Origin of the sequence: Sphingomonas panacisoli (assembly GCF_007859635.1) — a bacterium.
Lineage (GTDB): Bacteria > Pseudomonadota > Alphaproteobacteria > Sphingomonadales > Sphingomonadaceae > Sphingomonas > Sphingomonas panacisoli.
The window spans coordinates 3187079-3242308 of record NZ_CP042306.1 but is presented as its reverse complement, the minus strand read 5'-3'; the positions used below and the strand labels follow the sequence as shown (position 1 = coordinate 3242308).

The following is a 55230-nucleotide window of genomic DNA, read 5'->3' as shown; positions in this document are numbered from 1 at the left end:
TCGCGACGACCGCGACCAGAATGAACGCAGACGACGAGATGATGCAGCCGATGACCAGCTTGGTGATCTCGTCCGGGTCGCGCCAGCGCCGCCCGTACCACCGCCAGAACGCTACCGCCCCGGCCAGTGTCGCGAAGCCGGTGATCGCATCGAACGACACCAGGAAGCTGGTCGGCATGCGCGCACCGAACAGCATGAATTCGTAGGAGCGGTCGGCCCAGACCAGATAGGCGTTGAACATCTGCTGATTGCCGAGCGCGCTCGCCGCGAGGACGGGGATCATCAGCAGTAACAGCACCAGCACTTTCCAGTCGCGGGCCGTCATCGGCGGTGCGGGCGGACCATCCGCTTTCATGGTGCGCGGCTCCGGCGGCAAATGACGCCGACCGGTCAGATAGACCAGCAATCCGATCAGCATCCCGACACCCGCCGCGCCGAACCCCCAATGCCACGCGACCTTCTCGCCCAACGCGCCGCAGATGATCGGCGACAGGAAGGCGCCGCCGCTGATCCCGAGATAATAGATTTGGAACGCGTCCGCGGTGCGGTTGTCGCCGGGGCCGTAAAGCGCGCCGACCTGGCTCGCGAGATTGCCCTTGAGGCATCCGACGCCGAGCACGAGCAACAGCAGCGCGAACAGGAACGACACGTCGAACGCCATCAGGAAGTGGCCCGCGGTCATCAACAACGCACCGAGTGTGATCGTCCGCGTCTTGCCGAGCCAGCGGTCGGCGATGATCCCACCCAGGATCGGCGTCACGTAGACCAGCGACGTATAGGTGCCGAAGATATGCGACGACAGCGCCTGCGTATTGGGCGCGGCGCCGTAGATGTGCGTCAGCACGCTCGAGAACCAGCCGAACCCCGCGATATTCTCGACATGGCCGGGCAGCAGCAGCGCCTTGATCATGTACAACACAAGCAGCGTCTGCATGCCGTAATAGCTGAATCGCTCGAACGCTTCGGTTCCCGCGATGACGGGCAGGCCGAGCGGGTGACCGAGGAACTCGCGCTTGTGCGGCAATGTCATCAGCGCGTCGGGACGGACATCCGGTTCTTCGATCGACATTCCCGTGCGGGCCCTTCGCGTTGTAGGCTGCCGAGCCTAGCGCGGCGCGCGCCGGTGCAGAAGGGGGGCGTGATGCGATTGCGATTTGCCGTGGTCATGCTCTCGATGCTGCTATCGGGGTGCTGGTGGGAGGGGCCGATTTTCTACCCGCCCGATCCGGCGGCGATTCAGCCGATAACGGCGGGCCTGTACGAAGCGCGGAGCGGGGAGCAGGGCGACAAGCCCGACCGCGGGCGGTTTGTCCGCCGTCCCGACGGAAGTTGGGCCGACGAGGCCGATGCGAAAGCCGGATATTTCTTCGTTCGTCTGGGCGGTACGACCCGCGATCTGTGGGTCGTCGAGTTCATCGCCACCGATGGTCCGGACGCTGGCTATGGATTGCTGGAACGGGTCGGCGATCGTTGGACGATGGACCCGTTGATCGATTGCCGCGGCACCGAGCAGATCGTTCGCGCGGCGGGCGGCGTGGTCGAGAATGACGCCGCGCCGGGTGCCGATACGTCGGCAGATCGATCCCTCGGCAACAATCTGGTTTGCCGCTTCGCCGATCGCGCATCGCTCGAACGCGCACTGCTCGCCTATGCCGCGGCGCATCCGCGACTCACCGGTGCGACGCTCAAGCGGATCGGCGATTGATGGCAACCGCTGCGGGCAAATTCCGCCATCCGCGCGGCCTCTACTACCTCGCCTTCACCGAAACGTGGGAGCGGTTCAGCTATTATGGCATGACTGCGTTGCTTGCGCTGTACATGACCAAGCAGTTGTTGTTGCCGGGCCATGCCGAGCATGTCGTCGGGTTGACGACACTGCGGCATCTGTTCGAATGGCGCGGGCCGATCAGCGATGTCGCGTTCGCGTCGCTGATCTACGGCTGGTACGGCGGGCTCGTCTATTTCACGCCGATCCTGGGTGGGCTGATCGCCGACCGTTTCCTGGGGACCAAAGCGACCGTGGTGCTCGGCGCGCTGCTGATGGCGGGCGGGCATCTGGCGATGACGTTCGACGCTAGTTTCCTACTCGCGTTGGCGTTGCTGATCGTCGGGTCTGGGTGCCTCAAGGGCAACATCTCAGCGCAAGTCGGGCAGCTCTATCCGCAAGCGGCGGAGAGTTTGCGGACGCAGGGCTACACGATCTTTTCGGCAGGCATCAATGTCGGCGCGGTGCTGGGGCCGCTGACCTGCGGTGGGTTGGCCGCCGCTTATGGCTGGCATGTCGGGTTCGGGGCGGCGGCGGGGCTGATGCTGTTGGCGCTCGTCATCTATCTCGCGGGGCAGCGGCATTTGCCGGGCGGGCGACTGCGCGCGGAGAAGACCGTCTACCCCCCACTTAGCCTCGCCGAGCGCCGCCGCACTTGGCTGTTGATCCTCGTCGCGACATTCACGCTGTTCCCTAATATCACCTATCCGATGATCTGGAGCATCGGCGTGCTGTGGGTCGATCAGCACGTGTCGCTCGCCAGTCCGCTGGGCGACGTGCCGGCATCGTGGTTCAACTCGGTCGACGCCTTTGCCAGCATCGTCGCGGTGCCGCCGCTCGTCGCGCTTTGGGCATGGCAGGCGAAGCGCGGGCGCGAACCGCACGACGTGACCAAGATCGCGATCGGATCGTTGCTGACCGGGCTGTCGGCGCTGTTGCTGGTCGCCGGCGCGATGCTCCTCGGTGCGGACGGCAAGACGTCGGTCATCTGGGCGCTGGCCGGCTGGTTCGGGATGGGGATCGGCTTCCTCTATTACTGGCCGGTGCTACTCGCGCTGATCAGCCAGGCCGCACCCGCGAAGATCAGCGCGACGCTGATGGGCGGCGTGTTCCTGTCGTTCTTCGGCGGCAGCGTGATCGCGGGATGGGTCGGCAGCTTTTACGACCAGATGCGCCCGGCGGCATTCTGGTCGGTCGATGCGGCGATCTCGATCGTCGGCGGGCTGGTCGCGCTGGCGCTCGCGCGGCCGCTTGCCCAAGCGCTGGCACCGGAGACTGACGCAGATCAGTGACTCTCGCCGCGGAGGAACATAAAAGGAACGCGTGGCCCAGCTCGATACTCGCCAGAAGCTCGAAATCCTCGCCGACGCCGCCAAGTACGACGCGAGTTGCGCGTCGTCGGGGTCGGTCAAGCGCGACTCGCGCGGGGGGAAGGGGATCGGGTCGACCGACCAGGGCATGGGGATTTGCCATGCCTACGCGCCCGACGGTCGATGCATCTCGCTGCTCAAGATCCTGCTGACCAACAGCTGCATCTTCGATTGCCATTATTGCATCAACCGCAAGAGCTCGAACGTGCGCCGGGCGCGTTTCACGACCGACGAGGTCGTCCAGCTGACGCTCGCTTTCTATCGGCGCAATTATATCGAGGGGCTGTTCCTGTCGTCGGGGATCATTGCTTCGTCCAACTATACGATGGAGCAGATCGTCGAGGTCGCGCGGAGCTTGCGCGAGGATCACGATTTTCGCGGATACATCCATCTCAAGACGATTCCCGACGCCGATCCGGAACTCGTCCATCAGGCCGGAATGTATGCCGACCGCGTGTCGATCAACGTCGAGCTACCGACCGTCAGCGGGTTGAAGCGGCTCGCGCCGGAAAAGTCGGCGACGCAGATCGAGGGCGCGATGGCGGCGACCAAGGCGGACATCCTCGACACGGCCGACGCCAAGAAGCGCTACAAGTCGGCGCCGCGCTTCGCGCCGGCGGGACAATCGACGCAGATGATCGTCGGCGCCGATGCCGCGACCGATCGCGATATCGTCGGGCGTGCGGCGGGACTGTATGGCAAGTTCGGTTTGCGGCGCGTCTATTACTCCGCTTTCTCGCCGATTCCCGATGCCAGCGCCGTGCTGCCGCTCAAGCGTCCGCCGTTGATGCGCGAGCATCGGCTGTATCAGTCGGACTGGCTGATGCGCTTCTACGAATTCAGCCCGCAGGAAGTGGCCGACGCCGCCGACGATACCGGCATGATGCCGCTCGATATCGACCCCAAGCTTGCCTGGGCGCTCAAGCATCGCGCGCGCTTTCCGGTCGATGTCAATCGCGCCCCGCGCGAGATGCTGCTGCGCGTGCCGGGGCTGGGGACGCGCGCGGTGGGCAAGATACTGGCGGCCCGGCGCTGGCGGCGGCTGAGCCTCGCCGATATCGGACGGCTAACGGTGTCGATCGCCAAGATCCGGCCCTTCCTGATCGCGAGCGACTGGCGGCCGGTCGCACTCGCCGACAAGCTCGATGTGCGAACGTTGGTCGCGCCCAAGGTCGAGCAGATGGAATTGTTCGGCTAGCATGCGCGTTGTTACGCTGGAGACGGAGGACGATTTCGACGGTTGGCGCGATGTGGTGCGCGGGTTGGTGCTCGACCATGTTCCGCCCGACCAGGTCGTGTGGCAAGTCGGTGATGAACATGGCGAGCTGTTCACCGGCCAAGTGCCGCTCGCCCCGCCGTCGACGGGGGCGTTTTCGGTGCCGCGGCCGTTCATCGACCTCGCGCGCAATGCCATCCTCCACACCGACCGCGAGCGGTTCGCGTTGCTCCATACGTTGCTGGTGCGGCTGCGCGATCAGCCGAAGCTGATGGAGGACCAGGCTGACCCGCTGGTCCGCAAGCTCGAAGGGTTCGCCAAGGCGGTGCGGCGCGATATCCACAAGATGCGCGCGTTCGTGCGCTTCCGCGAGGTACAGGACGATGGCGGCACGCGCTACGTCGCCTGGTTCGAACCCGAATTTCATATCGTCCGCGCCAATGCGGCGTTCTTCGTCAACCGCTTCGCGACGATGCGTTGGTCGATCCTGACGCCTGCGCTCACGATCCATTGGGACGGCAAACGGCTGACCGAAGGACTGGGCGCGTCGAAGGCGGACGCGCCCGACGGCGACCCGGTCGAGGCGGTCTGGAAGACCTATTACGCGTCGATCTTCAACCCGGCGCGGGTCAAGGTCGGCGCGATGTTGAAGGAGATGCCGCGCAAATATTGGAAAAACATGCCCGAAACCGCGTTGGTGCCGGCGTTGATCGCGAGCGCGCAAGCCCGGGAGAGCGAGATGGTGGCGACGGCGAAGACCAAGATTGTACCAGGCGGCAATATCCAGGCGGCGTGGGAAGCGCTGCGCGAAGAGGCGATGAACTGCACCCGCTGCCACCTCTACAAGCACGCGACGCAAACCGTGTTCGGGGAAGGGCCGGTCGACGCCGACCTGATGTTCGTCGGCGAGCAACCGGGGGACCAGGAGGATCTGGCCGGGCATCCGTTCGTCGGCCCCGCGGGGCAGATGTTCGACCGCGCCATGGCGGACGCCGGTGTGGACCGGGCGCGCGCCTATGTCACCAATGCGGTCAAGCATTTCAAATACGAACTGCGCGGTAAGCGCCGCATCCACTCAAAGCCCGACGCGGGAGAGATCACCGCATGCCGATGGTGGATCGACCAGGAACTCGCGCTGGTGAAGCCGAAAATGACCGTGGCGCTGGGCGCGACCGCGGCGCGCAGCCTGTTCGGCAAGGCGATGACCATCGGCCGCGAACGCGGCCGCGTGCTCGAACTGCCCGATGGCGGTGCAGCGTGGATCACCGTCCACCCGAGCTACCTGCTGCGCCTCCCCGACGAAGACGCGAAGCGCGAGGAGTATGCGAAGTTCGTCGCCGACCTGAAGGCCGCCGCCGCGGCGATGTAAACGTTCAGGAGGTGGGATCGTTGTTGCGCAGTACTTCGTCGACCAGCGCGCCATCGGCGGCGATCGTCGATTTGACGCGACTGAACAGATCGGTGCCGTTGCTGGTCGGCGCGTCCGATGGCACCTGGGCCTTGAGTAGAGTCTGGCCGGGGTTGGGACCCGGCTCGATCCACACCGTCATCTCGCGCACCATGCCGGCCGCCGCGATCCGGACGTGGATCATCTTGCCGTCGACCTTGTCGGACGAGAATTGCACCGGCACCCTGGCGCGGGCCATCTCGTCCTTGTTCGCGCTGACCTTGCTCTGGATCTCGCCGACCGCGTTCGACAGCGCGTTGTAGAGCAGCACGGGGTCGCGATCGACGACCTGCTGCGGCAAGGGACGTTGGCCACACCCGCCCAACGCAGCGGCGATCAAAGCGGCGGGTACGAAGCGGTACATCGTCATAATCCTCAATTGTCCGGGATCCCGTCGCCCGACGTGTCGGGCTTCGACCGCGGCGTCGGCCAATCGGACGGCCGGTCGTCGTCGGCCGGTCCCATTTCACGCATCACCGGCTTGAACTCGCCGTCGCCGTCCATCGGGCAGCCGGCGCGGCGGGAGCTTGTCGGCCATCGCCTGCAACTTGATCGCGTTGCGCGCGCCTTCGCCGATCGCCTGGGTCAAGTTTTCAGGGCGGTCGCGCGGCGCGTCTTCGATGCCGGACATCCGCCATTCCTCGACCAATTTCTGGCAGTCCTCGGCGCTGGCGCGCGGGCCATCGGTCAGCTTATTGAGCTCGCCCTCGACCGCCATCGAGAACAGGCCGGAGGTGATGCCGGTCGAGCGGAACGCCGGGGACACGACATCGTCGGACGCGTTGCCGCGCTGGACGCTGGTGGTGACGCGCGTGCGCTTGCCCCCGTCGAGCTGTTCGAACGTCGCGGTCATCGTCGTCGCGACCTTGTCGCCCGCCATCACCCACCACGTCATGTGATCGGCCGCCTTTTCGAGCCGGATGTCGGGCTTGACGCCTCCCGACAGGCTGGGATCGGTGCCGGGATTGCCGGGCTGCGCGGAGATGTCGAGGTCCTCGAGCGCGGCGACGACGTCGGCCTGCGGCCGGTCGACGACATGCGAGTAGCCGTTGCCGATCCAGTTGCACGCCCCGAGCGCGAGCGTCAGCAATCCCAGAAAAATGCCGCGTACGATCATTGCAGGTCCCCGAATCCTGGCAGGGATATTGACCGATCATCGCTAAAGAATCGTTGAAATATCACGGTTAAGTATCGGTGCTTGACCGTCCGCCCGCGCTCCCGCATCGCCGGTGTCCATGATCGAACGCATCTTGGCCGTGCTCGCCGGCTTCACCATCTGGGTCATTTCTTCCGGCGGCTATCTCGGCATCGTCGTGCTGATGGCGATCGAAAGCGCGTGCATCCCGTTACCAAGCGAGATCATCATGCCGTTCGCGGGCTATCTCGTCTCGACGGGGCGGTTCGACCTGTATCTTGCCGCGACGGCGGGGGCGATCGGGTGCAATCTGGGGTCGATCGTCGCATACGAGATCGGCAAGCGCGGCGGCCGGCCGGTTGCCGAACGGTGGGGACGCTATGTGCTGATCGGTCCGGGCGAGCTCGACGCGGCGGATCGGTTCTTCGACAGATACGGGTCGATCGCGGTGCTGATCGGGCGGCTGCTGCCGGTGATCCGCAGCTTCATCGCGTTCCCGGCCGGCGTCGCGCGGATGCGGCTGGTGCCGTTCCACGTCTATACCTTCATCGGCTCATGGCCGTGGTGTTTCGGCCTCGCCTGGGTGGGGATGAAGCTCGGCAAGGCATGGGACAGCGACCCACGGCTCAAGGCGGCATTCCACTCGGCCGACCTGGTGATCGGGGTCGTGCTGGTCGCAGCGGTCGGCTTCTACATCTGGCACCGCGTGCGCGGGCTCAGGAAGCGCTGAGCTTCTCCGCCACGGCGCGCGTTCGCGCGTCGCGGTCGCTCGCCATCCGCGCGACCATCTTCTTGTAGCGGTCGAGGATATCGGGCTCGACCTTGTCGGGTGAGCCGGCATCGAACGGCGGCTGCGGGTCGTATTCGATGCTGAGCTGGACGAACTTGGCGTGGTCGTCGCCGCGGATCGCCGCGACCAGCGCCAGCCCGAAATCGATCCCCGCGGTCACCCCACCGCCGGTCACGCGGTTGCGGTCGAACACGTAGCGTTCGTGGACGGGCTCCGCGCCGAACAGAGCGAGGCTATGGTGTGATGCCCAATGCGTCGTCGCGCGATAACCCTTCAACAGCCCTGCTGCGCCAAGCAGCAGCGCGCCGGTGCATACGGCCGTCACCCATTGCGCCTGCTCGCCGGCCTGCCGCACCCAGGCGACGGTCTCCGCATCCTCCATCGCCGGCACGACGCCGAACCCGCCGGGAACGAACAGTATATCGGGCATCCGCGCGGCGGCGAAGGTCGCGGTCGGCTGCAGCGTGAAGCCGGCATCGGTCGATACGGGATCGAGCGACTTCGCCACCAACTCGATCGTCGTGTTGCCCATCCGCGTCAGCACTTGCGCCGGCCCGGTGAAATCGAGTTGCGTCATGTCGGGGAACAGCACGAAGCCGATATGCAAAGCGGGGATGCTGGCCATTATCGGTTTCCCTCGACGTGGACGGCGCGCCATAGCATCAGGCCGAGCGGGATCGCGAGACACAGGTACAGCGCGACGCCCGCATAGGGCGACCAGCCGAGGAAATCGCCCGGCAGGGTGCGGAGCGTGCCGGTCGCCCAGTCGGTCTTGAGGATCGGGTCCCATAGCGGGAACGAGAATTCGTCGGGCGCGGTGATGTTGGCGGCGGCGATGACGAGGTTGATCGCGACCGACAGGGCCAGGATCGTCGCGGCGAGCGCGCGTTCCCACCAATAATCCAGGCTCGCCCAATATACCGCCAAGCCGATCGCGAGCATTCCGATCGCCGGAACGGAATGGCGCGGGCCGGTCGAATGACCGCCGTCCCAATAGACGTAGGCGGCGTTGACGAGCAGCACGACGATCGCCGCGCTGGCCAAAGTGACGGCGAGGCCACCTTGGCGCTTGGCCAACTGCCACAGCCCGAACGGCGCGAGGATCAGGATCGGCGCGACCCACAATATGCCGCGGCGCATCCCGATAATGATCTCTGCTAGTACTGCGAACTTGGGGCTGGTCAGCCCGAACAGTCCTTCCTTCATGCCGGGGAAGCCGTTGACGCCCTCGTAACCCAGCCGAAACGGCGTGCCGAACGCGATCATGTTGTACGCGACGAGCGGCACCAGCAGCATCGCTGCGCCGGCCAGCGCGGCGGCGGCGAGCGGGGCGGGGCGCCGCAGGCGGAACGCGCCCCACAAGGCGACGATCGACCCCGCGAGCACGGCCTGAAACTCGATCAGCACGGCAAGGCCGAGCGCAGCGCCGGCGATCGCGGCGAAGGCGACCGGCCGCTCTTCGCCTGCGCGCCACAACGCCCAGACTGCGATGACCAACAGATCGGCGACCGGCGCGTGACCGAACAACGTCGTCGACCAACCCCAGATCGGCGTGCCGAGCGCGAAAGCGACGGCGCCAAACAATGCGGCCCCCGTACTCGCGGTCAGGGTGAGCGCAAGGTCGTACAATGCGACCGCCGCGAGTGCGGTGAGGATGGCGCTGACGCTCGCCACCGCGAGCCGCAGCCGCACGGTCATCCACTGCTCGAAATTGCGGTCCCACACGGTCGGCGGGATCGGCGGGCGCGCCGTGATGTGCTCTGCAACCGCGGCGGCGGGGAGCGCGAGCAGGGTCATGCCCGGCGCCTTGTCGAGATAGACGTGACCGTCGAACTCGGCCTTATCGATCGTCAGGTCGCGGAACTCGTCGATCCGCGCGTCGCCGCGCTCGACCAGTCCGATCGCGGCGAACATCCGCGTCGAATTGTTCGGGTTGAGCGCCCACGACCCGAACCACGCGCACGACAGCCAAACCAACGCAAAGAGCAGGATACGAGCGCGCATCTCAGCCAAACAGCCAGTGCCCGAGCAAGCGCGTTTCGAGCAAAGTGAAGTATCCCGCGACGATCAACGCCCCGGTCACCAGCCCCCGCACCGTTCCGCGGTGCCCCGCCAGGTTGTGGCTTCGCGCGGTCAACCATACGCGCGGGGCCATGATCAGCACGAACACCGACAGGATATGGATGAAGCTGAAATGGCCGGGGTTGCTGTAGCGCACGAACAGGCTGATCGCCGCGGTCGCCGTCATCGCGACCACCCAGACCTTGCCGAGCAACCGGTGGATCGGCGTGCCGCGCGGGCGGAGCAGCATGTACGGGGTGAGCATGAGCGCCACCATGATCGTCGCCAGATGCAGCCAGACGCCGCGCGGCACCTGCGCCCAGTCGGCATGCCCTTTCGCCAGGGCGATAATGACGATGACGAGCAACACGGCCGCGACGCCCGCGAGCATCTTCTCATACCAATCGGGCGCGATCGACCGGACGGGTTTGGGCTTGAAGAAGATGCTGGCCATTGGTCCCCCGCTTGGTCGATGGGGACTCTAGACCGATTGCGCGGTCAAATGAATCGCTTTTGAGCGCGAAACGACGCCGCGGCTCAGTTGGTCCGCTGCCCTTCCTTCTCGTCGGCGTCGCGTTCCTTGTCGGTGTCCTTGCTTTCCTTGAACTGCAGCCGCGAGCAACCGATGCTGCCGCCCGGCCCCACCGCCGAACACGATCCGATCCCGGTGCCGCCGGTGTCGAGCGTTCCTTGCGCGCGAACGGCCCAGCTGCGATTTTCGGGCGTGATCTTGAAATCGCGCAATTCCTTGGGGACGCGGAACTGTTCGTTCGCGTCGCGGCGCGTGCAGACGACGATCTCCGCACCGTTGGCGTCGGTCGGGCATTGCTCGTTGCCGTACAGGACCAGGACGCCGTTCACCGGGGCGTTCTTCGACACCGAGCTAGGCCCGCTCGATTTGGGCGGCGGCGGCACGCCGGGACCCGACACTTGCTGCGCGGCGGCAGGCAGCGCGATCGTCACGGCCAGCGCGCCCAACACGATCCTCGACATCCTCGTCTCCTCTCCCGCGCCTATACGCGCTTGGCCGTGGCGATGGCCAGCCGGCAGCCCAATCGGATCACCGCCGACATCAGCGGATAGGCGATCGCCGATTCCGCGCCGTGCGCCAGCGCCGTCTCGCGATGCTCGACTTCCTCGGCCTGGAACTCCGCGATCGCCGCCGACAATTCGGGATCGCTATCGCCCAGCACCTGAAGCTGCTCTGAATAATGCTTGTCGATCTCGGTTTCGACCGCCGCGGTGCAGGCCATCGCGGCTGCGGGGCCGATCGCCGCGGTGACCGCGCCGAGCGCGAACCCGGCGACATTCCAGAACGGCTGGAGCGCGGTCGGGCGCACGCCGCGCGTCGCGACGAGATTGTCGAAGAAGGCGCGGTGCCGTTCCTCCTGCCGCGCCATGCCCGCGATCTCGCGCGCGGCGGCGCTGCGGTCGCCCATCACCGCGAGCTGCCCGGCATAAATCCGCGTCGCGCCATATTCGCCGGCCTGATCGACCCGGATCATCGAATCGCTCGCCGGACGCCGATCGCCGGGGCGCCAGCCGCTCATCCCGCGCGGCCCCGACGCAGCAGCAGGCCGAAGATGACCAGCGCGCCGCTCAACGAGATTATCGCGTTGAACCCGGCGAGCGAGATGCCGAACAGGCTCCACTGCGGCTGGTCGCAGCGCACGATCGGCGCCTTCATCAGGTCGTCGAGCGTGATCGAGCCGCTACCGGAAGTTTTGGTACACGCGGTAAAGCCTTGCCACCAATGATATTCGACCCCGGCATGTGCGACCCCGATCGCGCCGCTGACGGCGATCGCGATCGCGGCGAGCGCGACCAGCAGCCGCGTCGGCATCGCCGGCACGAACGCGAGCAAGGCGATCACCAAGGCGGCGTAATGCGGCCAGCGCTGCCAATGGCACATCTCGCACGGGTAGAGCCCGCCGATCAGCTGCGAGCCCCACGCGCCGGCCAGCAACGCCGCCGGGATCAGCAGCGCAAGGGCGCGCGCCTTCGACAAATTGGTCATTTCTTGACTACCGCCGGGGCGCGCGAGAGGCGGCCGATCGTCTGAAGCGCGTAATAGAGCTGGAAGTCGGTCACCCCGCGCTTCTTGAGTTCGTCGGGCGTCGCGGCGAAGCGCGGATCGGGCTTGGTATCTTCCTCGAGAATGGCGTTGTCGGCCTTGACCTCGTTGACCAGATGCTTGCGCAGATCGGATTCGCGGAAGACGGGCCGCGACTTGTAATCGGGGTCGGAGATTTGCGGCACGGCGATGTCGGGGCGGATGCCGCCCTCCTGCACCGACCGGCCAGACGGCGTGAAATAGCGCGCCGTGGTCAGCCGCAAAGCGCTGTCGTTGCTGAGTTGCAGCAACGTCTGCACCGATCCCTTGCCGAACGACCGGTCGCCCATGATCAGCGCACGATGATGATCCTGCAGCGCGCCGGCGACGATCTCGGACGCGCTCGCGGTGCCCGAATTGATCAATACGATCACCGGCAGGCCGCCCGCGTCGTCGCCTGGCTTGGCGTAGTAACGCTCGATATCGTCCTTCTCGCGCCCGCGCTGGCTGACGATCTCGCCCGACGACAGGAACGCGTCGCTGACTTCGATCGCCTGGCTCAACAGGCCGCCGCCATTGTCGCGCAGATCCACGACATAGCCGAGCGGCTTGTGTCCCAGCGACTTGGTGATGTTGTAGATCGCGGCGCGGACGTCCTGGCCGGTCGTCTCGCTGAACGTGTTGATGTTGATATAGCCGATGCCGTCCTTGACCTCCCACTTGACCGGCTTGGTCACAATGACTTCGCGGACCAGCGCGACGTCGATCGGCTTGTCGCGACCGGGGCGGACGATCGTTAATTTGATCGGGGTACCCGGCGTGCCGCGCATCGAACTGATCGCTTCGTCCAGCGTCTCGCCGAAGATGAACTTGCCGTCGATATGCGTGATGAAATCGCCCGATTTGATCCCCGCGTGTCCCGCCGGCGTATCTTCCTGCGGCGCGATCACCTTCACCGCGCCGTCCTGCATCGTCACGGTCAGGCCCAGCCCGCCATAATTGCCGGTCGTCAGGATCTGCATGTTCTGGAAATCGACCGCATCGACGTACGAACTGTGCGGATCGAGGCTGGCGAGCATCCCGTCGATCGCGCCGCGGATCAGCTTCTTGTCGTCGACCTTATCGACATAGCTCGCCTTGATCCGGTTGAAGACCGTCATGAACGTTTCGAGTTCGTGATAGGTATCGCTGTCGGCGGCGGCCGAGGCCGAAGTGGCGACGGGAACGAGCGCGACCGCGCCGGCGATGGCGGTCGCCTGAAGCCAGGAAAATGCACGAGCCATGATGGGGTAACGATTCCGATCGGAAAGAGTGTCGGGAGGCGTTTAGCCGGTCAGCGCGACAGGGTCCACCGCGCGGCCCTTGCGGCGCAGTTCCACGGTGATACGACGGTCGTCGCCGGCCCGCGCGGCACCGATCGGCGCGCCCTGGCCGATCGTCTGGTTGAGCTTGACCGTCAGCGCGCCCAGCCCGGAAACGAGCGTCGTCCAGCCGCCTCTGTGATCGATGATGACGACATTGCCATAGTCGCGGAACGACCCGGCATAGACCACCTTGCCCGCGGCGGGGGCGACGACGTCGGCCTCGGCAGCGACCGCGAAGGTGAGGCCGCGCGAGGTCACGCCGGCGTCGGACACTTCGCCGAACCCGGTGACGAGCTTGCCGGCGACGGGGAGTTTCCATGGCGCCGACACGGTCGACCAGGACAAGGCGATAGGCGCGATTTCCCCGGGTTGCGCAGGGCGAGGAAGCGGACCGGACAGTTTCGCCAGCGCGGCACCGGTGGTCGCGGCGTCGGTATTGACCTGCATCTGGTCGACCAGGTCGCGCGCGCGTTCGCCGAGGCCGATCGCGCGGTCGCTTTCGGCCAGCGCGCCGCGGCTCAGCGATTGCGACTTGAGCCGGTGCTCGGCTTCGAGCCGGGCGAGCGCGATGCGATTGGTCTCCAGCCGCCGCCGGCTGTCGGTCAGGCTTTGCGCCGCGAGCAGCGCGTCGGCGCGCAACCGGCGGTTGCGGTCGAGCTCGCCGCGCAGTCCCGCGGTGCGCGTCTGGATGAGCGGCAAGGTGCTTCCCAGCACGGCGCGGACATGGACGAGGTCGGCGACCGACCCGGGCTGCATGATCGCCACCGAACTGGGGCGTAGCGCAAGCGAACAGAGCGCGGCGACCAGACGCGCGATCGGGCCTTGCTGGACGGCCAGTTTCTGCTGCTGGTCGTTCAGCAGGCGATCGACCAACGCGATGCGCGCGGTCGCGGCGGTGATGTCGGCCTGTGCCTGCGCGACTTTCGCGGCGAGCGCTTGCTCCTCGGCCAGCGCTTTGGCGGCCTGATCGCGCTCGCTATTGGCAGCAGCGTCGAGTTTGGCGGCACGGTCCGCGGCGGCGGCGGACTGCGCGCGCGCTTCGAGCAGACGGCGCTGCTGATCGGCGATGTCGGACTGCGCATTTCCCTGACTCGCCAGAAGCGCCACCGCGAACGGGGCCAGCAGGACGGGGATCAGCGCAAGCCGCATAGCCTATCCTTCGCGATGATAGGGATGGTTGGCAAGGATGCTGGACGCCCGCCACAATTGCTCGGCGAGCATCGCGCGCGCCAGCATGTGCGGCCAGGTCAGCCGGCCGAACGACACCAGCCAGTCGGCGCTCGTGCGTTCGGCGTCGGAAAACCCGTCCGCCGCGCCGATCAGGAAGCGGACTTCGCGCACCCCGTCGTCGCGCCACTTGCCGAGCTTGTCGGCGAACGCGATCGACCCCGGCGTGTCGCCGGTTTCGTCGAGCATCACGATCCTGGTTTGCGGTTCGACCGCCGGCATCTTGCCGCCGGTATCGGGGAGTTCGGTGATGCGCGTCGGCCATGCGACGCGCTTCAGGTAGCGATCGACCAGCTCGGCCTCGGGACTGCGCCCGATCCTGCCGCGCGCGATGATGTGGAGCAGCACAATCCTATCCCCGTTCGCCCTGAGCTTGTGGAAGGGCCGTTCTTCTCGATCCGAAGAAAGTACGGTGCTTCGACAAGCTCAGCACGAACGGTATTCGGATAGCAGCCCTAGTGCGCCAATGGCGTCGGCGCGTCGCCGAACGACCACATCCGCTCGAGATTGTAGAAGCTGCGCACCTCGGGGCGGAACAGGTGGACGATCACATCGCCGGCGTCGATCAGCACCCAGTCGGCGGTCGGCAGCCCTTCGATCCGCGCGGACCGGCCGGTTTCGGCCTTGATCTTCTCGGCGAGTTTCTGCGCCATCGACGCGACTTGCCGCGTCGATCGGCCGCTGGCGATGACCATGTGATCGGCGATCGACGACTTGCCGGCGAGCGGGATCGAGATCGTATCGACCGCCTGATCGTCGTCGAGGCTCGTCATGACGAGCCGATGCAGCGCCTCGGCGCCTTCGGCGTCGGACGAGCGGTACGCATTGGGAGATGTGGCCAAGTCGGTTCCTACGGAGTGGGTGGGTCGGCGCTGGGGACGCCTGCGACACGCCGCGCAAAACGGCGATGCCAGTTCGGGTCGGCCGCACGCAGCCGGGTAGCGGAGGTCGGATCAGGGCGAAAGCGCAGCAGCACGAGGGCCGGCAGTCTCCACGTCGTCCAGTTCTTCGCCTGGTGTGCGGGCCGGAAAAAGCGCCGCAACCAACCCATGGCGGGGACCGCCCGGGCAGCATGATCATAACCCGGACGCGCGACGACCGCAATCGGGATCGACATCGCGATGTGGCGCCACCCCTTCCACTGGTCGAAATTGAGCAGATTGTCCTCGCCCATAAGCCAGATGAACTCGTGCCCGCGATACAGCCGCTGGACCTTGGCGAGCGTATCGACGGTGTAGCGCGTGCCGAGCCGCTCCTCGATCGCGGAGACGCGGATCGGCGCATGACCCGCCATCTTTCGCGCCGAGGCGAAGCGCACGCTGAACGGCGCCATGTCGGTCGCCTTGTCCTTCAGCGGATTGCCGGGCGAGACCAGCCACCACACCTCGTCGAGCCCCAACGCCTCGATCGCCGCCAGACTGATCGCGCGATGGCCGGTGTGCGCAGGGTTGAACGACCCGCCGAGGAGACCGATGCGCATCAGATACGTCGAGACGCTGAGAACATACGGTCGAAGGTCATGACGCCCGGATAGTCCGCACGCGCCATTCCGCAAAGCCTTGGTCGTCAATGTCTGTCAGGCGCGCACCTGACCGGTGCCGCGCCCGATCCATTTGTATGTCGTCAACCCCTCCAACGCGACCGGGCCGCGGGCGTGGAGGCGACCGGTGGCGATGCCGATTTCGGCGCCGAGCCCGAACTCGCCCCCGTCGGCGAACTGGGTCGAGGCATTCCAGAGGACGATCGCGCTGTCGACCTCTCCCAGGAAGCGTTCGGCGACCGTAGCGTCCTCGGCGACGATCGCATCTGTATGGTGCGATCCGTGGCGAGCGATGTGTGCCAGTGCGCCGTCGAGGCCGTCGACGATCGCGACGCTGGCGATAGCTTCGAGATATTCGGTGTCCCAATCGCTCTTCGCGGCGGGTGCGATGTCGGGGGCAAGCGCGCGCGCGGCGTCGTCGCCCCTCACCTCGCAGCCGGTTGCTGCGAGCGCCGCGATCAAATCGGCGGCGCGGGGATAGTCCCGGTCGATCAGCAAAGTCTCCATCGCGCCGCAAATCCCGGTGCGGCGCATCTTCGCGTTGACGACGATCGTCTCGGCCATGGCCGGGTCGGCGGAGGCGTGGACGAAGACGTGGTTGATCCCGTCGAGATGCGCGAGCACGGGAACGCGGGCCTCGGCCTGGACGCGCGCGACAAGTCCCTTGCCGCCGCGCGGCACGACCATGTCGATCACGCCCTCGCCAGCCAGCATCGCGCCCACCGCGGCGCGGTCGGTGGTGGGCACGAGTTGGACCGCCTCGGCGGGCAGGCCGGCGTCCTTTAGCCCTTCGACCAAAGCGGCGTGGATCGCGCGGTTGCTCTCGACCGCCTCCGACCCGCCGCGCAGGATCACGGCGTTGCCCGATCCGATGCACAGCGCGGCGGCGTCCGCGGTGACGTTGGGGCGGCTTTCGTAGATGATGCCGATCACGCCGATCGGCACGCGGACGCGCGACAGATGGATGCCGTTCGCCGGCACGGTCTCGTCGATCGTCTCGCCGACCGGATCCTTCAGCGTCGCGATCGTCGCGACCCCGTCGGCCATCGCGGCGACGCGGTCGGGCGTTAGGTTGAGCCGGTCGAGCATCGCGCTCGACAGTCCGGCTTTCTCGGCATTCGCCATGTCGATCGCGTTGGCGGCGAGGATGGCGGCTTCCGCGCCGCGGATCGCCCGCGCCATCGCGATCAGCCCGCGCCGTTTGTCGGCGGTGGACAGCCGCCCCAACGCGCCGGCCGCGATGCGGGCGTGACGGCCCAGCGCCGCGATCAGCGCGGTGGGGTCAATTTCGACATCGACGATCGTTGCCATGGCGTATCGATACCATGTCGCAGCGCGCTACCAAAACGGTATCGCCTTTAGGCGGCCCAATGCTATCCATCGCGCCATGAGCGGTGGGATAGAGATGGCCGGCGATATCGCGACCGGGGCGTTGCTGGGTCGCGCGGTCGAGCCCAAGGCGGGCGAAGCGGCGAGCGATGCGGCACACGGCGTGTGCCTCAATTGCGGCACCGCATTGATCGGCGAGTTTTGCCACGCCTGCGGGCAGAACGGGCACGTCCACAAGACGCTGATGTCGATCGGGCACGATTTGCTCCACGGCGTGTTCCATTTCGAGGGCAAGGTGTGGCGCACGCTGCCGATGCTGGTCACGCATCCGGGCAGCCTGACGCGGCGCTATATCGACGGCGAGCGCGCACGGTTCGTGTCGCCGCTCGCGATGTTCCTGTTCTTCGTGTTTCTGATGTTCGCGACCCTGCACGCGATGGGCGGCGGCAAGGAGTTCGAAATCGACCGCACGCCGTCGACCAAGGCCGAGAAGATCGCGCGCATCGACGGCGAGATCGCGAAGGCGCAGTCGCATCTGACCAAGGAGCAGGACCGGCTCGCCAAGGGCAAGGGCGACGAGGACACCGCCGATGAGATCGTTGGTTACCGGACGACGCTGAACGGGCTGAGGGGCGCGCGGCAAGCGATCGTCGAGACGCCGGAATCGGCCACGTCGGAGGCGCCGACCCGCGATGCCGCGGTCAACAGGGTCAATACCGGCTGGCCCGCGCTCGACGAGGGGATCAGGAAGGCTAACAAGAATCCCGAACTCGCGCTCTACAAGCTGCAGAGCTCGGCCTACAAATACAGCTGGGCGCTGATCCCGATCTCGGTCCCGTTCGTGGCGTTGCTGTTCCTATGGCGGCGCCGCTTCACGACCTACGATCACGCGATCTTCGTGACCTATTCGCTGTCGTTCATGATGCTGCTCGCGACCTTCGTGTCGCTGTTGATGATGATCAACACGCCGGTCTGGATATACGGCAACCTCATCGCCTTTGCACCGCCGGTGCATATCTTCTTCCAGTTGCGCGGCGCGTATCAGCTCAGATGGTTCTCGGCGCTGTGGCGGACGGTGGTGCTGGGCTTCTTCGCCTCCATCACGCTGATGATCTTCGGGATATTGCTGCTCGGCCTGGGGTTGATGGAATAGGGCGCCTTAATGCCCGTGGCAGGCGAGCGCTTCCAGGATATCGTCGATTCGCGCCGGGTCGCCCGCGGCGATCACATCGCCCTTGCTGTCGGCGGTCAGCGGCTCGCCCGACCAATCGCACATCATCCCGCCCGCGCCCTCGACCACCGGAACCAGCGCCGCGAAATCGTAGAGCTTGAGCCCGGCCTCGACGACCAGATCGATATGCCCGCTCGCGACGAGGCCGTAATTATAGCAGTCGCCGCCGAACACCATCCGCCGATGCGCGCACTTGGCGGCGAGCGCCATGAAATGCTCGGCGTCGTGATCGCTGAAATAATGCGGGCCGGTGGTCGCGAGCGTCGCCTCGGCAAGGTCACGGCACGCGCGTGACCTGACCGGCTGGCCATTGAACAAGGTCGGCCGCCCCGCCGCCCCAACCCAGCGCTCGCGACCGATCGGCTGGTCGATCACCCCGATCACCGGCCAGCCGTCCTGCACCAGCGCGATCAGCGTGCCGAAGATCGGCCGCCCCGCGACGAAGCTGACGGTGCCGTCGATCGGATCGAGCACCCATTGCCGTCCGGTCGATCCCTCGATGGTGCCGAATTCCTCGCCGACGATCCCGTCGCGCGGCGCTTCGGCGGCGAGCAACGCGCGCATTGCCTGTTCGGCAGCGCGGTCGGCGATGGTGACGGGGGACTGATCATCTTTCGTCTCGACGTCGAACCCCGCACGGAAATGCGGCCGAATCGCCGCGCCGGCAGCATCGGCGAGCGCTTGAGCCAGCGCGATATCGGCATCGGTGATCCGCATGCGCCCGCCCCTAGCCGTACGCGCGGCGCGGGTCTAGAAAGCGGCGCAACCTTCAAGGGAGAGTCCCCATGCGCCTTCGCCTTTTCGCGCTTCCGCTCGCCTTCGCCACCGTCCCCGCGGTCGCCGCGCTGTCGCCCGGCGCGGTCGCGCCCGACTTCACCACGCGCGGCGCGATCGACGGCAAGATCTTCCGCCTGACGCTGTCGCAACAGCTCAAGAAAGGGCCGGTCGTGCTCTATTTCTTCCCGGCGGCGTATACCGGCGGGTGCAATCAGGAAGCGCACGATTTCTCCGAAGCGGTGCCGCAGTTCCAGGCGGCGGGCGCGACGGTAATCGGCATGTCGACCGACACGGTCGAACGTCTCGCCAAGTTCAGCCAGGAGAAGTGCGCCGGAAAGTTCGCGGTGGCGAGCGCGGGGCCGCGCATCGTCAAGGCGTATGACGTCGATCTCGGCAAGATGATTCCTGACGTCGAGACCAAGCAGTTGCGCGCGGTCACCAACCGCACCAGCTACGTCATCGGGCGCGACGGCAAGATCACGTTCGTCCATTCGAACCTGAGCGCGGCCGATCACGTCAAGCTGACGCTGGAGGCGGTGCGCGCGCTGAAATAGGTCCGTTGTGGCGGCATCGGCTTGTTGGACGCCGGGGCCGTCGACCCCTCTGATAGGCGCGGCAACGTTATTTTAGCGGTTACGATGTACTGCGCGTCCTCGGGGAAAACGGGGAACGGATAAAAATCGGTGGCCAGTGCTGCACAGACCAGTCAGCCGTTCGGGCCGTCCGATCGCCTATTTTCGGCGATCGGCGCGTTTCTGGCGGATCATCGACTAAGCGTCGATCCCGTCAATTATGCCTTTGCGCATCGTGTGTTGAGCAATCCCAAGGGTGCGCTCGCCGCCAGCGTCGCGCGCATCACCGACGGCGGCGTGCGACTGACCTCGCGCGATATCGAGGACATGGGCCACCAGGCCGCTGTCCCCGGTGCGACGGCTCCGCACAACGATACCGAATCGCACAACGCCGCCAATGAATCCCCCAACGTGATGATGCAGACCCTGGTCGCGCGCACGCAGATGCAGGTCGAGGATTTCGCCGATACGGTCGCCGCGATGCGGGCCGAGACGCAAGTGTTCGGGCGCGACCTGTTGGCCGGTGCCGACGCGATCCGCGAAGCGAGCGGCGCGGCGGTCGAAGACATTACACGGCTGGCGACGACGATGCTCGATCGCGTCCGTGCGGCCGAGGAGCGGCTGGCCGCCGCCACGGTCGAAGCGGAAGCGCTGCGCGCCGAACTGGAAGCGGCGCGCGACGACGCCCGTCGCGATCCACTGACCGGGCTCGCCAATCGCCGCGCGTTCGAGGATGCGTTTTCGATCGCATCGGAGGGCGACAAGCCGATCTGCATCGCGTTGTGCGACATCGACCATTTCAAGTCGGTCAACGATCGCTTCGGTCATGCCGTGGGCGACCGCGTCCTGAAGGTGATCGCCGAGGCGTTGCGCGAAGCGTGCGGCGAGCATCTGGTCGCGCGCTATGGCGGCGAGGAATTCGCCATCCTGTTTACCGGTGTGACGACCGAGGCGGCGGTAGCCACGCTCGACGCGGCGCGCGGCACAGTCGCGGGGAAAAGTATCGCTTGCGCGAAACCGATGCGCCGCTCGGCGCGGTGACCTTCTCGGGCGGCGTGAGTGCGCACGAGGTGGGCGAGGTCATGGGATCGGCGTTGGGCCGCGCCGATCGCCTGCTGTACGCGGCAAAGGATGCCGGCCGGAACGTGATCAAGGGCGATGGCGATATTTCCTAACTAGCGGCGCAAAGTCTGCCCGATAGTTGGTGTTACACGCCACGCCTGCTCCATCTGAAATAGATTTCCGTTGTAATTCAGCTAGTTATAAAACTGGCACGCTCCCTGCAAATCCGTCGGCGTCGGTCGTCGGATCAGCCGCCGACCGGAAAACAACGAAGGGAGTTCACCATGTCGATCCGTTTCTATTCCGCCCAGGGCCTCTTCTCGGTCGTCAGCGCGCTGCTTTGCTCGGCCGTCATGATCAGCGTCGCCACCTCGCTCGTCCCGGTCGCCTGACCGGGGCTGAGCGAGCCTCGACTCACTTCTTTCCTAGCAGGAAGGTGAGCGGGATATCGACGCGAGCGGCCCAGGCGCGCTCGCTATGCTCCGCGCCGGGAAATGCCCGGCTGACCCAGCCGCGACGCTTTCCCGCCGCGGCATCGAGCTTCGCCTGGAACGGCGCGATCGTGCCGTCGTTGGTGCCGGTCCCATAATCGAAATAGAGCCGCGCGGTGTAGGGCGGCAAATGCGTTTCGAACCAGCGTTCGGTAAAGCCGTCGCCGATCGGCCATGCGGTGGACAGGCACGCCGCGGCCCCGAACACGGTCGGATAGCGGACCAGCGCATAAGCGGAAATCAGCCCGCCCATGCTCGACCCCATCAGCATCGTGTCGCGTGGCCCGCGCAACGTGCGATATTGCTTGTCGATCAGCGGCTTCAGCTCGTCGGCCAGGAAGGCGAGATAGGCGTCGCCGGCGATTTTGGCCCGTTCGACTGGCAGTTTCTTGAACAGATCGTCCGCATTGGGATCGCCCGGCGCGACCACCGGCGGCACCGCAGCCTCGGGCATGTATTCGCCGAGCCGATTGTCGGTGTTCCACACTGCGACCAGGATCGCGGGACGCACCTTGCGCTCGGCGATCAGCTTGGCCAGCGCGCGATGCACCGCCCAGCTCTTGCCCGACCAGGGCGAGGGATCGTCGTACACGTTCTGGCCGTCGTGCAGGTAAATCACCGGATAGCGCCGTTTCGACGTCGCGTAATCGGGCGGCAGCCAGACCTGCACGGTGCGCGCCGGGATCAGTGTCGACGAGGCGGTGAATTTGGGTTGCAGCCCGTCCGCCGCATCGGCGGCGAAAGCGGGCGTGGCGACGAGGGCGAGCAGCGCGACGAGCAAACGGATCATGCGCCGCATTGACAGCCGATAGGCGGCTGCGGTCAAGATCGGCGATGGGCGACCCCAAGCTGCATCCGAGCTGGCTCGAACCGCTGCGCGGCGAGTTCGCCGATCCGTACATGGCGGCGTTGCGCGAGTTCCTCGTGGCCGAGAAAGCCGCGGGCAAACGGATTTTCCCGCAAGGCTCCGACTGGTTCCGCGCGCTCGACTTGACGCCGCTCGACGACGTCCGCGTCGTCATCCTCGGCCAGGATCCGTATCACGGCGAGGGGCAGGCGCACGGCCTGTGCTTCTCGGTCCGCCCCGGCACGCGCACGCCGCCGAGCCTGGTGAATATCTACAAGGAAATGGAGGCCGATCTCGGCATCCCGCCGGCGCGGCACGGCTTTCTCGAACACTGGGCCGAACAGGGTGTGCTGCTGTTGAACGCGGTGCTGACGGTTCAGATGGGGCTGGCCGCGTCGCATCAGGGGCGCGGCTGGGAACGCTTTACCGATGCCGTGATCCGGCTGGTCAATGCGCGCGAAAAGCCGGTCGTGTTCATGCTGTGGGGCAGCCACGCGCAGAAAAAGGCCGCGTTCGTCGATGCCGGCCGGCACCTCGTGCTGCGCTCGCCGCATCCGTCGCCGCTTTCCGCGCACACCGGCTTCTTCGGCACCAAGCCGTTCTCGAAGGCCAACGCTTTCCTCGTCGCCCAGGGCGAAAAGCCGATCGATTGGGCGCTGCCGCCGTTATAGCGCGAGCGCGAGCTGACGTTGTTGCAACGGCCAGCGACCCAACGGTTCATGGCCCCGATCGCTGCGGATCAGGAGGAATTCCTCGACCATCCAGCTGATCGGCTCGATCTTGCGTGCCGCCGCGATCGCCACGCCGCGATAGGCCAGGGTCAAGTGCAGCCAGAAATTGTGTTCGATCGTCACGCCGCACATCTCCGCCTTCTGCCGCAACACGCGATGAAAGGCTGCGGCCAAAGGCATGCCGCGCGCACCGCGCAACAGATTGCCGGCGATCAGGTCGAACGCCACCGGAAACGGCTCGGCCGATATGGTGCCGAGCAAGGTTCTCAGTTGCTCGAGCCGCGAACTCGGCCAGTCGGCCTCGTCGCCCAGTCGCAGCATCGTACAGTGCAGGCGATCGGCCGGATAACTGTCGTCGAGGCCATAGGTGGACCGCCGGGCGCAGACTTGGCGCAGTTCGGCGGGGGGCGGCTTGATCATGATATACAACATTGCGGCGACTCGATGTTTCGTTCATGATATGTTCTCATGGTAAAGGAGTCGAATCGTGAATGATGACCAAGTGCGTGGCGCGTTTCATCACATCGATCTGAGCGTCACCGATGTCGCGGCGTCGAAGCGCGTCTACGGCCCGGTGCTCGAATTCCTCGGCTACGTTCAGGTCAAGGACGATCCCGACGTATGCGAATGGGACATTCGCGGGCGCGAACCGTTTGGCGCATCACTCGGCATCCGCGCGGCGAAGAACGCGGGGCGGCATGATGGCTACGCGCCGGGTCTCCAGCATCTCGCCTGGCGCGCGGCGAGCCGCGACGAGGTCGATCGGCTCCACGCATTGCTGCTCGATCGGAGCATCACGGTGCTCGATGCGCCCGCGTCCTACCCGGAATATTCGGGCGACTATTATGCGGTGTTTTTCGCCGATCCCGACGGCATCAAGCTCGAACTGGTCCACGCGCCGGGCTGGATCTGACGGCGGAGCGATTCGGACCTCGCGCGCGTTGAAGCTCCCGATACAGAATCGGGAGAGACGCGATGACCAAGACCCTGTCCGACCTTGCCGAGGGCATGCGCGACATCGATTTCGCGATGCTGACCACGCGCGCCCCCGACGGCAATCTCGGAGGCCGTCCGATGAGCAACAATCGCGAGGTCGATTACGACGGCGACAGCTACTACTTCACCTGGGATTCGGCGCAGATGGTCACCGATATCGGCCGCGATCCGCGCATCGCGCTGTCGTTCCAGGGCAAGGCCGGCATGCTCGGGATGCGACCGTTCTTCGTCGCCGTCGAAGGCGATGCGGCCGTCGTCCACGACAAGGCGCGGTTCGCGGAGCATTGGTCGAAAGGGCTCGACCGCTGGTTCAAGGACGGCATCGACACGCCGGGCCTGGTGATGATCCACGTCCACGCGACGCGGGTGCATTATTGGGACGGCGAGGATGAGGGCGAGGTCAAGCTGGACGCCGCCGTTCCCGCCTGACGCATGGCCGACCTCGATCGCTTCGTCGCGGCGCAGGACGGCGTTTTCGAGCGCGCGCTCGCCGAGCTGCATGAAGGCGCCAAGACCAGTCACTGGATGTGGTTCGTATTCCCGCAGATCGCCGGGCTGGGCCACAGCGCCATGGCGCAACGTTATGCGATCGCCGATCTGACCGAGGCGCGCGCATATCTGACGCATCCGGTGCTGGGTCCGCGGCTGACCGACGCGACGCAAGCGATGCTCGACTGGGCGGGCCGGCGGTCGGCCGATACCATCCTCGGCGGGATCGACGCGGTGAAACTGCGGTCGAGCATGACCTTGTTGGAAGCGGCCGCGGGCGCTGGCGCCGCGCCGTTCGCCGATTGCCTCGACGCTTTCTACGCCGGTAAACGCGACCCCGCCACACTCGCGCGGCTTTAGCCATTCTTTACCGGATCGGTCCTAATGCGAGCCTGACCTGATTGCGGGGAGGCATGATGAGATCCGTTCGACCGATCCTGACGCTCGCCGCGTCGATCGCGGCCTTCGCCGCGCTGCCGGCCGCCGCCGATGACGGGCGCCGCCACGTGATGACGCCGCTGCAGAAGATCGATCTGGTCCGCGATCTGCCCGACGAACCGGCGTTCGAACGCGATGGCCAATATTTCGACCTCGGCTATATCTACCCGATCCACACCGTGAACGGCGCCAGCGTCGCGTCGAGCGGCGGCGATGCCGGGTTCGTGCTGTTTCACGACGACAGATACGTAAGGGTCGACGGCGCGCTGATGGCGGACCTGCGCTACGCGCTCGGCGACGATCCGACCCAGGGTTACACGCCGCCCACGCCGGCCAGCGCGTCGCGCGCGCCCGCCGCCGACCCGTGGGGAACGAACGGCAGCGCCGACGATGCGCGCGGCCAGCCGGTCGCCGCGCAACCGGTACGCAGTTCGTCCGGCCGTCGCAGGGGCTCGATCGTCGCGACGATCTTCATCATGTTCCTGCTGCTGTTCCTGCGCGTCCGCGGGTTCCGCGATCTCGTGATCGGCGGGACGCTCGCGGCGATCGCGGCCATCGCGCGGCGCCGGGCGGAGCGCGAGGTTGGGCCGGCACCGGCGGGTCCGATCGAGACGGCCGCCACGCATGCCGCGGCGCAACGGGCGCGGCTCGACGCCCTGTCGGGCACGTCCTCATCCACCGCGGCGCCCGGCGGTTTCGGCCGCAAGGTCGTCTGACGCCCTGATCTCGGCCATGGCCAAGCGCCGCCGCTTTGCTATGGCGGCGCGATGAAGGCGGAAAACAATCGCGTATTGATCGTCGCGCTGGCGGCCAACCTCGGCATCGCGGTCGCGAAGTTCGTCGCGGCGGCGATCACCGGATCGTCGGCCATGCTGACCGAAGGCGTTCATAGCCTGGTCGATTCGACCAACCAGTTGCTGCTGATGTACGGCCAGAAGCGCGCGGCCAAGCCGGCCGATGCGACACACCCCGCCGGCTACGGACGCGAACTCTATTTCTGGAGCTTCGTCGTCGCGCTGCTGGTGTTCGCGCTGGGCGCGGGCGTGTCGGTCTACGAAGGCGTCATCCATTTCCTCGCGCCCGAGCCCGCAGTGTCGCCGCTGATCGCCTATGCCGTGCTGGCGTTCGCTTTCCTGCTCGAAGGTGGATCGACGCTCGCCGCGTTCCAGGAATTCAACCGCGCGCGCGGGCCCAAATCGTGGTGGCGCGCCTTGGTCTCCACCAAGGATGCGGCGACTGTCATCGTCCTGCTCGAAAACGGCGCGGCGATGGCGGGCATTCTGATCGCCGCGGTCGGTCTTGCGATCAGCCAGGCGACTGGCGATCCGCGCTTCGACGGCGTCGCGTCGGTGCTGATCGGGCTGTTGCTCGGCGTGGTCGCGATCTTCCTGGCGCGCGAGGCCAAGGGACTGCTGATCGGCGAGGCGGCCGACCCCGCGCTGATCGACGGCATCCGTCGCGCGGCGACGCGGCCGGGCATCATGGGCGTGGGCGAGATCATGACGATCCACAACGCGCCCGAACAGATCGTCGCGGCGGTCAATGTCGATTTCGACAACCGCCTGAGCGCGGGCGACGTCGAGCGGATGGTGGACGAGATCGAGCGCGACCTCCAGGCCGCGTTTCCGGCGATCTATCGCGTCTATGTCCGCCCGCACGAGGATGCCGGGGTAAAGTTCGGCGATGCGCGGGGCCTGCTGCCCGACGCCTAGCGGATTCCGGTGATCGACACCGACGAGGGAAGTTGATCTGCCGATTTGTGCAGGTTGAGGAGCTGCTCCAGCAATGCGATCACTTGGATGCTGCGCGTCCCCGCGCTGCCGGTCGGTTCGCAGCCCGCCGAACTGGCCGCCGGTTCCTCGGGCACGAAGAAGCGCTTGTCGCGGAAACTGGTGTCGATCAGCCCCTTGCCTGATCCTTCGCTCAGCCGGATGATCCATTTCGGCGCGCGCATCGGATTGCCTTCGCCCTCGCCGCCGCAACGCCGCCGATAATCCTCGAACGGCAGCTTGTAGACGTCGTCGCCTTCGCGGCTGTACTCGCCGAGGAAGTAGATGATGTCCTCGACCGAACGGAACTGGATGTCGATCCGCACACGATGCGGCCGCTTGATGCCGTTCGCCGGGAAACAGCGCTCGAGCGCCGATAGCCTGGCGGCATCGGCGATCTGCGGCGCGAAGTCGGTCGCGATGCACGATCCGTCGCGCAGCATCTCGTCGCGGTAGAAATAGCGCAGCCCGTTCTTGGGATCGGCGGCATCGTAGAACACGATTACGTCGCTCTTCGCCACCGATTGCCCGCTGATGACCAGCCGGTCGCCGCGCATTTCGCCGGGGGTGAAGCCGATATCGCCGTCGCTGACCGCGCGGCCGCAGCGATCGGGCCGCGGTACCAGCCCGACCGAATATTTCGGGCCGGAGCGATAGGATAGCTGGCCGTCGCTGATCGCGATCTCGTCGTTCTTGAGCAGGTTGACGAAGTCCTGCGTGTCGCGCGCCCGGCTGGTCGGGCTTTCGCGTCCCTTGCCCCCGACGACCGGCGCGGTCATCTCCGCCGCCGAGCCGAGCGGTGCCGTTACGCGCGACGCGCGCGAGGCCAGGCTGTAGCGGCACAGGAAGACGCCGAAGCCGTACGAACTGTCGGGCTCGTTATAGATCGAGCCGATCCGCGCCGTCTTGTCGTTGTCGGACTTGTCGGCGTCGTACAGGTCGAGCCGTTCGATGAAGAGCGACATGATCAATTCGTCGGGCCAGCCGGCGTCGATATAATAGGCGATCGTCGCCGGGCTGACCGGCGTCTGGATGCCGCGCTGGAATTTCTCGGTGGCGAGCACGGCGGCGCGGAAGCTGGGACGCGAGGTCACGCCGGCGCTGAGATTGGGGGGTGATGTTGACGACGCCGCGGCCGGTGGACGATCCTGTCAGCGCGCCCGACGGCCCGAAATTCTGGGTCAGCGCGCCTTCGGGAAAGGCGCCCCCGACCGATCCGGCCATCGACAATTGCGCGTCGCCGTTGGTCTCGACGATGGTCAGGAAATGCAGCGGGAAGCGTTCGCGCGCGCGGACGATGTTGCGGAGCATCAGCTCGTCCTCCGCGTTCGCGATCATCTGGTCCTGATCGGTCGCGACGCGCTGCAGTTGCGGGCCGAACGAACACGCCGACAGGGCGACGGCGAGCAGCCCGGACAGCAACAGACGCGTGGCGCCACCGACCATCATAACCCCCGACACTAGGACGCGCTCCGGCCCCCCGGCCGGCCGCGTCAGGCTTGTTCGATTCCGAAGTCGCGGCGCGCGGACACGATCGTCACGATCATCCCGGCCAGCGCGTCGACCAGCACCATCATCGTCAGCAGGAAGAAGGCCGACGTGCCGAAGCTGGGGAAGAGCAGGAATTCGATCAGGCAGAAGATGAACAGCACCATCGACGCCATGTGATTGATGATCGTCGGCGAATAGGTCCGCGTCGACTTGATCACTTCGACGAACAGAAAGATGATCGAGAAGGTCAGCAGCAGATCGCCCCAGCTGAGGCTGAACCGCACCCCAGAAATCATCGTCACGGTGATCGCGGCGCCATTCACCCCGGCCAGCATGCGCGGAATCTCGGTCCCCGGCACGGTGCCGCCGACGAATGCGGCGAACAGATTGTAGATCAGTACCGGGATCAGGAGGAACGGGAACATTTCGAGGATGAGGAAAGACATGCGTGCCGGCGCCCGGCCGCCTGCCGCCGCCGCCAGTGAGTCCCGCGTCAACATCATCCGCCCCCTATGTTAAAACACTGAAAAACAAACTCGATTCATCAATATTACTACGCAGCGTATCGCCGTTAGCCACTTCAGTACTTTAACGGATGACACCGGATGGTTCGAACGGAGTCAAGAGCGGCGCTGTGAAAAGTAGTTCCGGTTCGATGCTTGCAACGGCTTGGCCGCATGGTTACGCTCCGACTCGCACTGTATTGGGGGGAGTATAGTTGATGCAGTCCAGTCCGGACATGATTCCTGCGAACGTGCAGGACGCGATTGATCGAATTCCTCCCGAAGCTTGGCCGCTGATCGATATAACCGCCAAGATTACGGTGGCGGTCGCGCTGGTGTGGATCTTCCTCGCCTTGGTCGCGTGGTGGCGCCGTCGCGCGTACAATCTGACCGTCGCCTCGACCGCGAAGCGCAACAAGGATGCGCAGCCCGACTTCCTGACCGTCGACAAGAAAGCGCGCGAGGAAGCGATCGCGCGCGGCGCGGCGCACGAGGCCGAACTGACCGAACGCGAGCGGATCGAGGCGCTGGCCGCGTCCAGCGGTCTCGCTAAGGGGTCGCACTTCGCTCGGCTCGCCGCCTTGCTCATGTCGCTGTTCACGCTCGCGTGCAGCATCATGGGCGTGGTGGGCAATGTCGGCGCGATGGAAAAGTCGGTCCAGAACCTGACCGCCAGCGGCAAGATCCAATACATCATCTCGCAGCACCCGATCGCGACGGTCATCATCGTGCTGGTGATCGGCTACAACGTTTATCACTATTTCCAGCATCGTAAGTGGGAGGAAGCGTAACCCATGGAGTCGAACCCACTTGTCCTGACGGACCCCAATCTGCTCGCCGAATTCGTCCGCGAATCCGAATTCAAGAGCTTCTTCGAAAAGCGCTTCGCCTCGCCGCCCGACATCGCGGCACTGCTGTTTCGCGACGGCGCGCTGATCGACTCGTTCAAGGGAACGCAATTCTCGGTCGGCGGGCTGTGGGAAAAGGTGAAGGGGCTGATCGGCGGATCGCATCACTATGCGGTGATGCTGGCCGACCTGAAGCCGTTCCAGATCCAGTTCGCGGTCAAGGGCATGTCGAAGGACAATGTCGAGATCGCTGGCACCTGCACGATGGAGTTGCAGCTCAACCCCGACAAGCCGTCGAACATTCTTGGGTTGATGAGCGGCGTCTCGCGCAACGAGAAGGACGCCTCGTCCAAGGACGGCGAGTTGCCGGGCCGCAAGGCGCTGTCGCGGTTCGATGTGCTCAGCCGGATCGAGCCGCAGTTTCAGGACCGCGTGTTCGAAGCGATCCTCAACCGGCACAATGCCGATGAGATTCGCGGCAATCGCGGGCTGCAGGACCAGATCCAGGCCGACATGATGACCGAAGCCGAGCGTATCTGCGGCGACATCGGCGTGATGGTGAAGAACGCGTCGATCACCTGGGCGATGAACGCCGTCGAGCGCGAACAGCTCGAACGCGCCGAGATCGAACGCCAGCAGAGCGCGCTCGACTACCAGCTCGAGCTGATGAAGCGCGAAGTCGCGCGCCAGTCCGAATCGACCTCGGTCCAGATCAAGGCGAACGTCGATGCGACCAAGCTGGAGCAAGCGAGCGAGGACGACCTCGCCAACATGGTGCTCAACAGCGAAGTCCAGTTCATCGATGCGCGCGAAGGCGCGGCGCGGCGGCAGGAAGCCGAGGCGCTGCAGCACGAAATCCGCATGCTGCGCGACGAGCGCGCGGGCAAATTCGAGAACGACATCGCCGAAGCGAGCCACGTCATCGACCTGACCGACGTCAAGAAACGGCTGGTCGGGGTCGAGCAGGAGATCGACACGCTCGAGCGCCAGCACGGCATCGAGATGCGCCGGCTGGAAAGCGAATTCGGTCGCAGCGAGCGGCGGGCGGAAGGTCAGACCGACCGCGACGAACGCGGGCTGGAAGGCGATTTCGAGCGGCGCGAGGGCCGGGCGACCGGCGAATATAATCGCAGCGAAGGGGCCGCTACCGGCGATTTCAACCGGAGCGAGCGCAGCCAGGACGCCACGACCGACCTCGGCATCGACAAGGATCGCGACGCGTTCGAACAGGATAAGGCCAAGGGCTGGGCCGACCAGGCGTTCGAAAACCTCAAACGCACCGGCATGCTCAACGAGGACCTGTCCGATCGTCAGGCCGACCGCGGCATCAAGGTCAACCGCGCGACCACCGACGATTCGATCGCAACGATGGACGCGGAGGCGCGCAGTCGCGTCGCCCAATTGGGCGCGGCCGCGGGCATGACGCCGGACCAGATCAGCGCGCTGACCGCGAGCTATTCGGGCGACGCCGCCGCGGCGCGGATCGCCGAGGTGCAGGCGCGCGCCGCCGGCGGCGAGAAGATGGCCGAAGTCGTCGCCAAGATGTCGGCGGATCGCACGGCGGACCTGCAGGCGAGCCGCGAGCACGAGCTGAACATTCTGAAGACCGGCATGACCGGCGCGACCGGTGTCGCCTACGGGGCCGGCGGCGGCGATCGGACGTCCAAGGCCGACGGCACGCCCGAGGCCGAGGACGAGACGGTCGAATGCCCGTCGTGCGGCAAGTCGCTGTCGTCCAAGGCGCGCTTCTGCACCGGCTGCGGCCACCAGATGCGCACCTGAGGGGCGGCCCAGGTCATGGCGATGAAGAGGCTGCGTAGTCCGAAGGACTGCTGCGTTGCAGCCGTCAGGAAGGACCCGGAGGCCGCGTTCTGCGAGGAATGCGGCCAGCCGCTCGCGCGGTGCATGGCGTTCGCCGAATGCGGTGGGCTGGTCGGCGACGACGGGCTCTGCCACGTCTGCGTCGATCCGCATCTGCAGATCATTCCCGGCGCGACGATGAACGCGCCGATCGGCGGATCGGTCGCGTTGCCGTTCGATCTCTACAATTCCTCGACCATCGACCGCCCCCTGTTCGTGACCGGCCTGTGGAGCCGCGAAAAGGGCGACTGGCGCGAAGAACGCCTCGGCTGGGAAACGCTCGACCCGGGCACGCGTGCGCCCGCATCCGTGACCGCGCAGGAATTCGACCGCGCGGGCCTGCACGAAGTCGAAATCATGTGGACCGTCGCGACCCGCTGGCGTGCACGGCAGGAGAATTTCGCCTTTTCGAGCCGCGTACTGCTCAACGTCGCCGGCGAAAGCGCCGGAGCGGCGGGCCCGGTGGTCCAGATCTCCTCCGAAAACGCGATGAACGGCAACGTCATCCAGATCACCGACAACACGTCGCGCGGGTCGAAGGACGACGGCAAGGTCGTGTCGGCGATCGACATGAACATCCACCGCCTCGACGTCGAGGAACGGCGGCTGGGGCTGCGCGGCATCACCGAGGATCTGCGCGTGCCGCGATCGGTCGCGTTCCGCTTCGCCGGGTTCGGCAAGCAACAGACGCCGGCGCTCGAACTGCCTATCTCCACCCCCGACGGCATCCTGGCGTTCGGGCGGTCGAAGACGCGGGCAGCGGGCGGCGAGGGTGACGTGCACTTGACGGTTGTCGATCAGTCGGGCGCGACTGACACCGACCAGTCGCTGCAACTGTCGCGGCGGCATTTCGAACTCTACGTCGAAAACGACCGGCTGATGCTGCGCGCGAGCGGCAGTAACGGCCTGCGGATCAACGGGTCGGCGCTCGGCCCCGACAAGATCGTGCCGCTCAACGACGGCGACGTGATCGAGCCGCTGGTCAAGGCGCCCGGCGCGCTGAAACTGGCGGTGCGATTCGCGCGCGAATTCGATCGCGTAAGCCTGGTGACGGTGACGCGCACCCCCGCCATTCAGGAGTCCGCGGCATGATCGCCTGTCCCAATTGCAAGGCCGAAAATCCGGACGGCTCGTCGTTCTGCCAGCATTGCGGCAAGCCTTTAGCCGGCCAGGCGACGGGGTCGGGGCCGATCGACCTCAGCAGCCTCAACACGATCTCCGGCGACGAGACCAAGCCGCGCGGATACAAGCAGTCCGAGGATACCGCGCTCGAACCCGGCACGGTGTTCGCCGAACGCTACACGATCGAATCGATCATTGGTCGTGGCGGGATGGGCATCGTCTATCGCGCGAAGGACAGTATCGGTGACCGCGCCGTCGCGCTGAAGCTGATCCGGTCGGACGTCGTCGGCGGCGATGCGGCGATCAAGCGGCTGATTTCCGAAGGCGTGCTGACCCAGGACATCCGCCACAAGAACGTTGTGTCGGTCTACAATGTCGGCCAGCAGGACGACCAGCCGTTCGTGTCGATGGAGTTCGTCAACGGCGTGTCGCTGCGCGAATGGCTGCGGCAACAGGTCACCGCGCGTACCGAAGTTCCGTTGCGCGTCGCGGCGCGGATCATCGCCGAGATCCTCGACGGGCTCGACGCGGCGCATTCAATGGGGATCGTCCACCGCGACCTGAAGCCCGAAAACGTCATGCTGACGGCCGACCCGTCGCCGACCGCGGCCCCGCTCAAGATTCTCGATTTCGGCATCGCGCGCGCAGCCAACAAGATCGAGAGCGGGACGGGTACCGGGCTCGGCACGCCGCGCTACATGGCGCCGGAACAGATCACCAATCCCGACGCGGCGGGACCCTCGGCCGACATCTATTCGGTGTCGGTGATGTTCTACGAACTGCTGGTCGACGTCCTGCCGCAGGGCCACTGGCAGCCCCCGTCGGGCGGGCGATCGGATGTGTCGCCCGCGGTCGATTCGCTGATCGAGCGCGGCCTGTCGAACCGCCCGGCCAGCCGGCCGCAGACCGCGAAAGACTATCGTGGGGAACTCGTCGCCGCGGTCAACAACACCGCGCCGGCGTCCCCGCCGCGGCCGACGCCGCCGCCTCCGCCACCGGGAGCGGTGAACTCGCTCTACACCAGCGACGGCAACAAGGCGCCGCAGGTCGATTGGTCCAACCCGCTCAAACAGCCGGTAGTCAAATGGACCGCGATCGGCTGCGGTACATTGATCTTCCTGTTCATGGTGCTGGTCATGATCTTCGCGATCAAGGACGCGGCCAAGAAGGTGCCGGAGACTGGTCCTTCCCCCTCTTCCTCGTCGTCGGAATCGGAAGCCGGTGTCGCCGCGCTCAACGGACTGTGGCGGGAAGCCAATGGCGGCCGTTACCAGATAACCGTTGAATCCAACGGCATGTTCAGCGGGTCGGGCAACGCCGGCGACGGCTCGCCCGCCAGTGTCAACGGCCAGTTCGACGGCGTGACCGGACGGGCGCAATTCTCGATCGCCGGATACGTCTATCCGGGCACTTTGGTGTGGGACGGCAAGTGCAACGTCTCCTACGTCCTGTACGGTCCCGATCGCCAAGCGCGGTTCACCGGCATGATGCACGTCACCAACGATACCGTTTGCCCATGACGGGCCTGACGCAAAGGAGTTGAGACAATGTCCGATCGCTCGCTGAACGGTTGCCGTTTCGAACAGACCCTGGCGCCGGCGCCCAAGCTCAACGCCGATCCCGGTGTCCTGCAGACGCTGCCGCGGCACGTCGATCTGCGGGAGCATTGCTCGCCGGTCGAGGATCAGCGGCATACCGAAAGCTGCACCGCCAACGCGATCGTCGGTGCGCTCGAACTGCACCAGAAGAAGGCCGGGCTGGCGGTGACGGACATGTCGCGGCTGTTCCTGTTCTACAACTCGCGCGCGATGGCGAAGGAAGAGGCGAACGCGAATACCGGCAGCTACATCCATCATGGCATGGCCGCGGTGATGGCGTTCGGCGTGTGCGAGGAACGGATGTGGCCGTTCGAGGAGGCGATGGTCACTGCCAAGCCGACCGAGGCCTGCTACCAGAACGCGACGCATTACAACGCGGTGCAGTTCGCGCGGACGCCCTACGGTGAGTCGGCGTGGGCGGCATTGGCGCAAGGTCTGCCGGTCGCGTTCGGCATCTACGCGCCGCGCGAATGCTATGACGGAGCCGAGCAGACGGGGGTCATGCCGGTGCCGAATGTCGGCGCGGGCGATCCGCCGCCGAGCGGCCATGCGATGCTGATCGTCGGCTACGACCTCGACGACAAAGCGTATCTGGTGCGCAACAGCTGGGGACCGAACTGGGGTAACAAGGGCTATTGCACGATCCCGTTCGAGGTCATGGACAAGTTCGCGCATGCCGACCAGTTCTGGACGATCGGCGCGATCGAGCAATCGCATGGGCTCGGCATGTTCGGGCCGAGCGTCGACGAAACGGTCAAGCACGTCACCGATCAGGCGGGCGGCCCGTCGGCGCTCGACGAACTGCGCGGGCAATTGCGGCAGGAACTCAATTCGCGGCTCGACGAAGCGCGCGCGGGCTTCCGCGATCGGTTGCGCGGGCTCTGATCTAGCCCGGTAGCGCGAGCGGGCGGGCGTGATAGGTCCGTAGCCAGCTGGCGAGACCATCGGTCAGCAGGCCGGTCACGCGGCGGACGCGGCGACTGAGCGTGTCGAACGTCAGGTCGTCCTCCGCGATCACCTTGCGCATCGTCGCGAGTTGCTCGCCCAGCGCGTGGTTGCGCTCGGCGATGCCGGCAAAGTCGCCCTGCATGCGGATGCCGTAAATCGCCGCGCCGACCGCGGGCAGCGCGGCGCTGATGATCGTCGCCGCGATCGTCAGCGGCTGCGCCAGCATGTCGAGGCTGTGAATCATCGCATCGGCCGCCTTGAACATCAGCAGGCCGATGCACGTCACGACGGTCAGCCCGAACATCACCGTGCCGAGCATGTGGAGGCGGTGTTCGAGCCGGTGCATCCGGTCGGCGTCGCTCGCCAGATACGCGACCTGATCGTCGATCAATGCGATCAGGCTATCGCGCACGCACCCCAGATAGGCCGCATCGACCCGTCCCGACGGCAGCCCGAGATCGCGCGAGGTGCCGCGTGCGTACCAGTTCACCCATCCCGCCGCCCGCGCGCTCGTCTCGCGCAGGTCGAGGTCGCCGAGCTGCGCCGAAATCGCCAAGCAGCGCAATTGTTCGGCCAGCGCGCGGTTGTCGAGCCACAGCCGATGCCACGCGGCGCGGTTGCCGACGCGCGTCTGGATCAGGATCGCGGCGATCGTCACCAGCTCGAGCGTGATGAGCAGCGGCTTGGTGCTCGCCGGCAGCGCCAGCCCGAGCAGCGACAGCACCACGGCCAGCGCGGCAAGCAGGAAATTGGTGACATAGACGCTACGGAACAGTTGCGCCGTGCGCGTGGCGACCGCGTCGGCCTGCGCGAACCGCGGCGCCAGTTCGTCGCGCAACGCGCCGGCAAAGGCCGTGTCCGCCGAACAATTGGCGGTCGGGATGCCCGCAGGAGCGCCAAGCCGGATGCGGCGGGTGAAATCGGACCGTTTCGGACGGCGTATTCCCATGATCGCGAGCAGCATCGGATAGCCGAACGCGATCGCCCAGCGGCTGCCGCGTTGAGCGCCCAACCGATCAAGGATGGCGCGGCTGTCGGGATCCGATGGCGGATCGAGTAGCCCGCGGATCAGCCCGGGCAGGCCGTTCAGATCGCCCCGCGCCACCGTCTCCACGGACTGCTGGCCAAGATCGAGTTCCTCCAACCCGTCCCACAGCAATTTCGGCGATTGCGTATCGGCCGGATCGATATGGATGACGGGGATGCCCTGCAGCACCGCCTCGGCAACGATCTGTGCCGCGCCGCCCCGGCCGCGGATCGGTTCGCCGTCCCATACGGCGACCAAGATGTCGCACTGCGACAGCACGACGCGGCCGGCGCGTTCATAGGCGACGCCTTGCCCGCCGGGGGCGTCGCGCTCGCCGGGCAATTCAAGGATCGCGGTGCTGGCCGCCAACCTGCTGAGGAAATGGGCGCGTGCCACGCCTTCCTCGAAATCCTCGGCGAAATCGTCGCGGAAGAAAGGCAGCACCACGTCGAGCGCCCAACCGCGCGCGACCGCACAATCGGCGGCGATGCAATCGGCGCCTTCGGCGAGTCCAGTGATCAGGCGAAGGTCGTTCGGCGCCTGGGTGCGCGCGATCCGGTCGATCTGCAGGAACAGCGCGGTCAAGGCATCGGTCACGGCGGGAACGTTGTCCGCACCCAAGCGATCGAGCCGATGCCCGGTGACGCCGATGCCGAGCTTTTCTCGCGGCGCGAGGCCGGCGGATTCGATCGATGGTTCGGATACCGGCTCGGTCACGTCACCTGCGTAAGGCGATCCGCCAGGACAGGTCAACGACCGTGTATCAGGCCTTGGCGGCGCGTTCCCGGGCGCGTTGTTGGCAGATGCCCATGAACCCCGCCGCCATGAAATCCGCCATGCGCGCCTTCACGGCGGCGAAGTCGTCCGACCGGCACAAACCGCCGGACAATTTGTCGATGCGACCGGTGCGCGCCAGCGTCAGCATCAGCGCGCCGCTGACGAAGTGATAGCCCCAGAACAAATCCTCTTCGGGACAATCGGGCAGCGCACGTTTGAGCACGCCGATCAGCCGCAACACGACTTCGTCGAAGTGCGTGTCCATCAACTCGGCGCCCCATACCGCGGCATTGCTCATCAGCGCGCCGAGCTGGCCGTAACGCCGCCAACCTTCGTCGGTCTGGCTGAACAATTCGAGATCGCTGTCGAGAAAGGCGTGGAGCGCGCCCTCCACCGTAGGCTTGCCGCCGCACGTGCGCTCGTACGCGTCGAGCGCGTCCATCCGCCGCTTGATCGTCACGGGCGCGCGGCGTGCGACCACCGTGTCGAACAGGGCTTTCTTGTCGTCGAAATAGTAATGCAGCAGCGAGGTGTGGACGCCGACGCGCTTGGCGACATCCTTCAGCGTCACGCCGTGCAGGCCATGTTCGGCGAACAGATACTCCGCGGCGTCGAGAATCTGCTCAAGGCTTTCGGCGCGCTGTTCGGCCTTGGTCCGCCGTTTCGGTTTCACTTCGGTCGTCATCAACCCCGGCCCCCGGTATGCCTGCCCAACCCCTGTCGCCGATCCTGACGACGGACGCCAGCACTCGGCCGAAAAACCACCCGCGCGACCCGGCCCTGCCGATCCCGCGCGGGCGCCCCCTTAGGTCAGAAGGAGAAACTGGCGCGCACGCCGTACTGGCGCGGCGGAGCGGCCATGCGGCGGATACCGTTCAGCGAGCTGATATAATGCTGATCGGTCAGATTGGTGCTGTACGCCCCGATCGTCCACTTGCCGGTGTTCAGCGTCAGCTGCGCGTTCACGATATTCCGTTGGGGCAGATAGTCGCCCAGATCGGCGCGCTGGAACAACGTCGCCCACACGCTCGAGATGTGCGCGTAGTCCACACGCGGCGTCAGCGTCACGCCGGTGCCGAGCGGGATGGCATATTGCGCACCGACGCTCACCGTGAATTGCGGCGAATAGGTCTGGCGACGGCCGTCGAGGTTGAGGCAGGTGGCGTTGCCCGGACCGTTTACGGGATCGCACGTGCCGGTCGTCCCGATGCGCGGATCGCGCGCGAAGAACTTGCCGACTTCCGAATGGGAGATCGAGGTCGAGAAGTCGAACTGGAACGCGCCGAACGAACCCTGCGCCGACGCTTCCAAGCCGTAAAGCTTGGTCGGATTGGGCACGTTGAAGATCGAGTTGTAGTTCGGTGTCGCCGGATCGACGATCGAGACCTGGAAGTTCTTGTACACGTTGTAATAGCCGCCGATCTGCGTGCGCAGATGGCCGTTCATCAGCGTGCCCTTGTAGCCGATTTCATAGTCGGTCACCCGTTCCGGCCGGAACGCGCGCGGTGTCACGCCGAAGAAATTGGAGCCGTTCAGTCCGCCGGCCTTGGTGCCGGTGGCAACAAAGGCATAAGCGAAATTGTTGGAGTCGATCGTCCAGTTGATGGCGAATTTGCCATCGACGTTGCTGCTCGAGAAGAAATCGTTCTGCTTGATGGTCACCGGCACGAGAATCCCGACGAACAACGTGGCCGGATAAGTGGCATCGTTGCGCGACGTGGTGCGCGACCAGCGGCCGCCGAGCGTAACCTGCAGGCTGTCGGTCAGCTTGTACCCGATCTGGCCGAACCCGGCGAGCGCGGTGTGGGGGTTGGTGCCGATGATCTCGAGCGAGCGCAGCGTCCCGGTGTCGCTCAGCGAGCGATAGCCGCCGTTCGGCGGGAAACGATAGCTGTCACGCTGGACGTACGCGCCGAGCAACCAGGTGAAACGGTTGCTGTCGGGCGAGACGATGTTGAATTCCTGCGACCAGATGTGCTCGCGCGCAAAATCCTGGAACGTCTGGTTGCCGCTCGGCGCGATGACCGGATTGCCGGTCGCGGTGCCGTCGGCGTCGAGCGTCTCCTGCGTGGTGCCGTTCTGATAAGCCGAGATCGAGCGGATCATGAGGCCGCTGTCGAACGTGTAGCTGATGTTCGCCGACACGCGACCGAACTCGTCCTTGCCCGTCAGGAACGCGTTGCTGGTGACGTTGAACGGATCGGAATTGTTGGCAACGAAAATCGGCGCCGCCGCCGTGCCCCGGTTGAAATAGGCCGGGGTGTTGGGGAAACCGCCGTAGATGACGTTGTTATAGTCGCCCTTGATCAGCACGCGCAGGTGCGAATCCGGCTCCCACAACAGGCTGGCGCGGGTGCTGAACGAATCGAGGTTGCCCGGATTGCCGGTCCACGGCCCGGTCACCTTGAAGAAGGTGTCGCGCTTTTCGTAGTTGCCGGCCACGCGCAGCGCCAGGGTGCTGCTGATCGGCAGGTTGATCGCGCCCTGGAACTTGTAGTCGTTATAGTTCCCGTACTGCGCCAGCATGTAGCCGTTGACGGCTTTCGTGTCCGGGTTCTTCTCGGTGATGAACACCGCGCCGCCGGTCGCGTTGCCACCGGCGAAGGTGCCCTGCGGACCGCGCAGCACTTCGACGCTGGCGATGTCGTAATAGGGTTCGGTTTGGAAATAGCCCGGGAATGTCGCCACGCCGTCGCGATAGGTGACGACGCCGACGCCGATCGAGCTGGTGATTTCGGTCTTGCCGATACCGCGGATGTTGAAGCTGTTCGACTGACCCGACGTGTTGACGGTCAGCGACGGCGTCGCGAACTGCAACTGTTCGACAGTGCTGATGCTCTTGCGAACGAGGTCTTCGCCGTTGAGGACGCTGGCGGCGACTGGGGTACGCTGAAGGCTGGTCGAGCGGCGCTCGGCGGTGATGACGATATCGCCGTCCTGCGTGTCGGTGCCGGTCTGCGCATCGGGCGCGCTGGCCGCTGTCGGATCGGTGGTGGGGGCGGTCTGCGCGTGCGCGACACCCGAGCTCATCAATGCGGCGACCGAAACCGATAGCCAGAAACCTGCCTTCATCGAACCCTCCCAAAAAATCATCGCATTCTCGGATGCGTGGAGCGCCGAAAAATACAGACGCTCACTCTCGTGTCAATATTCATTCATTCATCAATCAAGATTGTGGCGAAGATGTCACAGGTGTCCGACGGCAGTGTCGAAAAAGGCGTTCGTGAAGATTGTGCACTGCAGCGCGCGCCCCTAACTGCCAGGCTCACGACCGGGAGCAATGACGATGAAGCACGACCATGCGATCGATCGTTTCGTGACGGCGAGTTTCGATATGTGGCGCCTGTCGCTGACGATCGCCGAGACGTTGGCGGCGTCGCAGGCGGTGATCGGCGCGCGGATGGCGATGTTCGGCGCTCCCGGCCGCGAGCCGCTGGCCGAGTTCGGCCGACTGGTCCCGGAAAAAGCGGCTGCGTTCGGCAAGGCTCAGGCTGGTGCGGCCCGCGCCTTACGGACCGACGCCATGCGGTTCGGCGATATCGCGCTGCTGGATTGGTGGGAGAGTTCGATCGACGCCACTGCTGCGTGGTGGGCGCCGATCCACACGCAAGTCATGGCGAACGCGCGTCGGCTAGCCTGACGAAGGTCAGGCGTCTGTCGGCGACTAGAACGCGAAGGCAGCCCCGATGGTCGCGACCGCGCGGCCTCTGGTCCGCGCGTAGAAATCGGCGCCGGGTCCGCGACCCGACAGGCCGGCATAGAGTTCGAACGGTCCGAGCAATCGCGAGACCGTGACGCGCCAGTCGATCCTGGAGCGTGCAACGAACGGCGGCGGGGTGCCGAGATCAGTGAGAGCGCCGACATGGGCGTTGACGTTCAGCTTGGGCAGCACGCGAAGGCTCCCCTCGACCTCCGTATACAGCGTGCGACGGCCCGGACGCAGATAATCGGGCGAATAATAGATACGCGCCGTGATCGCGCGGAACGTCAGCCCGGCGTAGAGCTCGTCATAGGCCAAAGCGAGCCGCTCGCCGGTCCGCCGGGCATAGGCCGTTCGCTGCACGCCGGCCTCGATCGACAACGCGCGTGTCACTCGCGCCGCATAGCCCAGGGTTGCTTCGTAACCGGCGATGCCGATGTCCGAATCCTCGACGCCGGCGATGACGACCCCGCTCGCATAGGCGCCCGATCTGTCGTCGTAGCTGATCGCCGCGGTTACGACCGGGCTGGCGTCGGTGATTTGGTAGCCGCGGCTGCGATACTGGCTGTCGATCGATACGCGGCCGGAGACTTGGGCATGCGCGGGCGGCACCGCGAGCATGGCGGCGATCGCTGCGGCGACTGGCAATATTAAACGCAGGTGGGGTCGCTCAGGACTTGCCGCGCGCCTGTTGCGCTCGTCGGATCGCGCATTCGCAGTCACAGGAGGGCGAGGTCGAGACCAGCGTCGCGCAGGCGTCGATGATCCGCCCGTTGGGCTTGAGCGCGATCCGCATGCGGGCGCCGCTGCGCCGTTCCCGGGCGAGCGCGATCAGCCCCGCGACGTGCGCCGCTGCATAGGAGCTGCCGTTGACGATGTACCATTTGCCGCCAGGCTCCGTGGTGGGAATGTCGCGTCCGGGGGCACCGTACACCGTCGCCGGCCAAGCCGGTAAAGATTCGTCCGTGACCGCGATCACGCCGGGCTTCGACGCGGGAAACCCGCCCTTCAGCGCCGCGCCGTCATAGGCCGCGACGACCGAAATGCCGCGCGTCAACGCAACATCGATCAGCTTGTCGAGCAACGGGTCGGGCGGGCCGCTGAGGCTGAGGTTGATGATCTGGGCGTCGTGATCGATCGCATATTCGATCGCCTTCGCGAGACTCAGCGTACTGCACAATGTCGGCCGCGTGCCGCTGGTCGATTCCCAGCATGCGCGCAGCGCCATCAGCCGCGCGGCCGGTGCCACCCCGGCGACTCCGATGCCGTTATCGGCCTTCGCCGCGATGACGCCGGCGACACCCGTGCCGTGGCGTTCGGCGAGCGGCACGCGGCCGCCGACGAAATCCGCATCGACGCTGAATTGCCCGGCAAGGTCCGGGTGCGTCAGCTCGATCTTGCTGTCGATTACCGCGACGCGCACGCCGCGCCCGGTCGCGTAGCTATGTAGCGTCGACAGGCGCCAGGCGCTGGCGGACGGCTGAGCGAGATAGAGCGGGTCGCTCGTCGCCGGCGCGCCACGGCCTTCATAGGTTTGGACCGGTTGCGCCCACAACACGGCCTTGTCGCGCGACAGTAAGGCAATCGCCCCATCGACCGACAGGCCGGGCGGCAAATCGAGCGCCAAGCAATCGACGCCCAGCAACGGCATCGGCCAGCTTTCGGCGACCCGCATGCCGTATTTCCTGGCGATGCCGTTCGCGATCCGTCGGCGCGCCGCCTGCGATGCAGCGTCGCCATAGCTACCCGAATAGGTTGCCCCGCCGCGTAAGTGCAGCGGCGGCAGGCGCAGCATTACCAGCACTTGTGCCGGGCGAACGGCATCGGTCGCGTCGACGCGCGTCGCGACGTTCTTGGCCGGCGCCGTGCCGGTCGCGAACAGCAGCGGCACCGCCGACAGCGCAAAGAACCACCGCCAGATCATTGCGGCGTCGGTGAGTCGAGCGGCTCGGCCATCACCACGCCGCTTCGTCCCCGCAGCTGCGTGAGCGCGCTGGCGCGCCGGCCCGGCTCGATCCGCAGCATATAGCCGCCGCTCGCCAACGGGCCGTCCGTAATCCGTGCGCCTGCGGCGGTCAGCGCGCTGCGCATGTCGCCCGCCGACACACTCGGCGCGAACAGAATGATGGCGTTGGCCTCGACCTTGCCAGGCGTGGCCGGGGTCCCGAGCGCATGATACGGACTGGCGGGTTGGATCGGCGCCAACGACACGACGGCAACCGTCGCCACCGATGCTGCCAACGCGCCGCCGGCCGCCCAGCCTAGTCCGATTCGCTGCCGCCACATCGGCGCGTGCCGCACCGGCGGGGCCTCCGCACCGTCGATCTTGCGCGCGATCGCGGCCCAGCCCTGATCGACATCGACCCCCAGGCTGGTGACGCCGGTCCGCAAGCCGCGCTCATTGTCCGTCTCGCGCCGGCATGCCGGGCATTCGGCCAGATGCGCTTCGACCATCGCCGCCTCGGCGTCGTCGAGCGTGTCGTTCAGATACCAGGGCAGCAGCTTGAGCGTTTGCTCGTGCGCGTCGCCGTGGAGGTGGACCAGCTTTCCCATCGTCATCATCCTAAACCCAATCCGCCAATTCGCCGCCCAATATCCGGCGCAGATGCCGGCGGGCGTGGAACATACGCGTTTTAACGGTGTCGACCGGGCACCCCATCACCCCGGCAATCTCGCGATAGTCCATTTCGTGGAAGTAGGTGAGGGTGACCACGGTGCGGTGGTCGTCCGACAGCGACGCCATCGCATCGGCCAGCAACATGCTCGATCGCGATTGCGTGCTCGCTTCCTCGGGCGTCAGATCGAGCGCGGGGCGCTTGTCCGATTGCGTATCCTCCACCGCTTCGTCCAGCCGCCGTAGCGCGCGCATCGCCTTGCGGTAGGCTATCGCGAACATCCAAGTCGACAGCTTGCTCGCGCCGTTGAAGCTGCCGCCCTTTTCCCACACCACCATCATCGTGTCGTTGACCACTTCCGCGATCATCGTCGGCCGCCGCACCAGGTTGGCGACGAACCGCGTCATGCCGGGGTGATAGGCGCGATATAGCTCTTCGAACGCCGCGACGTCGCCGTCGCTGATGCGCGCGATCAGCTGAAGGTCGTGAACGTGACGACGCTCGGCCGCATTCGACCGAGCCGCAAGCGACCGCACGCCGTGCTCCTTGTTTCCAGCCCCCATGCTTAGCTTAGTTCAGCGAACCATGCGATCGGTTCAACCGGTCCAGGGCGGCACGCGATGCGCGTCGAAAGCGATCAATATGATTGCTTCTTTTGCTTGGGAATCGCGGCCACGCGCGCCTATGTCGCCGGCATGGACAGCGATCGGCCCAGTGCGCCGCCCCTCACCACCGGCAAGCAGAAGTTCGCGTGGATCATGCATTGCGGCTGGCACGGACTGTGTCCGCGCTGCGGGGTCGGCAAGATGTTCAGGTCGTGGCTCAAGATCGTCGACACGTGCGATCATTGCGGGCTCGATTATCGCTTCGCTGCGCCCGATGACGGCCCGGCCTTCTTCTCGCTCTGCATCATCGCGCTGCCGCTGATCGCGCTGGTCGTGTGGATACAGGTGGCGTTCGATCCGCCTTTATGGGTGCATCTGGTGACGTCGGTGCCCTTCATGGCGATCGGCACTCTCGCGCCGCTGCGGCCGATCAAGGGCTGGCTGGTCGCGTCGCAATTCGTCAACCGTGCGCAGGAAGCGGGGACACAGGGGCTGTGGTCGTCGCTCCACGGCACCGAGCGTGGTCGTAGCGATTTCGATCAATAATACGGTGCATTTCGGCCGCCGCCGCCCTATCCCGGCGCGATGCCGGCGATCCGTGAAATCCCAACAGGCGAAGCCGTCGATCTGAGCGCGCTGAACGAGCCCGTGGTGTTTCGCGGCATCGCGGCGGACTGGCCGCTCGTCAAAGCCAGCGATCCGTTCGCGTATCTCGCCCAGTTCGATACCGGCGCGCCGGTCAGCATCGTCAACGCGCCACCCAGCGCCGAGGGACGGCTGACGTACGATGCCGATCTGTCGAAGCTCGATTTCGATCGCAGGACGGGAACGCTCGCTGGCCTGTTCGCGCAATTGTCGGCAGCGTCCGGACAGAGCGATCCGCCTGGTATCGCGGCGCAAGCGGTGATGGTGCCGGAGGCGCTGCCGGGGTTCGAGGCGGCGAACGGCATCGCCCTCGTGCCGTCGGGCGTGGCGCCGCGAATCTGGATCGGCAATCGCGTCCGCGTCGCGACGCACCAGGACATGAACAGTAATATCGCGGTGGTCGCGGCGGGGCGGCGGCGCTTCCGGCTGTTTCCGCCCGGCCAGGTCGGCAACCTCTATATCGGCCCGTTCGAGTTCACGCCGGCCGGGACGCCGGTCAGCCTGTTCGATCCCGACGAGCCCGATTTCGATCTTTTTCCGCTGGCGGCCGAGGCGATGGCGCAATCGCGCGTCGTCGAACTCGCGCCCGGCGATGCGTTGTTCATCCCGCATATGTGGTGGCACCATGTCCGGTCGCTCGACGCGATCGGCATCCTGGTCAATTATTGGTGGGACGAAGCCTCCCCGCGCCAGCCGGGTCTCGCGCCGATCGATACGATGGTCCACGCCATCCTGGCGTTCGGCGACTTGCCCGCCAATCAGCGCGAGGCGTGGCGCGCGATGTTCGAGCATTTCGTGTTCGGCCCGCCGCCCGAGCATCTGGCGCCCGACAAACGCGGTATTCGCGGTGAGTTGAGCGAAGCGAGCAAGGAACGCGTGCGGCGTCAGCTCGGTCAGATGATGGCGCGCTGATCCGCGGAGGCAGCACTGGTCTCGCCGCCGATCCAGGTTTCGATCACGTTTAGATCGTCATCGACCAACACCAAGTCGGCCCGCATCCCTGCCGCGATCGCGCCGCGTTGATCGCTCTGCCCCAGGAACGCCGCCGGCGTCGTCGCCGCCATCGCCGCCGCTGCGGCCAGCGGGACGCGGCCCCGCGCCATCATCCCGCGTACCGCACCCGCCATCGTCAGCGTCGATCCGGCGAGCACGCCGTCGGCGCCGTGCAACGTATCGCCATCGCGCCAGATTTCACGGCCCTGCAGGATGAAGCCGGTATCGTCGGTCCCCACGCTCGGCATCGCGTCGGTGACGAGCATCAGCCGGTGCGCGCCCTTCGCTCGTACCGCCACGCGCAACGTCGCGGCGTGGAGGTGGTAGCCGTCGGCGATGATCCCGGCGAACGTCGCATCGTCCTCCAGCGCCGCGCCGACCATCCCCGGCGCGCGATTGGCGAGTTGCGACATCGCGTTGAACAGATGGGTGAAGCCGGTGATGCCGGCCTCGATCGCGGCGCGCACGATCTCGTAGCGGGCGTCCGAATGCCCCGCCGCCACGATCACGCCCTTCGCGACGAGATGCCGGATTTGCTCGGGCGTCACGCATTCGGGCGCGAGCGTAACCAGCGTCTTGCCGTGCTTCGCCGATGTCAGCAGGTCGAGATACTCGTCCTTGAGCGGCTGGAGCTTGTCGGCCGAGTGGATGCCGCGCCGCGCCTTCGCAAGGAATGGCCCCTCGATATGAATGCCCAGGATGCCGGGTACGCCCTGCTCGATCGCGGCATCGACCGCGCGGATGCCGGCTTCGACGACCGACAGATCGTCGCTGATCAGCGTCGGCAGCAACCCCGTCGTGCCGAAACGGCGGTGCGTTTCGGCGATGGTCCGGATCGCGGCGACGCTGGGGTCGTCGTTGAACAGCTTGCCCCCGCCGCCGTTGACCTGCGTGTCGATGAACCCGGGCAGCAACGTCTTGCCCTTCAGATCCACGGTCCGCGCGTCGGCGGGCGCTTCGGACGACACGGCACGGATCTCGCCGTCGCCGATCACGACGCACATGCCGTCGCGCAAGCCGGAGGGCAGCAGCACGCGGCCGTTGACAAGGGCGGTGCGGCTCATACCGTTTCGGTCACCTTGGCCAGGAACGGCGGTCGGTCGGGATCGCGGCCGCGCGCGACGGCGACGGCGTTGGCCAGGCGGTAGAAGCTTTGCACCAGCAACAGCGGCTGGATGGCAGGATGCGCGTCGAGTGACGGTAGGCGCAGGCCGGGCGCGTCGCCGATCCCGGCGTGCAGGACGATCGCGCCGCGCGCGGCGAAGTCGGGCGCGAGGTCGGCGACGCTGTCGCGCGATTCGTCGTCCTGGCCGAGCAGAAGAACGTGAAACCCCTGCTGGACGATCGCCATCGGGCCGTGGCGGACCTCGGCGGCGCTGAACGCTTCGGCATGGAAGCCGCAGGTTTCCTTGATCTTGAGCGCCATTTCCTGCGCGATCCCGAATGCCGGGCCGCGCGCGACGACATAGAGGTTGCTCGCCGTCCGGAGCGGTTCGAGCGCGGCGGACCAGTCGAGCGCCCACGCGGCGTCGAGTTGCATCGGAAGATCGGCAAGTGTGGCGACCAGCGCCTCGTCGTCCGACCATTCGGCGATCAGGTAGAGCAGCGCTGCGACGCTCGCGACGAACGATTTGGTCGCGGCCACGCTCCGCTCTGCGCCGGCGGCCAGCGGCAGGAAGAAATCGGCCGTCGCTGCCAACGGTGCGTCGTCGTCGTTGACCAACGCGACCAATCGCGCGCCGTGCGACTTCGCCATTTCGGCCGCCGCGATCAGGTCCGGGCTGCGACCCGATTGCGAGATCGCCAGCATCAGCACGTCGTCATAATCGGGCGCGGCGTCATAGACCGACGCGACCGACGGCGCCGCGGAACTGGTCAACAGGCACAAATGCGTTTCGATCAGATATCGCGCCACCGTCGCGGCATTGTCCGAACTGCCACGCGCCAGCGTCGCAACGAGACGCGGTGGATCGCGGCGCAACGCCTCGATCAGCGCCGCACGCGCGTCGCGTTGCACCATCGCCTGGCGCGCGACGACGGCGCCGGCCTCGGCAGCTTCGGCGAACATCAACGTCTGGTCGGGCGCGATCGTCATGCGCTCATCAACTCGCGGGCGGCACGTTGAGTTCGGCGACGAAATCATAAGCGTCGCCGCGATACCAGGATTTGGTGAACTCGACCGTCCGCCCGTCCTGCGTGTAGCCGCGGCGTTCGATCTCCAATCCCGCTGAATTGCGGTCGATATTCAGCAATTCGGCCTGTTCGTCGGTAAACAGCACCGCGCGGAAGCGCTGCAGCACGCGCACCGGGCGGTCGGCGCCCAGCGCGTCGTAGAGCGACTCCGTCACCGCATCGAGGCCGGGCAGCGAACTCGCCGGCACCGTCGCATATTCGAGCGCCATCGACACGCCGTCGGCATAGCGGATGCGGGTGAAGCGGTACACCTGGCTGCCGGGGCTAAGGCCCAGCGCCATCGCTTCCTCGGGCGCGACGGTGCCTTCGGTGCGCGCCAGCCATTCGCTATGCGGCACGCGGCCGCGCGAGTGCATGTCTTCGGTGAAGCTCGAAATCGTCGCGAAATTCTTCTCGACACGTGCCGCGACGAACGTTCCGGCACCCTGTCGCCGAGTCAGCAGTCGTGCATCGACCAAACCGTCCAGCGCCTTGCGCACGGTGACGCGGGACACGTTATACGCGTTGGCGAGATCACGTTCCGGCGGGAGCGCCTCGTCGGGAGCCAGCACCTGCCGCTCGATCGCCGAGCGCAGCATGCGCTGCAGCTGCTGGTACAGCGGCGCGGTATCCCCGGCCGGCAGCCTTCCGACTCGATCGACGAACATCGTCAGCATCCCCTTGTTGCGAATCCTTATGACCGGCAAATAATGCCATTTCAATACCAAAATACCAAAAAGATGCAGTGGTATTAATTTTGGTATTGCATTTTCATGACCATTGGCGCCTTATGCGATTCGCAAAGGGGCTGTGCGGGCGTAATCGCGTCCGTCCGGCGAGACAAAATGAGAATTGGTCCTGCTTTGGTTAGACCCAATTCCAGCGACAAGGGGACGGTCAATGGTCAAGTCACACAAGGCGCTCTTCATTTGCACCGCCAGTGCGCTCGCGATCGGGATGGCCGGATCGGCCGCCGCGCAGACGGCGCCGGCCGCCACGGTCGATGCCTCCACCGGCACCGGTGACGGCCAAACCACGACGACCGACAATCAAGGCGACGATATCGTCATCAGCGGTATCCGCTCGTCGATCGCCGCCTCGCTTGCGACCAAGCGCAATAACGACATCATCTCCGAAGTCGTCACTGCGCAGGACATCGGCAAGTTTCCCGACAAGAATGTCGCCGACTCGCTCGGCCGCCTGACCGGCGTCAACGTCGTGACCGGATCGGCGAATGCCGGCGGTTTCGGCGAAAACCAGTCGGTGTCGATCCGCGGTACCGACCCGACGCTCAACCTGACCCTGCTCGACGGCCATTCGGTCGCGACCGGCGACTGGTTCGTGCTCGACCAGACTTCGGGCGGGCGCAGCTTCGACTTCAGCCTGTTGCCGTCCGAAATCGTCGGTAAGCTCGAAGTGTTCAAATCCTCCCAGGCCGACCTGCCCGAAGGCGGCATCGGCGGCACGATCAACCTGTCGAGCCGCAAGCCGCTCGAGCTCAAGGCCAATTCGTTCAGCCTGACCGCGCAGGCGAACTATAACGACCTGTCGGCCAAGTGGCGCCCGCAGGTTTCGGGCCTCTACAGCTGGAAGAACGAGGCCGGCACGTTCGGGATGTTGATCGCCGGCTTCTATCAGGAGCGCGAATTCCGCCGCGATGGCCAAGAGTTTCTCGGCTACACGACCTATACCAACTTCGCCAATTCGGGCCAGATGGTCGCCGCGCCGAACCTGATCGGCGCCGCCTATTTCACGCAGAAGCGCGTCCGCAAGGGCGGCACGATCGCGCTGCAGTACAAGCCGGACGACCGGTTCGAAGTGAACCTCAACGCGATCTACACGCGGATGGACGCCAACAACGTCAACCGCAACTCGATGGCATGGATCAGCCGTGTCATCGCCAACAACTCGACCCCCGGCACGCCGGCCTATGCGTTGGCCAGCTATAAGGTCACCAACGGCTATCTGACGCAAGCGGCGTGGAACGCGACGACGACGAACGGCGCCGCGGTGCAGGGCCGCGTCCAGGACGACATCTTCCGCGACGCCTATTCATCGACCTGGGTCATCAACCTCGACGCCAAGTGGAATCCGACCGAGCGTCTGACCCTGTCGGGCGAAGTCGGTTATACCAAGGGCGAGGGCGCTACGACCGACACGTTCGCGTGGGAAACCTATTGGGATACCGGGGTCAGTTACACCAACGCCGGCAAGGGCGCGAACGTCACTTATCCGGGGCTGCCGACCGATCCGAAATCGGCCGCGTATCTCAACAATTATTACAGTTGGTCGTGGGGCGGGAAGATCCTGTCGCCGGATACCGAAACGTATGTCAAAGCCGATCTCGACTATAAGTTCGACGGCGATTTCCTGAAATCGATCAAGATCGGCGGCCGCTTCACCGACCATAAGCGCGAGGTGAACTACACCGCCTATTCATGGGCCGGGAACGGGGCCTATTCGGGGACCAAGACGGTTGGCCTCGGCACGGTGTTCAACGGCCAACTGACGCCCAGCAACTTCCTCGACGGTCTGATCGACTTCCCGCCGTATTCGGTCGCGGACAAGGACAAGACGCTGGCGACGCTCGCCACGCAGGGTGGCCGTCAGTTCGCTTTCTATCCGCAGGCGAGCTTCTCGGTGAAGGAAAAGACCAGCGCGGTCTATGCCATGGCCAAGCTGGGCAACGACAGCAACTGGCGCGGCAATATCGGCGTGCGGGCGGTCTATACCGACCTTAATACGCTGCAATATTCGCCGAACGCCGCGGTCGCCAACACGGTCACGCCGTTCTGCGGCACGTGCGGCACCGTCACGGTCAAGCGGCACTATTGGGATATCCTGCCCAGCGCCAACTTCACCTTCAACGCGACACCCAACTTCCTGCTGCGCGCCGGCGTGGCGCGCGTGATGACGCGGCCCGGCTACGCCCAGCTGGCCGGCGCCTTCACCGTCAGCGATCTCGCGCTGACGGGTAACGCCGGGGGTAATCCGAACCTCAACCCGTACCGTGCCTGGAGCTTCAACGCGGCGGCCGAATGGTATTACGCGCCGTCGTCGCTGCTCTCGGTCAACCTGTTCTACCTCGACATCTCGTCGTACATCACGACCTCGACCTCGACCCAGTTCCTGATCACGCAGCAGCACCCGGCGGGCGCGAACTTCCTGATCACCGGCCCGGTCAACGGTCCGGGCGGCACCAACAAGGGCGTCGAAGTCAATTGGCAGCAGCCGATCTATGGCGGCTTCGGCCTGCTTGCGAACTACACCTACGCCGATGCCAAGGCGTCTAACGGCGATGTCATCGACGGCAATTCGAAGCACACATTCAACGTCACGGCCTATTTCGAAAACTCGCTGATCTCGACGCGCTTCGCCTATACGTTCCGGTCGAAGTTCCGCTCGGGCATCGATCGCGCGACCCCGATGTGGCAGGACGATTTCGGCACGCTCGACGGCTCGCTGACGGTCAACGTGACCAAGTGGTTCGCGCTGACCGCCGACGCGCAGAACCTGCTCAACCACAAATTGTACTACTTCGTCGGCGATCCCTCGATCCCGCGCGCCTACTACAATAACGGCCGCACCTTCTGGGTCGGCGGCAAGGTCCACTTCTAACCTCTGTCGCGCATCGGCAAGACCGAATAGGATCACCCGATGCGCAACTTCCTGATCGCCGCCGCCATGTTGTTCAGCATGCCGGCGGCGGCGCGGACGGAGCCGGTTCCTCCACTGCTGCCGTTGCCTGCGGTCGTCACGCCGCAGGCCGGCAGCTTCTTTTTTCCCGCGCGACAGTCGCGGCGGACGACGCCGGCGGGCAGGCGGCGGCGCGGCGGCTGGCCGAACTCGTCGCGCGGACCGGCGGACCAAAGCTGGTGATGGCGAAGAGCGGTACGATCCGCTTTCGCCGGGATCCTTCGATCCAGGGCGACGAAGCGTATCACCTGCGCGTGACGTCGGCGGGCATCAATATATCGGCATCGACCGACATCGGGCTGTTCTACGGCGCGACGACCCTGTGGCAGCTGATCGCCGGATCGACAGATGGCCGCATCGGCGCAGTGTCGATCGACGACGCCCCCGCCTTCGCCTGGCGCGGCGTGATGCTCGATTCCGCGCGCCACTTCCAACCGGCCGCGTACATTAAGCAGCTCATCGACCGCATGGCGATGGACAAGCTCAACGTGCTGCACTGGCATCTGACCGACGATCAAGCCTGGCGCATCCCGATCGACAAATATCCGCGATTGATATCGGTCGGCGCGTGGCGCCAGCCCGCTGGAGCCGCCGGATTCGACGCCAGCGGCAAGCCGGTCCGCTACGGCGGTTTCTACACCAAGGCCGAGATCCGCGACATCGTCGCCTATGCCGCCGCGCGCCACATCACGGTCGTGCCAGAGATCGAGATGCCGGGCCACGCCACCGCCGCGATCGCCGCCTATCCGCGGCTCGGTTCGACCGCGACGCCGCCGACCACGCCGACATCGAGCTGGGGGGTGATGTACAATCTGTACAACACCGACGACGCGACCTTCGCCTTCCTGGCCGACGTGCTGGACGAAGTGCTCGAGCTGTTCCCCTCGCGCTACATCCATGTCGGCGGCGACGAAGCGGTGAAGGACCAGTGGATCGCCGATCCACGCGCGGCGGCGCGAATGAAGACGCTCGGCATCACCGATTACGAGCAGCTCCAAGGGTGGTACATCGCGCGGATCGGCGACTATCTCGCCAAACGCGGGCGTAAGCTGGTCGGCTGGGACGAGATCCTCGACGGCAAGGTGCCGCCGTCCGCCACGGTGATGTCGTGGCGCGGGATCGACGGCGCGATCAAGGCGGCCAAGGCGGGCCATGACGCGATCCTCGCGCCCTCGCCCGATTTCTACATCGATCACATCCAGAGCGAGTCCGACGACGAACCGCCGGGACGCGGCGGCGTGATGGACTGGAAGCATATCTACACATTCGACGTCGCGCCCGCCGCGCTGACGGCGATGGAGCGCAAGTATCTGACCGGCGTGCAGGTCAATCTGTGGACCGAGCACGTCCGGACGACTGCATACGCCGACCGCATGCTGTGGCCGCGCGCGGCGGCGCTGGCGGAATTAGGCTGGACGCCCACCAGACGGCGTGACTGGAGCGGGTTCGCGGCGCGCCTGCCCGCCGAGTTCGCGCGCTATCGGCGGCTCGGGTTCGCGTACAATATGACCCCGCTCGAGCCGCTCGCGAGCTTCGATGCCGAGGATGGCAAGCTGACGGTCAAGCTGCGCCAGCCCGCCGGCGTCGGTATGTTGCGCTACACGACCGACGGCACCACGCCCGTCGCGACCTCGCCGGCCTATGATGGCAAGCTGACGTTGAACGAAGGGACCAAGCTACGCGTGCGCGCATTCGCTGGTGCGGCCGCGCTCGGGATGGGTCGCGACTGGACGATGGCGACGGCGCTCATTCGGACGCGGCGCGCGGGTGAGATGGATCTGTGTACCTCTGCGGTATCGTTGCGGCTCGAGGATGACGGCGCGACCGAGGGCGTGCGCCGGGTGCATTGGGGCGACATCTTCCACCCGTGCTGGATCTGGAAGCAGGCCAAGCTCGACGGCATCGCGTCGCTGTCGGCCGAGGTCGGGCAAGTGCCGTTCAACTTCTCGATCGGCGCCGATCTGGCGAAGGTCGTGTTCGACAAGCCCCGCACGCCGGGCGGCGAACTTGAGGTGCGGCTCGACAGTTGCACCGGCCCGGTCGTCGTCAGCATCCCGCTAGGCGCGGCGACGCGGAACAGCGGCGTCAGCACGATCGCCGGCGCGTTGCCGCAGCGTACCGGACGCCACGATCTATGTATGACCTTCACGCAAAGCGGCCCCGATCCTTTATGGATGCTCGATCGGTTGACCCTGGTACCCGCGCGATGAGCGTGACGATCGCCAGCCCGCTGGCCGGCTGGGCGACGCCTTTGTCCGAGGTGCCCGATCCGGTCTTCGCCGAGAAGATGTTGGGCGATGGCATCGCGATCGACCCCGTCGAGGGCCGATTGGTCGCGCCCGGCGCGGGTGTCGTCGTGTCGGTGCATCCGGCGGGGCATGCGGTAACGTTACAGCTCGACGCCGGGCCGTTGCTGCTGATGCATATCGGCCTGGAGACGGTCGGGCTGGCGGGCGTCGGATTCGCGCCGAAGGCTACGGACGGGCAGCGGGTGGCGGCGGGTGATCCACTGATCGAGTTCGATCTGGACGTCCTCGCACGGAAGGCAAAAAGCCTGATCACGCCGATCATCGTCACCAACGGCGATGCCTTCGCACTGGAGACGTCGGTCGTCGAAAGCGCAGTCGCGGCGGGCGACCCGGTGATGACATGGCGTGCCACCGGCACGACGGCAGTGGATGCCGCCGCGGACGCGCCGATCACGACACGCGCGCTCGACCTTCCGCTCGCGCACGGTCTCCACGCCCGGCCCGCGGCGCGCATTGCCAAGCTGGCGGCGGACTATCCGGGCCCGATCGAGATCGTCGCACCATCGGGCAAGGCCGTATCGGCGCGGAGTGCGGTCGCGATGCTCGCACTCGCCTTGCCGCACGGCGCCGCAATCACTGTGCGCGGCAGTGATCCCGACGGCGTGGCGGCAGTGGCGGATCTGCTGGCGAGCGGCATGGGCGAACTGCGCGCGGTCGCTGCCGCGCCGGAAGCGGCGACGGAAACGGTCGGCGAACTGCCCACGACCCTGACCGGCGTCGTTGCGGTCGCGGGCGTCGCAATCGGTCCCGCATTTCGCGTGATCGATCCCGCTGCCGAAGTTTCCGAGCAAGGCCAGGGCATCGACACCGAACGTGCGGTGCTGGTCGCGGCGAAGCATAAAGTGCGCACCGATCTCGATCGCGAAGCGGCGGGCAAGGGCGATGCAGCGGAGATTGCGGGGGCGCATCTCGCGTTGCTCGACGACCCGGAACTGGCCGCCGCCGCCGCCGCCGCGATCGGCGAGGGCAAGAGCGCGGGCTTCGCATGGCGCCAGGCGATCGGGCGTTTTGCCGACCAATTGCGCAGCGCAGGCAATGCGCGCTTCGCCGAGCGGATCGACGATCTCGAGGATCTCGGCCGGCGCGTAGTGATGGCGATCCATGGCGGGCCTGAGCAAGCGCCCCCACCGCCCGGTGCGATCCTGGTCGCCGACGATCTCTATCCCTCGCAACTAATCGCGCTGGCGGATGCCGGCCTGGCGGGGATCGCGACGGCTCGCGGCGGCGCGACGTCGCATGCGGCGATCATCGCCGCCGGCCTGGGCATCCCGATGCTTGTGTCGCTTGGCGCAGCGCTGGGCCGCGTCGAACCCGGAGTCGAGCTCGCGATCGAGCGTAGCATGCTCTCGATCGCGCCGGACGCTTCGGCGGCAACCACGTTGCGCGATCGGATCGCAACCCGACAGGCGCGCCGTCAAGCCGCACTGGCCACGGCATCACACCCTGCGGTCACGACCGATGGCGTCCGCATCGAGGTGTTCGTCAACCTCGGCTCCGCCACCGATGCCCGCCGCGCGGTCGAGGAGGGCGCCGAGGGATGCGGGCTTCTGCGCACCGAATTCCTGTTCCTCGATCGCGCGACGCCGCCCGACGAAGAGGAACAGCGCGCAGCGTATCAGGC

General features: G+C 66.0%; 58 protein-coding genes (2 of these 58 only partly in view). 28 read left to right on the top strand and 30 right to left on the bottom strand.

What is annotated here, in order from left to right; genetic code table 11:
• Nucleotides 1–1069 carry the 5' portion of a peptide MFS transporter gene (locus FPZ24_RS16135; RefSeq protein ID WP_240047524.1) on the bottom strand. 347 nt of this gene lie to the left of the window's left edge, so 1069 of the gene's 1416 nt are visible here — the first part of the coding sequence; its start codon is at nucleotides 1067–1069; the stop codon falls past the left edge of the window.
• 72 nt (nucleotides 1070–1141) lie between these two features.
• On the opposite strand from FPZ24_RS16135, the gene FPZ24_RS16130 reads away from it, so the two are divergent.
• Genes FPZ24_RS16130 through FPZ24_RS16115 form a run of 4 tightly spaced genes read left to right on the top strand, consistent with a single transcriptional unit; the run spans nucleotide 1142 to nucleotide 5720 of the window.
• Nucleotides 1142–1705, top strand: a complete 564-nt coding sequence (locus FPZ24_RS16130) for a hypothetical protein (protein WP_146573715.1) — start codon at nucleotides 1142–1144, stop codon at nucleotides 1703–1705.
• Nucleotides 1705–3057 (top strand): peptide MFS transporter, encoded by a 1353-nt coding sequence (locus tag FPZ24_RS16125; protein ID WP_146573713.1) that lies wholly within the window; start codon nucleotides 1705–1707, stop codon nucleotides 3055–3057. The genes FPZ24_RS16130 and FPZ24_RS16125 overlap by 1 nt, the downstream gene beginning before the upstream one ends.
• A 31-nt stretch (nucleotides 3058–3088) precedes the next feature.
• Entirely contained in the window at nucleotides 3089–4333 is a 1245-nt protein-coding gene (locus FPZ24_RS16120) for a putative DNA modification/repair radical SAM protein (protein WP_146573711.1), read from the top strand.
• A gap of 1 nt (nucleotide 4334) precedes the next feature.
• Complete coding sequence (locus FPZ24_RS16115) at nucleotides 4335–5720, top strand: UdgX family uracil-DNA binding protein (protein ID WP_146573709.1); 1386 nt, start codon at nucleotides 4335–4337, stop codon at nucleotides 5718–5720.
• A gap of 4 nt (nucleotides 5721–5724) precedes the next feature.
• On the opposite strand, the gene FPZ24_RS16110 is transcribed toward FPZ24_RS16115, so the two are convergent.
• The gene (locus tag FPZ24_RS16110) at nucleotides 5725–6162 is read right to left on the bottom strand and encodes a hypothetical protein (protein WP_146573707.1); all 438 of its coding nucleotides are present in this window, start codon (nucleotides 6160–6162) and stop codon (nucleotides 5725–5727) included.
• 102 nt (nucleotides 6163–6264) lie between these two features.
• Nucleotides 6265–6915 (bottom strand): hypothetical protein, encoded by a 651-nt coding sequence (locus tag FPZ24_RS16105; protein ID WP_146573705.1) that lies wholly within the window; start codon nucleotides 6913–6915, stop codon nucleotides 6265–6267.
• Between the two features lie 118 nt (nucleotides 6916–7033).
• Here FPZ24_RS16105 and FPZ24_RS16100 point away from each other — a divergent pair, with 118 nt between their 5' ends.
• The gene (locus FPZ24_RS16100; protein ID WP_146573703.1) at nucleotides 7034–7663 is read left to right on the top strand and encodes a DedA family protein; all 630 of its coding nucleotides are present in this window, start codon (nucleotides 7034–7036) and stop codon (nucleotides 7661–7663) included.
• On the opposite strand, the gene FPZ24_RS16095 is transcribed toward FPZ24_RS16100, so the two are convergent.
• From FPZ24_RS16095 to FPZ24_RS16040, 12 genes are all read right to left on the bottom strand, one after another.
• A complete protein-coding gene (locus FPZ24_RS16095) occupies nucleotides 7650–8348 on the bottom strand; it encodes a DJ-1/PfpI family protein (protein ID WP_146573701.1) in 699 nt (232 codons plus the stop codon). The genes FPZ24_RS16100 and FPZ24_RS16095 overlap by 14 nt on opposite strands.
• Nucleotides 8348–9727: a hypothetical protein gene (locus tag FPZ24_RS16090; protein WP_146573699.1), complete on the bottom strand. Its 1380-nt coding sequence runs from the start codon at nucleotides 9725–9727 to the stop codon at nucleotides 8348–8350. The genes FPZ24_RS16095 and FPZ24_RS16090 overlap by 1 nt, the downstream gene beginning before the upstream one ends.
• Before the next feature lies 1 nt (nucleotide 9728).
• Nucleotides 9729–10238: a DUF2306 domain-containing protein gene (locus FPZ24_RS16085; protein ID WP_146573697.1), complete on the bottom strand. Its 510-nt coding sequence runs from the start codon at nucleotides 10236–10238 to the stop codon at nucleotides 9729–9731.
• A gap of 83 nt (nucleotides 10239–10321) precedes the next feature.
• Nucleotides 10322–10777: a hypothetical protein gene (locus FPZ24_RS16080; RefSeq protein WP_146573695.1), complete on the bottom strand. Its 456-nt coding sequence runs from the start codon at nucleotides 10775–10777 to the stop codon at nucleotides 10322–10324.
• Between the two features lie 20 nt (nucleotides 10778–10797).
• Nucleotides 10798–11334, bottom strand: coding sequence for a demethoxyubiquinone hydroxylase family protein (locus FPZ24_RS16075; RefSeq protein ID WP_146573693.1), 537 nt, complete (start codon nucleotides 11332–11334; stop codon nucleotides 10798–10800).
• Nucleotides 11331–11801 carry a disulfide bond formation protein B gene (locus FPZ24_RS16070; RefSeq protein WP_146573691.1) on the bottom strand — a complete coding sequence of 157 codons (471 nt, stop codon included), beginning with the start codon at nucleotides 11799–11801 and terminating at the stop codon, nucleotides 11331–11333. Before FPZ24_RS16070 ends, FPZ24_RS16075 begins: the two co-directional genes overlap by 4 nt.
• Nucleotides 11798–13120, bottom strand: a complete 1323-nt coding sequence (locus tag FPZ24_RS16065; RefSeq protein ID WP_146573689.1) for a S41 family peptidase — start codon at nucleotides 13118–13120, stop codon at nucleotides 11798–11800. Before FPZ24_RS16065 ends, FPZ24_RS16070 begins: the two co-directional genes overlap by 4 nt.
• Nucleotides 13121–13162: 42 nt before the next feature.
• Nucleotides 13163–14350 carry a murein hydrolase activator EnvC family protein gene (locus FPZ24_RS16060; protein WP_146573687.1) on the bottom strand — a complete coding sequence of 396 codons (1188 nt, stop codon included), beginning with the start codon at nucleotides 14348–14350 and terminating at the stop codon, nucleotides 13163–13165.
• Between the two features lie 3 nt (nucleotides 14351–14353).
• Nucleotides 14354–14776, bottom strand: coding sequence for a 23S rRNA (pseudouridine(1915)-N(3))-methyltransferase RlmH (locus FPZ24_RS16055; protein ID WP_146573685.1), 423 nt, complete (start codon nucleotides 14774–14776; stop codon nucleotides 14354–14356).
• A gap of 107 nt (nucleotides 14777–14883) precedes the next feature.
• The gene (gene rsfS, locus FPZ24_RS16050) at nucleotides 14884–15201 is read right to left on the bottom strand and encodes a ribosome silencing factor (RefSeq protein WP_146574644.1); all 318 of its coding nucleotides are present in this window, start codon (nucleotides 15199–15201) and stop codon (nucleotides 14884–14886) included.
• 77 nt (nucleotides 15202–15278) lie between these two features.
• Nucleotides 15279–15908, bottom strand: coding sequence for a nicotinate-nucleotide adenylyltransferase (locus FPZ24_RS16045; RefSeq protein ID WP_146573683.1), 630 nt, complete (start codon nucleotides 15906–15908; stop codon nucleotides 15279–15281).
• A gap of 96 nt (nucleotides 15909–16004) precedes the next feature.
• Nucleotides 16005–17279 carry a glutamate-5-semialdehyde dehydrogenase gene (locus FPZ24_RS16040; protein ID WP_146573682.1) on the bottom strand — a complete coding sequence of 425 codons (1275 nt, stop codon included), beginning with the start codon at nucleotides 17277–17279 and terminating at the stop codon, nucleotides 16005–16007.
• A gap of 94 nt (nucleotides 17280–17373) precedes the next feature.
• Here FPZ24_RS16040 and FPZ24_RS16035 point away from each other — a divergent pair, with 94 nt between their 5' ends.
• A complete protein-coding gene (locus FPZ24_RS16035; protein WP_240047523.1) occupies nucleotides 17374–18450 on the top strand; it encodes a DUF3667 domain-containing protein in 1077 nt (358 codons plus the stop codon).
• Nucleotides 18451–18456: 6 nt separating this feature from the next.
• Here the strand turns inward: FPZ24_RS16035 and hisN are convergent, their stop codons facing one another.
• A complete protein-coding gene (gene hisN / locus FPZ24_RS16030) occupies nucleotides 18457–19245 on the bottom strand; it encodes a histidinol-phosphatase (protein WP_146573678.1) in 789 nt (262 codons plus the stop codon).
• A gap of 68 nt (nucleotides 19246–19313) precedes the next feature.
• Here hisN and FPZ24_RS16025 point away from each other — a divergent pair, with 68 nt between their 5' ends.
• The 3 genes from FPZ24_RS16025 (at nucleotide 19314) to FPZ24_RS17690 (ending at nucleotide 21052) form a co-directional block, all read left to right on the top strand.
• Nucleotides 19314–19859, top strand: coding sequence for a peroxiredoxin (locus tag FPZ24_RS16025; protein ID WP_146573676.1), 546 nt, complete (start codon nucleotides 19314–19316; stop codon nucleotides 19857–19859).
• 129 nt (nucleotides 19860–19988) lie between these two features.
• The gene (locus FPZ24_RS16020) at nucleotides 19989–20918 is read left to right on the top strand and encodes a GGDEF domain-containing protein (protein WP_240047522.1); all 930 of its coding nucleotides are present in this window, start codon (nucleotides 19989–19991) and stop codon (nucleotides 20916–20918) included.
• Complete coding sequence (locus FPZ24_RS17690) at nucleotides 20885–21052, top strand: hypothetical protein (RefSeq protein WP_240047521.1); 168 nt, start codon at nucleotides 20885–20887, stop codon at nucleotides 21050–21052. Before FPZ24_RS16020 ends, FPZ24_RS17690 begins: the two co-directional genes overlap by 34 nt.
• A gap of 301 nt (nucleotides 21053–21353) precedes the next feature.
• On the opposite strand, the gene FPZ24_RS16015 is transcribed toward FPZ24_RS17690, so the two are convergent.
• A complete protein-coding gene (locus tag FPZ24_RS16015; protein ID WP_186728924.1) occupies nucleotides 21354–22220 on the bottom strand; it encodes an alpha/beta hydrolase in 867 nt (288 codons plus the stop codon).
• 44 nt (nucleotides 22221–22264) lie between these two features.
• On the opposite strand from FPZ24_RS16015, the gene ung reads away from it, so the two are divergent.
• The gene (ung, locus tag FPZ24_RS16010; protein WP_146573672.1) at nucleotides 22265–22948 is read left to right on the top strand and encodes a uracil-DNA glycosylase; all 684 of its coding nucleotides are present in this window, start codon (nucleotides 22265–22267) and stop codon (nucleotides 22946–22948) included.
• On the opposite strand, the gene FPZ24_RS16005 is transcribed toward ung, so the two are convergent.
• Entirely contained in the window at nucleotides 22943–23440 is a 498-nt protein-coding gene (locus FPZ24_RS16005; protein ID WP_146573670.1) for a 2'-5' RNA ligase family protein, read from the bottom strand. The genes ung and FPZ24_RS16005 overlap by 6 nt on opposite strands.
• 55 nt (nucleotides 23441–23495) lie before the next feature.
• Here FPZ24_RS16005 and FPZ24_RS16000 point away from each other — a divergent pair, with 55 nt between their 5' ends.
• From FPZ24_RS16000 to FPZ24_RS15980, 5 genes are all read left to right on the top strand, one after another.
• Nucleotides 23496–23921, top strand: a complete 426-nt coding sequence (locus FPZ24_RS16000) for a VOC family protein (RefSeq protein WP_240047520.1) — start codon at nucleotides 23496–23498, stop codon at nucleotides 23919–23921.
• Nucleotides 23922–23983: 62 nt separating this feature from the next.
• The gene (locus tag FPZ24_RS15995) at nucleotides 23984–24433 is read left to right on the top strand and encodes a pyridoxamine 5'-phosphate oxidase family protein (protein ID WP_146573668.1); all 450 of its coding nucleotides are present in this window, start codon (nucleotides 23984–23986) and stop codon (nucleotides 24431–24433) included.
• 3 nt (nucleotides 24434–24436) lie between these two features.
• Nucleotides 24437–24853, top strand: coding sequence for a DUF1810 domain-containing protein (locus FPZ24_RS15990; RefSeq protein ID WP_146573666.1), 417 nt, complete (start codon nucleotides 24437–24439; stop codon nucleotides 24851–24853).
• A 56-nt stretch (nucleotides 24854–24909) separates the two neighbouring features.
• Nucleotides 24910–25647 (top strand): hypothetical protein, encoded by a 738-nt coding sequence (locus FPZ24_RS15985; RefSeq protein ID WP_186728922.1) that lies wholly within the window; start codon nucleotides 24910–24912, stop codon nucleotides 25645–25647.
• Between the two features lie 51 nt (nucleotides 25648–25698).
• A complete protein-coding gene (locus tag FPZ24_RS15980) occupies nucleotides 25699–26643 on the top strand; it encodes a cation diffusion facilitator family transporter (protein WP_146573662.1) in 945 nt (314 codons plus the stop codon).
• Here the strand turns inward: FPZ24_RS15980 and FPZ24_RS15975 are convergent.
• Nucleotides 26640–27794: a hypothetical protein gene (locus tag FPZ24_RS15975; RefSeq protein ID WP_146573660.1), complete on the bottom strand. Its 1155-nt coding sequence runs from the start codon at nucleotides 27792–27794 to the stop codon at nucleotides 26640–26642. The two genes, FPZ24_RS15980 and FPZ24_RS15975, sit on opposite strands and share 4 nt — an antisense overlap.
• Between FPZ24_RS15975 and FPZ24_RS17290 the strand changes: the two genes are divergently transcribed.
• The gene (locus FPZ24_RS17290) at nucleotides 27754–28164 is read left to right on the top strand and encodes a hypothetical protein (protein WP_186728920.1); all 411 of its coding nucleotides are present in this window, start codon (nucleotides 27754–27756) and stop codon (nucleotides 28162–28164) included. The two genes, FPZ24_RS15975 and FPZ24_RS17290, sit on opposite strands and share 41 nt — an antisense overlap.
• Before the next feature lie 29 nt (nucleotides 28165–28193).
• Here the strand turns inward: FPZ24_RS17290 and FPZ24_RS15965 are convergent, their stop codons facing one another.
• On the bottom strand, nucleotides 28194–28691 hold the full coding sequence (locus tag FPZ24_RS15965; RefSeq protein ID WP_205012846.1) for a hypothetical protein: 498 nt from the start codon (nucleotides 28689–28691) through the stop codon (nucleotides 28194–28196).
• 221 nt (nucleotides 28692–28912) lie between these two features.
• Here FPZ24_RS15965 and FPZ24_RS15960 point away from each other — a divergent pair, with 221 nt between their 5' ends.
• The 5 genes from FPZ24_RS15960 to FPZ24_RS15940 are packed head-to-tail and all read left to right on the top strand — an operon-like array spanning nucleotide 28913 to nucleotide 35007.
• Nucleotides 28913–29485, top strand: a complete 573-nt coding sequence (locus FPZ24_RS15960; protein WP_146573654.1) for a hypothetical protein — start codon at nucleotides 28913–28915, stop codon at nucleotides 29483–29485.
• Between the two features lie 3 nt (nucleotides 29486–29488).
• Nucleotides 29489–31324 (top strand): zinc ribbon domain-containing protein, encoded by a 1836-nt coding sequence (locus FPZ24_RS15955; RefSeq protein ID WP_146573652.1) that lies wholly within the window; start codon nucleotides 29489–29491, stop codon nucleotides 31322–31324.
• 21 nt (nucleotides 31325–31345) lie between these two features.
• Entirely contained in the window at nucleotides 31346–32494 is a 1149-nt protein-coding gene (locus FPZ24_RS15950; protein WP_186728918.1) for an FHA domain-containing protein, read from the top strand.
• Entirely contained in the window at nucleotides 32491–34044 is a 1554-nt protein-coding gene (locus tag FPZ24_RS15945) for a serine/threonine-protein kinase (RefSeq protein WP_146573648.1), read from the top strand. Before FPZ24_RS15950 ends, FPZ24_RS15945 begins: the two co-directional genes overlap by 4 nt.
• A 27-nt stretch (nucleotides 34045–34071) precedes the next feature.
• Nucleotides 34072–35007 carry a C1 family peptidase gene (locus FPZ24_RS15940; protein WP_146573646.1) on the top strand — a complete coding sequence of 312 codons (936 nt, stop codon included), beginning with the start codon at nucleotides 34072–34074 and terminating at the stop codon, nucleotides 35005–35007.
• 1 nt (nucleotide 35008) lies between these two features.
• On the opposite strand, the gene FPZ24_RS15935 is transcribed toward FPZ24_RS15940, so the two are convergent.
• The 3 genes from FPZ24_RS15935 to FPZ24_RS15925 all read right to left on the bottom strand — a co-directional run bounded on the left by FPZ24_RS15935 (nucleotide 35009) and on the right by FPZ24_RS15925 (nucleotide 39946).
• Nucleotides 35009–36814 (bottom strand): hypothetical protein, encoded by a 1806-nt coding sequence (locus tag FPZ24_RS15935; protein ID WP_146573644.1) that lies wholly within the window; start codon nucleotides 36812–36814, stop codon nucleotides 35009–35011.
• Nucleotides 36815–36860: 46 nt separating this feature from the next.
• Nucleotides 36861–37559 (bottom strand): TetR/AcrR family transcriptional regulator, encoded by a 699-nt coding sequence (locus tag FPZ24_RS15930; RefSeq protein ID WP_146573642.1) that lies wholly within the window; start codon nucleotides 37557–37559, stop codon nucleotides 36861–36863.
• 125 nt (nucleotides 37560–37684) lie between these two features.
• Nucleotides 37685–39946 carry a TonB-dependent receptor gene (locus tag FPZ24_RS15925; RefSeq protein ID WP_186728916.1) on the bottom strand — a complete coding sequence of 754 codons (2262 nt, stop codon included), beginning with the start codon at nucleotides 39944–39946 and terminating at the stop codon, nucleotides 37685–37687.
• A 214-nt stretch (nucleotides 39947–40160) separates the two neighbouring features.
• Here FPZ24_RS15925 and FPZ24_RS15920 point away from each other — a divergent pair, with 214 nt between their 5' ends.
• The gene (locus FPZ24_RS15920; protein ID WP_146573638.1) at nucleotides 40161–40514 is read left to right on the top strand and encodes a hypothetical protein; all 354 of its coding nucleotides are present in this window, start codon (nucleotides 40161–40163) and stop codon (nucleotides 40512–40514) included.
• Nucleotides 40515–40538: 24 nt separating this feature from the next.
• Here the strand turns inward: FPZ24_RS15920 and FPZ24_RS15915 are convergent, their stop codons facing one another.
• From FPZ24_RS15915 to FPZ24_RS15900, 4 genes are read right to left on the bottom strand one after another with little or no spacing between them, the layout of a single operon-like run.
• Nucleotides 40539–41222: a TorF family putative porin gene (locus FPZ24_RS15915; protein ID WP_146573636.1), complete on the bottom strand. Its 684-nt coding sequence runs from the start codon at nucleotides 41220–41222 to the stop codon at nucleotides 40539–40541.
• A gap of 22 nt (nucleotides 41223–41244) precedes the next feature.
• Nucleotides 41245–42498 (bottom strand): S8 family peptidase, encoded by a 1254-nt coding sequence (locus FPZ24_RS15910; RefSeq protein ID WP_146573634.1) that lies wholly within the window; start codon nucleotides 42496–42498, stop codon nucleotides 41245–41247.
• The gene (locus FPZ24_RS15905; RefSeq protein ID WP_186728914.1) at nucleotides 42495–43127 is read right to left on the bottom strand and encodes an anti-sigma factor; all 633 of its coding nucleotides are present in this window, start codon (nucleotides 43125–43127) and stop codon (nucleotides 42495–42497) included. The genes FPZ24_RS15910 and FPZ24_RS15905 overlap by 4 nt, the downstream gene beginning before the upstream one ends.
• A 10-nt stretch (nucleotides 43128–43137) precedes the next feature.
• Nucleotides 43138–43725 (bottom strand): RNA polymerase sigma factor, encoded by a 588-nt coding sequence (locus tag FPZ24_RS15900; RefSeq protein WP_240047519.1) that lies wholly within the window; start codon nucleotides 43723–43725, stop codon nucleotides 43138–43140.
• A gap of 159 nt (nucleotides 43726–43884) precedes the next feature.
• On the opposite strand from FPZ24_RS15900, the gene FPZ24_RS15895 reads away from it, so the two are divergent.
• Both FPZ24_RS15895 and FPZ24_RS15890 read left to right on the top strand, forming a co-directional pair.
• Nucleotides 43885–44340, top strand: coding sequence for a DUF983 domain-containing protein (locus FPZ24_RS15895; RefSeq protein ID WP_146574640.1), 456 nt, complete (start codon nucleotides 43885–43887; stop codon nucleotides 44338–44340).
• Nucleotides 44341–44379: 39 nt separating this feature from the next.
• Nucleotides 44380–45351 carry a cupin-like domain-containing protein gene (locus FPZ24_RS15890; protein WP_146573628.1) on the top strand — a complete coding sequence of 324 codons (972 nt, stop codon included), beginning with the start codon at nucleotides 44380–44382 and terminating at the stop codon, nucleotides 45349–45351.
• Here the strand turns inward: FPZ24_RS15890 and nagA are convergent.
• The 3 genes from nagA to FPZ24_RS15875 are packed head-to-tail and all read right to left on the bottom strand — an operon-like array spanning nucleotide 45333 to nucleotide 48272.
• A complete protein-coding gene (gene nagA, locus FPZ24_RS15885) occupies nucleotides 45333–46496 on the bottom strand; it encodes an N-acetylglucosamine-6-phosphate deacetylase (protein WP_146573625.1) in 1164 nt (387 codons plus the stop codon). The two genes, FPZ24_RS15890 and nagA, sit on opposite strands and share 19 nt — an antisense overlap.
• Nucleotides 46493–47527 (bottom strand): SIS domain-containing protein, encoded by a 1035-nt coding sequence (locus FPZ24_RS15880; RefSeq protein WP_205012845.1) that lies wholly within the window; start codon nucleotides 47525–47527, stop codon nucleotides 46493–46495. The genes nagA and FPZ24_RS15880 overlap by 4 nt, the downstream gene beginning before the upstream one ends.
• 7 nt (nucleotides 47528–47534) lie before the next feature.
• On the bottom strand, nucleotides 47535–48272 hold the full coding sequence (locus FPZ24_RS15875; protein ID WP_146574638.1) for a GntR family transcriptional regulator: 738 nt from the start codon (nucleotides 48270–48272) through the stop codon (nucleotides 47535–47537).
• Nucleotides 48273–48504: 232 nt separating this feature from the next.
• Here FPZ24_RS15875 and FPZ24_RS15870 point away from each other — a divergent pair, with 232 nt between their 5' ends.
• The 4 genes in view from FPZ24_RS15870 to ptsP are tightly spaced (at most 39 nt apart) and all read left to right on the top strand, a layout consistent with a single transcriptional unit that may run on beyond the window.
• Nucleotides 48505–51222 carry a TonB-dependent receptor gene (locus FPZ24_RS15870; RefSeq protein ID WP_186728912.1) on the top strand — a complete coding sequence of 906 codons (2718 nt, stop codon included), beginning with the start codon at nucleotides 48505–48507 and terminating at the stop codon, nucleotides 51220–51222.
• Nucleotides 51223–51261: 39 nt separating this feature from the next.
• On the top strand, nucleotides 51262–51483 hold the full coding sequence (locus FPZ24_RS15865; protein WP_146573621.1) for a hypothetical protein: 222 nt from the start codon (nucleotides 51262–51264) through the stop codon (nucleotides 51481–51483).
• Entirely contained in the window at nucleotides 51441–53510 is a 2070-nt protein-coding gene (locus FPZ24_RS15860; RefSeq protein WP_240047715.1) for a family 20 glycosylhydrolase, read from the top strand. The genes FPZ24_RS15865 and FPZ24_RS15860 overlap by 43 nt, the downstream gene beginning before the upstream one ends.
• Nucleotides 53507–55230: the 5' portion of a phosphoenolpyruvate--protein phosphotransferase gene (gene ptsP / locus FPZ24_RS15855; RefSeq protein ID WP_146573617.1), read on the top strand. The gene runs 733 nt beyond the window's last position; the window shows 1724 of its 2457 coding nt (coding positions 1–1724); the start codon lies at nucleotides 53507–53509; its stop codon lies beyond the right edge, outside the window. Before FPZ24_RS15860 ends, ptsP begins: the two co-directional genes overlap by 4 nt.

Excerpts from the sequence above, each read along its gene's own strand:
- FPZ24_RS15930 (WP_146573642.1), bottom strand. The coding sequence starts at position 37,559 with ATGACGACCGAAGTGAAACCGAAACGGCGGACCAAGGCCGAACAGCGC.
- FPZ24_RS16100 (WP_146573703.1), top strand. The coding sequence starts at position 7,034 with ATGATCGAACGCATCTTGGCCGTGCTCGCCGGCTTCACCATCTGGGTC.
- FPZ24_RS16045 (WP_146573683.1), bottom strand. The coding sequence starts at position 15,908 with ATGCGCATCGGTCTCCTCGGCGGGTCGTTCAACCCTGCGCACACCGGC.
- FPZ24_RS16105 (WP_146573705.1), bottom strand. The coding sequence starts at position 6,915 with ATGATCGTACGCGGCATTTTTCTGGGATTGCTGACGCTCGCGCTCGGG.
- FPZ24_RS16115 (WP_146573709.1), top strand. The coding sequence starts at position 4,335 with ATGCGCGTTGTTACGCTGGAGACGGAGGACGATTTCGACGGTTGGCGC.
- FPZ24_RS15910 (WP_146573634.1), bottom strand. The coding sequence starts at position 42,498 with ATGATCTGGCGGTGGTTCTTTGCGCTGTCGGCGGTGCCGCTGCTGTTC.
- FPZ24_RS15950 (WP_186728918.1), top strand. The coding sequence starts at position 31,346 with ATGAAGAGGCTGCGTAGTCCGAAGGACTGCTGCGTTGCAGCCGTCAGG.
- FPZ24_RS15945 (WP_146573648.1), top strand. The coding sequence starts at position 32,491 with ATGATCGCCTGTCCCAATTGCAAGGCCGAAAATCCGGACGGCTCGTCG.
- FPZ24_RS16085 (WP_146573697.1), bottom strand. The coding sequence starts at position 10,238 with ATGGCCAGCATCTTCTTCAAGCCCAAACCCGTCCGGTCGATCGCGCCC.
- ung (WP_146573672.1), top strand. The coding sequence starts at position 22,265 with ATGGGCGACCCCAAGCTGCATCCGAGCTGGCTCGAACCGCTGCGCGGC.
- FPZ24_RS15905 (WP_186728914.1), bottom strand. The coding sequence starts at position 43,127 with ATGGGAAAGCTGGTCCACCTCCACGGCGACGCGCACGAGCAAACGCTC.
- FPZ24_RS16025 (WP_146573676.1), top strand. The coding sequence starts at position 19,314 with ATGCGCCTTCGCCTTTTCGCGCTTCCGCTCGCCTTCGCCACCGTCCCC.
- FPZ24_RS16125 (WP_146573713.1), top strand. The coding sequence starts at position 1,705 with ATGGCAACCGCTGCGGGCAAATTCCGCCATCCGCGCGGCCTCTACTAC.
- FPZ24_RS15990 (WP_146573666.1), top strand. The coding sequence starts at position 24,437 with ATGGCCGACCTCGATCGCTTCGTCGCGGCGCAGGACGGCGTTTTCGAG.
- FPZ24_RS16070 (WP_146573691.1), bottom strand. The coding sequence starts at position 11,801 with ATGACCAATTTGTCGAAGGCGCGCGCCCTTGCGCTGCTGATCCCGGCG.
- FPZ24_RS16130 (WP_146573715.1), top strand. The coding sequence starts at position 1,142 with ATGCGATTGCGATTTGCCGTGGTCATGCTCTCGATGCTGCTATCGGGG.
- FPZ24_RS15865 (WP_146573621.1), top strand. The coding sequence starts at position 51,262 with ATGCGCAACTTCCTGATCGCCGCCGCCATGTTGTTCAGCATGCCGGCG.
- FPZ24_RS15920 (WP_146573638.1), top strand. The coding sequence starts at position 40,161 with ATGAAGCACGACCATGCGATCGATCGTTTCGTGACGGCGAGTTTCGAT.
- FPZ24_RS15925 (WP_186728916.1), bottom strand. The coding sequence starts at position 39,946 with ATGAAGGCAGGTTTCTGGCTATCGGTTTCGGTCGCCGCATTGATGAGC.
- FPZ24_RS16060 (WP_146573687.1), bottom strand. The coding sequence starts at position 14,350 with ATGCGGCTTGCGCTGATCCCCGTCCTGCTGGCCCCGTTCGCGGTGGCG.
- FPZ24_RS16015 (WP_186728924.1), bottom strand. The coding sequence starts at position 22,220 with ATGATCCGTTTGCTCGTCGCGCTGCTCGCCCTCGTCGCCACGCCCGCT.
- FPZ24_RS16095 (WP_146573701.1), bottom strand. The coding sequence starts at position 8,348 with ATGGCCAGCATCCCCGCTTTGCATATCGGCTTCGTGCTGTTCCCCGAC.
- FPZ24_RS15955 (WP_146573652.1), top strand. The coding sequence starts at position 29,489 with ATGGAGTCGAACCCACTTGTCCTGACGGACCCCAATCTGCTCGCCGAA.
- FPZ24_RS16005 (WP_146573670.1), bottom strand. The coding sequence starts at position 23,440 with ATGTTGTATATCATGATCAAGCCGCCCCCCGCCGAACTGCGCCAAGTC.
- FPZ24_RS15995 (WP_146573668.1), top strand. The coding sequence starts at position 23,984 with ATGACCAAGACCCTGTCCGACCTTGCCGAGGGCATGCGCGACATCGAT.
- FPZ24_RS16075 (WP_146573693.1), bottom strand. The coding sequence starts at position 11,334 with ATGAGCGGCTGGCGCCCCGGCGATCGGCGTCCGGCGAGCGATTCGATG.
- FPZ24_RS15940 (WP_146573646.1), top strand. The coding sequence starts at position 34,072 with ATGTCCGATCGCTCGCTGAACGGTTGCCGTTTCGAACAGACCCTGGCG.
- rsfS (WP_146574644.1), bottom strand. The coding sequence starts at position 15,201 with ATGACGAGCCTCGACGACGATCAGGCGGTCGATACGATCTCGATCCCG.
- FPZ24_RS15960 (WP_146573654.1), top strand. The coding sequence starts at position 28,913 with ATGCAGTCCAGTCCGGACATGATTCCTGCGAACGTGCAGGACGCGATT.
- hisN (WP_146573678.1), bottom strand. The coding sequence starts at position 19,245 with ATGCGGATCACCGATGCCGATATCGCGCTGGCTCAAGCGCTCGCCGAT.
- FPZ24_RS15895 (WP_146574640.1), top strand. The coding sequence starts at position 43,885 with ATGGACAGCGATCGGCCCAGTGCGCCGCCCCTCACCACCGGCAAGCAG.
- FPZ24_RS16110 (WP_146573707.1), bottom strand. The coding sequence starts at position 6,162 with ATGTACCGCTTCGTACCCGCCGCTTTGATCGCCGCTGCGTTGGGCGGG.
- FPZ24_RS15880 (WP_205012845.1), bottom strand. The coding sequence starts at position 47,527 with ATGACGATCGCGCCCGACCAGACGTTGATGTTCGCCGAAGCTGCCGAG.
- FPZ24_RS16090 (WP_146573699.1), bottom strand. The coding sequence starts at position 9,727 with ATGCGCGCTCGTATCCTGCTCTTTGCGTTGGTTTGGCTGTCGTGCGCG.
- FPZ24_RS16035 (WP_240047523.1), top strand. The coding sequence starts at position 17,374 with ATGGCCGGCGATATCGCGACCGGGGCGTTGCTGGGTCGCGCGGTCGAG.
- FPZ24_RS15870 (WP_186728912.1), top strand. The coding sequence starts at position 48,505 with ATGGTCAAGTCACACAAGGCGCTCTTCATTTGCACCGCCAGTGCGCTC.
- FPZ24_RS16080 (WP_146573695.1), bottom strand. The coding sequence starts at position 10,777 with ATGTCGAGGATCGTGTTGGGCGCGCTGGCCGTGACGATCGCGCTGCCT.
- FPZ24_RS15965 (WP_205012846.1), bottom strand. The coding sequence starts at position 28,691 with ATGTTGACGCGGGACTCACTGGCGGCGGCGGCAGGCGGCCGGGCGCCG.
- FPZ24_RS16040 (WP_146573682.1), bottom strand. The coding sequence starts at position 17,279 with ATGGCAACGATCGTCGATGTCGAAATTGACCCCACCGCGCTGATCGCG.
- FPZ24_RS15985 (WP_186728922.1), top strand. The coding sequence starts at position 24,910 with ATGAGATCCGTTCGACCGATCCTGACGCTCGCCGCGTCGATCGCGGCC.
- FPZ24_RS15980 (WP_146573662.1), top strand. The coding sequence starts at position 25,699 with ATGAAGGCGGAAAACAATCGCGTATTGATCGTCGCGCTGGCGGCCAAC.
- nagA (WP_146573625.1), bottom strand. The coding sequence starts at position 46,496 with ATGAGCCGCACCGCCCTTGTCAACGGCCGCGTGCTGCTGCCCTCCGGC.
- FPZ24_RS16065 (WP_146573689.1), bottom strand. The coding sequence starts at position 13,120 with ATGGCTCGTGCATTTTCCTGGCTTCAGGCGACCGCCATCGCCGGCGCG.
- FPZ24_RS15890 (WP_146573628.1), top strand. The coding sequence starts at position 44,380 with ATGCCGGCGATCCGTGAAATCCCAACAGGCGAAGCCGTCGATCTGAGC.
- FPZ24_RS15875 (WP_146574638.1), bottom strand. The coding sequence starts at position 48,272 with ATGTTCGTCGATCGAGTCGGAAGGCTGCCGGCCGGGGATACCGCGCCG.